The organism is Streptomyces sp. NPDC029164 (genome assembly GCF_055563995.1).
Map to the genome: position 1 here is coordinate 1 of NZ_JBVHWW010000044.1, position 57,671 is coordinate 57,671.

Annotated in this window: 43 protein-coding genes and 1 tRNA gene (1 of these 44 running past the window's edge); 15 read left to right on the top strand and 29 right to left on the bottom strand. The window is 72.8% G+C overall.

Features of this window, described 5'->3' with window-relative positions:
- Positions 1-155 precede the first annotated feature (155 nt).
- From ACZ4VT_RS32660 to ACZ4VT_RS32675, 4 genes are all read right to left on the bottom strand, one after another.
- Positions 156-2,129: a flavin monoamine oxidase family protein gene (locus tag ACZ4VT_RS32660; RefSeq protein WP_467955031.1), complete on the bottom strand. Its 1,974-nt coding sequence runs from the start codon at positions 2,127-2,129 to the stop codon at positions 156-158.
- A 137-nt stretch (positions 2,130-2,266) separates the two neighbouring features.
- Positions 2,267-2,995, bottom strand: a complete 729-nt coding sequence (locus tag ACZ4VT_RS32665; protein WP_467955032.1) for a carbonic anhydrase — start codon at positions 2,993-2,995, stop codon at positions 2,267-2,269.
- 182 nt (positions 2,996-3,177) lie between these two features.
- Positions 3,178-5,025, bottom strand: coding sequence for an ABC transporter ATP-binding protein (locus ACZ4VT_RS32670; RefSeq protein WP_467955033.1), 1,848 nt, complete (start codon positions 5,023-5,025; stop codon positions 3,178-3,180).
- An 81-nt stretch (positions 5,026-5,106) separates the two neighbouring features.
- Entirely contained in the window at positions 5,107-6,432 is a 1,326-nt protein-coding gene (locus tag ACZ4VT_RS32675) for a cytochrome P450 (RefSeq protein ID WP_467955034.1), read from the bottom strand.
- A 303-nt stretch (positions 6,433-6,735) separates the two neighbouring features.
- Here ACZ4VT_RS32675 and ACZ4VT_RS32680 point away from each other — a divergent pair, with 303 nt between their 5' ends.
- Positions 6,736-8,802, top strand: coding sequence for a phosphocholine-specific phospholipase C (locus tag ACZ4VT_RS32680; protein WP_467955035.1), 2,067 nt, complete (start codon positions 6,736-6,738; stop codon positions 8,800-8,802).
- Between the two features lie 38 nt (positions 8,803-8,840).
- Here ACZ4VT_RS32680 and ACZ4VT_RS32685 read toward each other — a convergent pair whose 3' ends face one another.
- Genes ACZ4VT_RS32685 through ACZ4VT_RS32695 form a run of 3 tightly spaced genes read right to left on the bottom strand, consistent with a single transcriptional unit; the run spans position 8,841 to position 12,966 of the window.
- Positions 8,841-10,043: an NAD(P)/FAD-dependent oxidoreductase gene (locus ACZ4VT_RS32685; protein WP_467955036.1), complete on the bottom strand. Its 1,203-nt coding sequence runs from the start codon at positions 10,041-10,043 to the stop codon at positions 8,841-8,843.
- Entirely contained in the window at positions 10,040-11,530 is a 1,491-nt protein-coding gene (locus ACZ4VT_RS32690; RefSeq protein WP_467955037.1) for an FAD-dependent oxidoreductase, read from the bottom strand. Before ACZ4VT_RS32690 ends, ACZ4VT_RS32685 begins: the two co-directional genes overlap by 4 nt.
- Positions 11,527-12,966, bottom strand: a complete 1,440-nt coding sequence (locus ACZ4VT_RS32695) for an FGGY family carbohydrate kinase (RefSeq protein WP_467955038.1) — start codon at positions 12,964-12,966, stop codon at positions 11,527-11,529. Before ACZ4VT_RS32695 ends, ACZ4VT_RS32690 begins: the two co-directional genes overlap by 4 nt.
- Positions 12,967-13,267: 301 nt before the next feature.
- Here ACZ4VT_RS32695 and ACZ4VT_RS32700 point away from each other — a divergent pair, with 301 nt between their 5' ends.
- The 4 genes from ACZ4VT_RS32700 (at position 13,268) to ACZ4VT_RS32715 (ending at position 21,238) form a co-directional block, all read left to right on the top strand.
- Positions 13,268-14,248 (top strand): hypothetical protein, encoded by a 981-nt coding sequence (locus ACZ4VT_RS32700; RefSeq protein WP_467955039.1) that lies wholly within the window; start codon positions 13,268-13,270, stop codon positions 14,246-14,248.
- Positions 14,249-14,383: 135 nt separating this feature from the next.
- A complete protein-coding gene (locus ACZ4VT_RS32705; protein WP_467955040.1) occupies positions 14,384-15,916 on the top strand; it encodes an amino acid permease in 1,533 nt (510 codons plus the stop codon).
- 679 nt (positions 15,917-16,595) lie between these two features.
- A complete protein-coding gene (locus ACZ4VT_RS32710; RefSeq protein ID WP_467955041.1) occupies positions 16,596-18,245 on the top strand; it encodes a phospholipase A2 in 1,650 nt (549 codons plus the stop codon).
- 194 nt (positions 18,246-18,439) lie between these two features.
- Positions 18,440-21,238: a S8 family peptidase gene (locus ACZ4VT_RS32715; RefSeq protein ID WP_467955042.1), complete on the top strand. Its 2,799-nt coding sequence runs from the start codon at positions 18,440-18,442 to the stop codon at positions 21,236-21,238.
- Between the two features lie 80 nt (positions 21,239-21,318).
- On the opposite strand, the gene ACZ4VT_RS32720 is transcribed toward ACZ4VT_RS32715, so the two are convergent.
- Positions 21,319-21,720 carry an SsgA family sporulation/cell division regulator gene (locus ACZ4VT_RS32720; protein WP_467955043.1) on the bottom strand — a complete coding sequence of 134 codons (402 nt, stop codon included), beginning with the start codon at positions 21,718-21,720 and terminating at the stop codon, positions 21,319-21,321.
- 624 nt (positions 21,721-22,344) lie between these two features.
- On the opposite strand from ACZ4VT_RS32720, the gene ACZ4VT_RS32725 reads away from it, so the two are divergent.
- Entirely contained in the window at positions 22,345-22,890 is a 546-nt protein-coding gene (locus ACZ4VT_RS32725; protein ID WP_467955044.1) for a type 1 glutamine amidotransferase domain-containing protein, read from the top strand.
- A 395-nt stretch (positions 22,891-23,285) separates the two neighbouring features.
- Here the strand turns inward: ACZ4VT_RS32725 and ACZ4VT_RS32730 are convergent.
- Positions 23,286-23,359, bottom strand: a tRNA-Pro gene (locus tag ACZ4VT_RS32730).
- Between the two features lie 59 nt (positions 23,360-23,418).
- Between ACZ4VT_RS32730 and ACZ4VT_RS32735 the strand changes: the two genes are divergently transcribed.
- Entirely contained in the window at positions 23,419-23,952 is a 534-nt protein-coding gene (locus ACZ4VT_RS32735; RefSeq protein ID WP_467955072.1) for a DUF309 domain-containing protein, read from the top strand.
- On the opposite strand, the gene ACZ4VT_RS32740 is transcribed toward ACZ4VT_RS32735, so the two are convergent.
- The 4 genes from ACZ4VT_RS32740 to ACZ4VT_RS32755 are packed head-to-tail and all read right to left on the bottom strand — an operon-like array spanning position 23,929 to position 27,224.
- Entirely contained in the window at positions 23,929-24,324 is a 396-nt protein-coding gene (locus ACZ4VT_RS32740; RefSeq protein WP_467955045.1) for a VOC family protein, read from the bottom strand. The genes ACZ4VT_RS32735 and ACZ4VT_RS32740 overlap by 24 nt on opposite strands.
- Before the next feature lie 4 nt (positions 24,325-24,328).
- Complete coding sequence (locus ACZ4VT_RS32745) at positions 24,329-24,991, bottom strand: LutC/YkgG family protein (RefSeq protein WP_467955046.1); 663 nt, start codon at positions 24,989-24,991, stop codon at positions 24,329-24,331.
- Positions 24,988-26,472: a lactate utilization protein B gene (locus ACZ4VT_RS32750; RefSeq protein WP_467955047.1), complete on the bottom strand. Its 1,485-nt coding sequence runs from the start codon at positions 26,470-26,472 to the stop codon at positions 24,988-24,990. The genes ACZ4VT_RS32745 and ACZ4VT_RS32750 overlap by 4 nt, the downstream gene beginning before the upstream one ends.
- On the bottom strand, positions 26,469-27,224 hold the full coding sequence (locus ACZ4VT_RS32755; protein ID WP_467955048.1) for a (Fe-S)-binding protein: 756 nt from the start codon (positions 27,222-27,224) through the stop codon (positions 26,469-26,471). The genes ACZ4VT_RS32750 and ACZ4VT_RS32755 overlap by 4 nt, the downstream gene beginning before the upstream one ends.
- Positions 27,225-27,242: 18 nt before the next feature.
- On the opposite strand from ACZ4VT_RS32755, the gene cobF reads away from it, so the two are divergent.
- Positions 27,243-27,995 carry a precorrin-6A synthase (deacetylating) gene (gene cobF, locus ACZ4VT_RS32760; RefSeq protein WP_467955049.1) on the top strand — a complete coding sequence of 251 codons (753 nt, stop codon included), beginning with the start codon at positions 27,243-27,245 and terminating at the stop codon, positions 27,993-27,995.
- Here cobF and ACZ4VT_RS32765 read toward each other — a convergent pair.
- The 3 genes from ACZ4VT_RS32765 to ACZ4VT_RS32775 all read right to left on the bottom strand — a co-directional run bounded on the left by ACZ4VT_RS32765 (position 27,982) and on the right by ACZ4VT_RS32775 (position 32,713).
- Positions 27,982-29,178 carry an aminotransferase class V-fold PLP-dependent enzyme gene (locus ACZ4VT_RS32765; RefSeq protein ID WP_467955050.1) on the bottom strand — a complete coding sequence of 399 codons (1,197 nt, stop codon included), beginning with the start codon at positions 29,176-29,178 and terminating at the stop codon, positions 27,982-27,984. The genes cobF and ACZ4VT_RS32765 overlap by 14 nt on opposite strands.
- Positions 29,179-29,331: 153 nt before the next feature.
- Positions 29,332-31,002 carry a glycoside hydrolase family 71 protein gene (locus tag ACZ4VT_RS32770; protein ID WP_467955051.1) on the bottom strand — a complete coding sequence of 557 codons (1,671 nt, stop codon included), beginning with the start codon at positions 31,000-31,002 and terminating at the stop codon, positions 29,332-29,334.
- 292 nt (positions 31,003-31,294) lie between these two features.
- Positions 31,295-32,713 (bottom strand): family 2B encapsulin nanocompartment shell protein, encoded by a 1,419-nt coding sequence (locus ACZ4VT_RS32775; RefSeq protein WP_467955052.1) that lies wholly within the window; start codon positions 32,711-32,713, stop codon positions 31,295-31,297.
- Between the two features lie 274 nt (positions 32,714-32,987).
- On the opposite strand from ACZ4VT_RS32775, the gene ACZ4VT_RS32780 reads away from it, so the two are divergent.
- Entirely contained in the window at positions 32,988-34,211 is a 1,224-nt protein-coding gene (locus ACZ4VT_RS32780; protein ID WP_467955053.1) for a family 2 encapsulin nanocompartment cargo protein terpene cyclase, read from the top strand.
- A 69-nt stretch (positions 34,212-34,280) separates the two neighbouring features.
- Here the strand turns inward: ACZ4VT_RS32780 and ACZ4VT_RS32785 are convergent, their stop codons facing one another.
- Together ACZ4VT_RS32785 and ACZ4VT_RS32790 are read right to left on the bottom strand one after the other, a co-directional pair.
- A complete protein-coding gene (locus ACZ4VT_RS32785; RefSeq protein WP_467955054.1) occupies positions 34,281-34,835 on the bottom strand; it encodes a hypothetical protein in 555 nt (184 codons plus the stop codon).
- A 77-nt stretch (positions 34,836-34,912) separates the two neighbouring features.
- Entirely contained in the window at positions 34,913-36,301 is a 1,389-nt protein-coding gene (locus ACZ4VT_RS32790; RefSeq protein WP_467955055.1) for a hypothetical protein, read from the bottom strand.
- Between the two features lie 317 nt (positions 36,302-36,618).
- On the opposite strand from ACZ4VT_RS32790, the gene ACZ4VT_RS32795 reads away from it, so the two are divergent.
- From ACZ4VT_RS32795 to ACZ4VT_RS32805, 3 genes are all read left to right on the top strand, one after another.
- On the top strand, positions 36,619-38,028 hold the full coding sequence (locus ACZ4VT_RS32795) for a family 2B encapsulin nanocompartment shell protein (RefSeq protein WP_467955056.1): 1,410 nt from the start codon (positions 36,619-36,621) through the stop codon (positions 38,026-38,028).
- 11 nt (positions 38,029-38,039) lie between these two features.
- Positions 38,040-40,319 carry a terpene synthase family protein gene (locus ACZ4VT_RS32800; RefSeq protein ID WP_467955057.1) on the top strand — a complete coding sequence of 760 codons (2,280 nt, stop codon included), beginning with the start codon at positions 38,040-38,042 and terminating at the stop codon, positions 40,317-40,319.
- Between the two features lie 141 nt (positions 40,320-40,460).
- Positions 40,461-40,958 carry a hypothetical protein gene (locus tag ACZ4VT_RS32805; protein ID WP_467955058.1) on the top strand — a complete coding sequence of 166 codons (498 nt, stop codon included), beginning with the start codon at positions 40,461-40,463 and terminating at the stop codon, positions 40,956-40,958.
- Between the two features lie 20 nt (positions 40,959-40,978).
- On the opposite strand, the gene ACZ4VT_RS32810 is transcribed toward ACZ4VT_RS32805, so the two are convergent.
- The 7 genes from ACZ4VT_RS32810 to ACZ4VT_RS32840 all read right to left on the bottom strand — a co-directional run bounded on the left by ACZ4VT_RS32810 (position 40,979) and on the right by ACZ4VT_RS32840 (position 48,793).
- Positions 40,979-41,755 carry a hypothetical protein gene (locus tag ACZ4VT_RS32810; protein ID WP_467955059.1) on the bottom strand — a complete coding sequence of 259 codons (777 nt, stop codon included), beginning with the start codon at positions 41,753-41,755 and terminating at the stop codon, positions 40,979-40,981.
- Positions 41,756-41,918: 163 nt separating this feature from the next.
- Entirely contained in the window at positions 41,919-44,138 is a 2,220-nt protein-coding gene (locus ACZ4VT_RS32815) for an NADP-dependent isocitrate dehydrogenase (RefSeq protein WP_467955060.1), read from the bottom strand.
- Between the two features lie 204 nt (positions 44,139-44,342).
- Positions 44,343-44,696: a DUF805 domain-containing protein gene (locus ACZ4VT_RS32820; protein WP_467955061.1), complete on the bottom strand. Its 354-nt coding sequence runs from the start codon at positions 44,694-44,696 to the stop codon at positions 44,343-44,345.
- Between the two features lie 312 nt (positions 44,697-45,008).
- A complete protein-coding gene (locus tag ACZ4VT_RS32825) occupies positions 45,009-45,833 on the bottom strand; it encodes a chitosanase (RefSeq protein WP_467955073.1) in 825 nt (274 codons plus the stop codon).
- Positions 45,834-46,314: 481 nt separating this feature from the next.
- Entirely contained in the window at positions 46,315-47,397 is a 1,083-nt protein-coding gene (gene corA, locus ACZ4VT_RS32830) for a magnesium/cobalt transporter CorA (RefSeq protein ID WP_362798125.1), read from the bottom strand.
- A 74-nt stretch (positions 47,398-47,471) separates the two neighbouring features.
- A complete protein-coding gene (locus ACZ4VT_RS32835) occupies positions 47,472-47,864 on the bottom strand; it encodes a TOBE domain-containing protein (RefSeq protein WP_467955062.1) in 393 nt (130 codons plus the stop codon).
- 11 nt (positions 47,865-47,875) lie between these two features.
- A complete protein-coding gene (locus ACZ4VT_RS32840; protein ID WP_467955063.1) occupies positions 47,876-48,793 on the bottom strand; it encodes a LysR family transcriptional regulator ArgP in 918 nt (305 codons plus the stop codon).
- A 69-nt stretch (positions 48,794-48,862) separates the two neighbouring features.
- Here ACZ4VT_RS32840 and ACZ4VT_RS32845 point away from each other — a divergent pair, with 69 nt between their 5' ends.
- The 3 genes from ACZ4VT_RS32845 to ACZ4VT_RS32855 all read left to right on the top strand — a co-directional run bounded on the left by ACZ4VT_RS32845 (position 48,863) and on the right by ACZ4VT_RS32855 (position 51,959).
- The gene (locus tag ACZ4VT_RS32845; protein ID WP_467955064.1) at positions 48,863-49,486 is read left to right on the top strand and encodes a LysE/ArgO family amino acid transporter; all 624 of its coding nucleotides are present in this window, start codon (positions 48,863-48,865) and stop codon (positions 49,484-49,486) included.
- Positions 49,487-49,663: 177 nt separating this feature from the next.
- The gene (locus tag ACZ4VT_RS32850; protein ID WP_467955065.1) at positions 49,664-50,698 is read left to right on the top strand and encodes an NUDIX hydrolase; all 1,035 of its coding nucleotides are present in this window, start codon (positions 49,664-49,666) and stop codon (positions 50,696-50,698) included.
- Between the two features lie 55 nt (positions 50,699-50,753).
- The gene (locus ACZ4VT_RS32855) at positions 50,754-51,959 is read left to right on the top strand and encodes an MFS transporter (RefSeq protein WP_467955066.1); all 1,206 of its coding nucleotides are present in this window, start codon (positions 50,754-50,756) and stop codon (positions 51,957-51,959) included.
- Between the two features lie 51 nt (positions 51,960-52,010).
- Here ACZ4VT_RS32855 and ACZ4VT_RS32860 read toward each other — a convergent pair whose 3' ends face one another.
- The 4 genes from ACZ4VT_RS32860 to ACZ4VT_RS32875 all read right to left on the bottom strand — a co-directional run.
- Positions 52,011-53,456, bottom strand: coding sequence for a glyceraldehyde-3-phosphate dehydrogenase (locus ACZ4VT_RS32860; protein ID WP_362852406.1), 1,446 nt, complete (start codon positions 53,454-53,456; stop codon positions 52,011-52,013).
- Positions 53,457-53,588: 132 nt separating this feature from the next.
- Positions 53,589-55,256: a phospholipase D family protein gene (locus ACZ4VT_RS32865; protein WP_467955067.1), complete on the bottom strand. Its 1,668-nt coding sequence runs from the start codon at positions 55,254-55,256 to the stop codon at positions 53,589-53,591.
- 198 nt (positions 55,257-55,454) lie between these two features.
- Complete coding sequence (locus ACZ4VT_RS32870; protein WP_467955068.1) at positions 55,455-56,375, bottom strand: hypothetical protein; 921 nt, start codon at positions 56,373-56,375, stop codon at positions 55,455-55,457.
- Positions 56,372-57,671, bottom strand: partial view of a phenylacetate--CoA ligase family protein gene (locus ACZ4VT_RS32875; protein ID WP_467955069.1) — the 3' portion only. It continues 110 nt past the right edge of the window; the window shows 1,300 of its 1,410 coding nt (coding positions 111-1,410); its start codon lies beyond the right edge, outside the window; it ends in the stop codon at positions 56,372-56,374. The genes ACZ4VT_RS32870 and ACZ4VT_RS32875 overlap by 4 nt, the downstream gene beginning before the upstream one ends.

Below are 57,671 nucleotides of genomic sequence, written 5' to 3' on the forward strand. Positions count from 1 at the left end.
CCCCCCCCCCCCCCCCCCCCCCCCCCCCCCCCCCCCCCCCCCCCCCCCCCCCCCCCCCCCCCCCCCCCCCCCCCCCCCCCCCCCCCCCCCCCGCGACCACCGGTCCACCGTGGTCCCCGGAGCGGTCCAGGGGACTATCGCTGCCGGGCGGCCGGTCAGGGCGCCGAGTGGACCTCCAGGGCGGTCCGCACCGCGGATTCCAGGGCTCCTTCGATCCAGGCCGGCTTGATGGAGGTGTGGCAGCCCGCGAAGTGCAGGTTCCCCTCGGCCTTGCGGACGTGCGGGAAGAGCTCGGTGTGCTGCCCGGGCAGCAGGACGGAGGCCTCGCCGTACGCGTACGGGTCGCGCATCCAGGACTGGGTGCGTCCGACGCCGGTGTAGAACACCTCGATCCGCTGCCCGAACACCTCCTGGACGCCGGCGAGCGCCCGCGGGTAGCGCTCCGCGTCGTCCAGGGAGTCCCACTTCAGGGCGTCGTCCGACCAGCTGTACGAGGCGAGCACCACGCCGCCCGGGCTGCCCTCGACGGGGTAGGAGGGCTGGAACATGAACCGGTTGGGGTTGTCGGTGGCCGAGCCGCCTCCGATGACGTGGGCCGCCTCGGGCTGGTCGCGGGAGGTGGCGCGGCAGGCGGCGTAGTGGGCGCGCTGGGCCTCGGAGATGTGGCCCTTGGGTACGGAGGGGTGGGCGCCCAGCAGGATCCCGTCCGCCGGGGTCCGCCCGACCTGGTAGTTCCGGTACAGGCCGGGCTTCACGGCCTCCAGTTCGCGCTTCCAGTCGGCCTCGTCGAACTCCCACCAGCGGCGGCTGAACTCCAGCAGCACCTTGGTGGCGGCGTCGTAGTGCAGTTCGGTGATCGCGCGCCGCTTTCCGTAGGAGAGGGCGGGCGCGACCGGGATGTGCCGCAGTCCGGAGAAGGGGACGGTGACGATGGCGGTGTCACCGGTGAAGCTCTCGCGCTGCACGGCTCCGTCGCGGCCTTCGGAGACGGTGTCGATGGTGACCTTGCCCTCCCCGTGGGTGATCCGGGTGGCCCGGCGGTCGAGCCGCACGACGTCCTCGACCCGGGCGTAGAGGGCGTCGGCCAGGGTGGCGGTGCCGCCGGGCAGTTCGAAGAAGGCGGTGTCGGGGCTGATCAGCGAGGCCCCGATGAAGCTGTGGATGAAGGCGAGGTGGAGTCGGGAGGTGAGGTTCTCGACGGTGCCGATCAGGTCGATCGTGCGCTCGTCGAGCCCCGCCTCCTCCGTCAGGTAGCGGTACATCGACATGTGGCCGTAGCGCTGGATGACGTGGGCCCAGCCCTCGACGAGCGCCTTGTCCTTCTTGCCCTCGATCTCCTTGCGCACGGGGGCGAAGGCATTGCGCACGATCTGGGCCGCGGGCAGGGACTCGTAGGCCGCGGGGACCCCGAAGGAGCGGTTGAGGGCCTGCGGGCCGCGCGCGTAGTCGGCGCGGCGGACCCGGATGCCGTTGACGAAGATCCACGTACGGTAGGCGGGGCGGCCGGAGCCGTCGATGTCGACCAGGTGGAAGCGCCGGCGCTTCAGGCCGAGGCTGTCGATCAGCCCGGTGACCAGCGGGTGGCTGTCGGGGATGCGCATGGCGCCGGCCTCGGCGTACTGCTTGGGGTCGGCGAAGGCCGCTTCGGACTTCTCGTGGCCGCCGGTGCGGAAGGTCTTGATCCGGCCGCCCACCCGGTTGCCGTTGGCCTCGATCACGGTGACCTGGTGGCCGGCCTCGCGCAGCAGGTGGGCGGCGGTGAGCCCGGCCGGCCCAGCGCCCACGATCAGCACCTTCTTGCGGCTGCGGGACCGGGGCAGGCCGGTCTTCAGGAGGACCTCCGCGTAATGGGGCACCAGGGGCTGGTCGTCCTCGTCCCGTACGAGGATCGCCCGGGCGATGGTCAGGCAGGTGTCCCAGTCGGGGCGCGCGGAGCCGGAGGGGGCCTGCGGGGTCCCGGCGTTCGCGGCGGCGACCGACAGCGCGCCGGCGCCCGCGACGGCGACGGCTCCCGCGATGACGGTCCGGCGGGAGGGGCGCCGGGCGGACGCGGACGCGGGCGCCGTCGCGGCGGTGCCGGGCGCGGGGTCGTCCGCGGGGTCGGGCGTGGGGGAAGAGTCCGTGATCATGGGTCAACTCTCGTTGCCCGCCCATGGCCCGGACGCCGAAAGCGGCCCGGGCGGGAAATGATCACCCGGACGTGCGGGGCGGTCAACCCGGCGCTGACGAACTGGGTTTCGCTCCCGGAACGGCGGCGCGGGGCCGGTCAGCGGATCCCGCGCACCCGTTGGCTCGTGAGTTCGTACCGGGCGCCGACGACGGCGAGCTTCCCGGCCGCGACCCGGGCCGCCAGCTCGGGCTCGGCCCCCAGCCGCGACCGCACCAGGCGCACGTTCGCGGTGATCGCGGCGTCGATCCGGGCCGCTCCCCGGAGCGTACGGTCGATCGCCGGGTGGATCTGGTCGACGAGGTACTGCATGTGGCCCGGGAGCGGCGGTCCCCCCTCGTCGGCCTGGACCGCGGCGGCGACGGCCCCGCACGACTGGTGCCCGAGGACCACGATCAGCGGGATGCCGAGCTCCAGGACCCCGTACGCGATGCTGCCGAGCACCGCCTCGTCCAGGACCTCGCCCGCCGACCGCACGGTCAGCAGATCGCCGAGGCCCTGGTCGAAGACCAGCTCCGGGGGAACGCGGGAATCGACACAGCCGAGGACGACGGCGAACGGGTGCTGCCCGGCGACCAGGGTCCGGCGCACCGTCCGCGTCTGGTCGGGATGGCGTTCGTGGTAGGTGCGCCAGCGCGCGTTGCCCGCCACCAGGGCGCCGAGCGCGGTCTCGGGCGAGGTGGGCCGCGACGCCGCCGCTCCCGCGGCGCGGACGACGCTCGGGGTCCCGCGGGAACCGGACCCCAGCCCGGCGCCCACCGCCACCGCACCGGTCAGCAGCGCCCGCATCACCCGGCGCCTGCCCGGGGCCTCGTGTCGTGGGGACATGCCGGATCCCGTCGTCCGCCGTTCCTGACCCTTCACACGCGGGTCCAGTCTCGGCGCGCCCACACGGTGCCGCAATCGGGGGCCGGGCTTTCAGTCGTGTGGCTCAGTCGTGTCGCTCGGTCGCGTCGCTCAGTCGTGCGGATCGGCGGGGGTCGTTGCGGGTCAGCGCAGGTCAGTGCAGGTCAGTGCAGGTCCGACCGCGCGGGGGTGTCGTCGAGGAAGCCGCCCGACTGGTGCTGCCACAGCTTCGCGTAGGCGCCCTCCGAGGCGAGCAGTTCCTGGTGGGTGCCCTGCTCGATGATCCGCCCGCCGTCGAGGACCACGAGCTGGTCCATGCCGGCGACGGTGCTCAGCCGGTGCGCGACCACGAGCGCCGTCCGCCCTTCCATGAGCCGCCACAGCGCTTCCTGTACGAGGATCTCGCTCTCCGAGTCCAGGGCGCTGGTCGCCTCGTCGAGCAGCAGGATCGGCGCGTCGCGCAGGATCGCCCTGGCGAGGGCGACCCGCTGGCGCTGTCCGCCCGACAGCTTGACCCCGCGCTCGCCGACCATGGTGTCGAAACCGTCCACGAGCCCCTCGGCGAACTCCGTGACGTGCGCCGCCTCCGCCGCGCGGCGGATCTCGGCCTCGGTGGCGTCCGGCCGGGCGAACGCGATGTTCTCCCGCAGCGTGCGGTGGAACATCGCCGGGTCCTGCGGCACGTACGCGATCACGCTGCGCAGGTCGGCCTGGGACAGCCGGCTGATGTCCTGGCCGCCGATCAGGATCCGGCCGGCGTCGACGTCCGTCATCCGCAGCAGCAGCCGGGTGAGGGTGGTCTTGCCCCCGCCCGACCGGCCGACGAGCCCGATCTTCGACCCGCTGGGCACGGCCAGGTCGAGGCACTCGAAGAGCGGCTTTCCGCCCCCGTGGGCGAAGGTGACCCGCTCGAAGCGGACATCGGCGGACCCGGCGGCCCGCAGCGGTTCCGGCGACACCGGGTCGAGCACGGTCGGCGGCGTCAGCAGCAGCTCGGTGAACTGCGCGGCCTCCGTCATCGAGCTCTCCAGACGGCGGTAGATCTGGTTGAACTCGAACATGATGCGCGTGGCGCTGGAGTAGTACGCGAAGGCGACCACGACCGCCTCCACCCCGCGGCCGCTGCCGGCGAGCGCGATGGCCAGCAGCAGGCCCAGCGCGTTGGTCAGGACGGACATCGGCGCGACGATGGTGTCGATGCGCAGGTTGCCGTAGTCCCACGAGCGCAGCGTGAGCCGCCGCGACTCGGCGACCCGCGAGCGGTGTTCGGCTGCCTCGCGGGCCTCGGCGGCGAACGCCCGGACCGTGTCGATGTTCATCAGGCTGTCGGCGACGTGGCCCGAGACGCGGGCGATCGCCGCCTCCCTCTGGACGACGAGCGCCTGGCGGCGGCGGATCAAAGGGGCCACGCACAGCGCCGTCAGGACGATCGGCACCAACAGGGCCACCACGAGGAGTGGTTCGTAGTGCCACAGCACCACCGATCCGAAGATCAGCGGTACGAACCTGCCCACGAGCGAGAACGTCAGCGTGTCGACGAACTCCTCGAAGCGGGAGGCGAAGCTCAGCACCCGCTTGGTCAGGGACCCGGCGAAGTTGTCGTGGAAGAACGCGGCGTCCTTGGCGAACAGCTCGTCCATCCCGATCACGTACAGCTGCTCGATGCCGCGGGCGTCGAGCCGGTTGAGGCAGTGCAGTCCGAGGCGCCACAGCCCTTCCGCGAGCAGCAGGACGGCGGCGAATCCGAGGACGTAGGGCAGCATCGGGCCGATGTCGAAACCGGTGCCGGCGGCGCTGCCGGTGGCTTTCCCGCCACCCTCGGCGATGCGTGCGACGAGCTTGGCGACGACCAGCGGCGCGATGTAGTCGATGCCGATGTTGCCCAGCGCCGGGAGCAGCATCGCGGGAACCGTCAGCCATTTGAGGCGGGCCAGCTCCCGTCCGTAATAGCGAAGGGCGAGGAGCACCGGGCCCCTGCCCGGCGAACCTTTCCGCGATTCAGGCAATTCCATCCCAACCCTGCTTTGCCGGACCTACAGGACAGGATTGGCAGTCTCCCGCGCCGGCACCCGCGCAGTCCAAGCGTTTTTCGCCTAACCGCCCCCCAGCACCGCGGGGGTGGGGCCACCGGGACGGACGGTGAGGCCGTACACGGCCCGGGCGGGGAGGGAGCGGAAACGCGGGACGTACGCGGGCAGCAACCGCTCCAGGAGCGCGGTCGACTCGCGGAGGGCGAACTGCAGGCCGAGGCAGGCCCGGGGCCCGATGCCGAAGGGGAGGTAGCCCCCCGGGTGGGCGGGGCGCCGGCCGGGGGTGGTGAAGCGCCCCGGATCGAACCGTCCGGGGTCCTCCCACAGTCCGGGGTCCCGGTGCGTGAGGTACGGGCAGACGATGACGTCGGTGCCGGCCTCGACCTCGTACCCGGCGAGGACGTCGTCCTGCGCGGCCCAGCGCGGCAGGATCCACGCGGAGGGGTAGAAGCGGAGCGTTTCGTTGACGAGCGCCTGGACGGCCTGCCGCCGCTCGGGTGACCCCTCGGCGCCCGCGGCGAGGGCCTGCTCCCGCGCCCGCGGGTTCCGGTCCAGCAGGAGATAGAGCCAGGTCAGGGTGGTGGCGGTGGTCTCGTGACCGGCGACCAGCAGGGTGACCAGCTCGTCGCGGATCAGCCTGTCGGTGTACTCGGGGCGCGTTCCGGCCGCGTCCAGCAGGACGTGGAGCAGGCCCGGGCCGTCGGGTCCGGCCTCGCCCGCGCGGGCGGCGGCGATGGCACGGGCCGCCATGGCGTCGATCCCCGCCAGCTCGGCGGAGACGGCCTCGCGGGCGGCGGCGCCGTCGGAGGGCAGTTGGGGCAGGGCGGCCACCACGGTGGGTACGGCGGCCAGTTCACGCTCGGTGGCGGGGTCGAGGGGGTGCCCGGTCAGGGAACGCCAGATGGTGTCCAGGGCGAAGCGGCGCATCTCCTCGCCGACGTCGAGGACCTCTCCGCTGCGGGCGTACGCGGCCCAGCGCGCCGCGGTGGTCCGGGCGGCCCCGGCGATCCGCTGCTCGTACCGGCGCATTCCCGGGCCGGTGAACTGCGCCTGCAGGAGCTTGCGTTGCCGCCGCCATGCCTCGCCCGTCGCGGCCAGGACCCCGTCGCCGACCAGCAGCCGGGCGCGGTGCGAGCGCTTCACGTACCGGTCCGGATGGAGCGCGAGCACGTGCTGCACGGCCGGGGCGCCGGTGACCAGCACGGTCGGGCGCGGCCCGAGCCGGAACGCGGCGATCCCGCCGAGCCGTTGGCGGGCCTGGGCGAAGAGGTCGATCAGTTCCCCTCCCCCGTCCCGCCACTCCCCGACGAGGCCGGGGTCCAGCTCGGGGACCCGGTGACCGCCGGAGGACGGACGCGGAAGGGGGCCGGGGCGGGCGTGGGTGGCCACGGGCGTGCTCCTGTTCGGCGGCACCGGGTGCGGTCATCACGCACTGTAAGGGAGCGGCCGCGCCGGGCGACACCCCACCTCCGGCCGGGGAGCGGGGTCCCGTGGGGGCGGGCGAGGAGGCAGGCAGGCGGCGGCCGGCAGCCGGGGCGCCCCCACGAGCGGGTTCCGGCCGAACTCCGCCGGAATCCGGCTGCCGTTCGCCTGGCGTATGCGCCATCGTCACGCCAGGCTCCCCCTCCGGTACCCCGGGCGCGCTCTGCTGAGGGCGCTCAACCACCCTCAACCGCAGAGGTCGTTCCCGCCATGGCAGAACTCAACCGCCGCCGCTTCCTGCAGCTCGCCGGTGGCGCCACCGCTCTGACGATGCTGAACGACAGCATCGCCCGCGCCGCCGCCATCCCCGCGCAAGGCACCACCGGCACCATCGCCGATGTCGAGCACATCGTGGTGCTCATGCAGGAGAACCGTTCCTTCGACCACTACTTCGGCGCCCTGCGCGGCGTCCGCGGCTTCGGCGACCCGCGCCCGGTGACCCTGCCCAGCGGCAAGTCCGTCTTCCACCAGTCCGACGGCACGAAGGAGACCCTGCCCTTCCGCCCGCCGTCCGACGACCTCGGCATGGAGTTCCTCCAGGGCCTGAACCACGACTGGGCGGGCGGACAGAGCGCCTTCAACAAGGGCAAGTACGACAACTGGGTACCCGCCAAGACGGCCACGACCATGGCCCACCTGACGCGCGAGGACATCCCCTTCCACTACGCCCTGGCGGACGCCTTCACCATCTGCGACGCGTACCACTGCTCGTTCATCGGCTCCACGGACCCCAACCGCTACTACCTCTGGTCGGGCCACACGGGCAACGACGGCAAGGGCGGCGGCCCGGTCCTCAACAACGCCGAGGCGGGCTACGGCTGGACCACCTACCCGGAGCGGCTGGAGACGGCCGGGATCTCCTGGAAGGTCTACCAGGACATCGGCGACGGCCTCGACGCCGCCGGCTCCTGGGGCTGGATCAACGACGCCTACCGCGGCAACTACGGCGACAACTCGCTGCTCTACTTCGACAACTACCGGGGCGCCAAGCCGGGCGACGCGCTGTACGAGAAGGCCCGCACCGGCACGAACGCCAAGGCCGGCGAGGGCTACTTCGACCAGCTGCGCGCCGACGTCGCGGCCGGCACCCTCCCCCGGATCTCCTGGATCGCGGCCCCCGAGGCGTTCAGCGAGCACTCCAACTGGCCCTCCAACTACGGCGCCTGGTACATCTCGCAGGTCCTGGACGCCCTCACTTCCAACCCGGACGTGTGGGCCCGTACCGCGCTGTTCATCACCTACGACGAGAACGACGGCTTCTTCGACCACGTCGTCCCGCCGTACGCCCCCGCCAGTGCCGCCCAGGGCCTCTCGACCACGCCCACCGCCCTGGACGTCTTCCCCGGCACGCCCGGCTACGTCGCCGGACCGTACGGCCTGGGCCCGCGCGTGCCGATGCTCGTGGTCTCCCCGTGGAGCACCGGCGGCTACTCCTGCTCCGAGACCTTCGACCACACCTCCGTCATCCGCTTCATGGAGCAGCGGTTCGGGGTGACCGAGCCGAACATCTCGCCGTGGCGCCGCGCCGTCTGCGGTGACCTCACCTCCGCCTTCGACTTCGCCCGCAAGGACACCGCCCCGGCCCCGCTGCCCGACACCGGCCTGTGGTTCCCGCAGGACCGCGAGCGCCACCCCGACTTCCGGGCCACCCCGCCGGCCGTGGGCGTCATGCCGCGCCAGGAGAAGGGCCTGCGTCCCACGCGTGCGCTGAAGTACGCCCCGTACGTGGACGGCGCGGCGCTCGTCGCGGAGGGCAAGTTCCGGCTGACCTTCAGCGGCGGCCCGGCCCTGGGCGCACAGTTCTACGTCACCTCCGGCAACCGCACCGACGCGCCCTGGACCTACACCGCCGAGGCCGGCAAGTCGATCGGGGACACCTGGAACACCGCGTACTCGGCCGGGGTCACCGACCTGACCGTGCACGGCCCCAACGGCTTCCTGCGCGGCTTCCGCAACCCCGGCACCACACCCGGCCCCGAGGTCACCGCCCGCCACAACGCCGCCACCGGGAACCTGGACCTCACCCTCACCAACGCCGGGGCGTCGACCGCCACCCTGACGGTCACCAACGCCTACGGCGGCGGGCCGAAGCGCCTGACGGTCGTCAAGGGCGCGACCGTCACGTACAGCGTCCCGCTGAAGAACACGCGGCGCTGGTACGACGTGACGGTCACCGCGTCCGGGGCCCCGGACTTCCTGCGCCGCTTCGCGGGCAAGGTGGAGACGGGCGCGGCCGGCCTGTCGGACCCGGCGATCCTCACGGACCAGTCCTCCTGACGCCCCGGCGGTCGCGGGCCGGCCGGCGCCGGCCCGCGTCAGCCGATGGCCATCACGACCGGACCGCCGGAGCGGTCGACCCGGGCCGTCCAGCCCGGGGAAAGCCGCAGTGACCGGGACGGGGACACCGGGCCCGCGACCCGCCGGCGCCACAGCGGCCGGCCGTCCTGGTGGACCGTCACCACCGGGGCGGTCAGCGGCTCCCCGGACCGCAGCAGCAGCGGCCGCCCGGTGGTGCCCGTGATCCGGTTCGGCGTCACCCACAGGAGCGGGGCCCGGACCTCCAGCGGAGGGCCGGGCTCCGGCCAGGGGGCGCCCGCCAGGCGGGCCAGTACCGGGGCGGCCGCGGCGGCACCCTCCCCGGCCGCGGTGGCCGCGCGTTCGATGCCGTGGAGGGCGTTGCCGACCGCGAAGACGCCCGGCGTCGCGGTACGGAACGACGCGTCCACACCGGGCCCCCGGGTGCCGGGGTCCAGGGGGATGCCGCCGCGGCGGGCCAGCTCGTGATCGGGGATCCAGTCGCCGGTGAAGACCACCGTGTCACAGGCGAGGACCCCCGGCCGGCCGTCCCGATGGCGGACGGCCACGCCGGTCAGCCGGCCCCGGCCGCGCAGTTCGCCCACCGCGGTCGCCGTGAGCAGCGGCACCCCGGGTACGGCGGCGGCGCGCGGGCGCTCCGTGACCATCGCCACCACGTCCGTACCCGCCCGGCGCAGGGTGCCCACCGCGTGCCGGGCCACCGGCTCGGCGCCCACGACCACGGCCCGCCGGCCGACGGGCAGGCCGTACCGGTGGACCGACTGGAACAGCTCGCCGGTGGTGAGCACTCCCTGCGGGCGGGAGCCCGGCACCAGCCGGGCGCTGCGGGGGCGCTCCCGGGCGCCGGTGGCGAGGACCACGGCGCGGGCCGTGATCCGCTCCAGGCCCGCCGGGCTCGTGGTCTCCAGGGACAGCGGTCCGGCCCAGCCGGTGGCGGTGACGCCGGTGCGGACGGCGGCCCCGGCGGCGACGGCCGCCCGCACCGACCGCCGCGCGTACTCGGGCCCCCGCAGCCAGGGGCGCGGGGCCCGGCCGAAGCCGCCGTGGTGGAGGTGGCGCGGCATTCCGCCCGCCTCCGGCTCGCGTTCCAGGACTTCGACCCGCCCGGCGCCCGCCTCCGCCAGCCGGGCGGCCAGGGCCAGTCCGGCGGGGCCGGCTCCGACGACCAGCACGTCGACCAGCACCTCGACCGTACGGTTCACCGGCGGGACTCCTCGAACAGCGCGCGGACGGCGGCCCCGCAGTGGAAGCCCTGGCAGCGGCCGCCCCGGGCGCGCGTGCGCCGCCGCAGGCCGTCCACCGAACCGGGCGGGACGGTCCCGGCGAGCGCGTCGCGGATCTCCCCGCGGGTCACGCGCTCGCAATGGCAGACGATGCGGCCGTACTCCGGGTCCGCCGCGATCAGCGCCGCGTCACGGTAGGGCCGGGGGAACGCCTCGCCGAGGTTCGGCATCCGCACCGGCTCCAACTCCCGGGCGCCGGCCACCGGCAGGCCGCCCTCGGCGAGCAGCTCCACCACGTGGGCGGCGATCGCCATCGAGGCGGTGAGCCCGGTGGACCGGATCCCGCCGACGGTCACGTACCGCTGCCCGGGATGCGCCCGGATCGCGTAGTCCTCCTGTCCGGTGGCCGCCCGCAGCCCGGCGTACACGGCGGTGACCTCCTCCTCCAGGAGCGCGGGCAGGATCCGGCGGCCCTTCTCCCGCAGCAGCGCGAGCCCTCCGGCGGTGGACCCGGTGGCGGTCTTGTCGTCCAGGTCCTCGGCGGTCGGCCCGAGCATCACGTTCCCGTACACGGTCGGCGTCACCAGCACCCCCTTGCCCCGGGCGTCCGGCACCGGCAGCAGGATGTGGCGTACGAGACCGCGGGCGAGTTCGTCGAAGACGATCAGCTGGCCGCGCCGGGGCGTCACGGTGAAGTCCGCGTGCCCGAGGAACCGGTCGACATCGTCGGCGTACAGGCCCGCCGCGTTGACCAGGTGCCGGGTGCGCAGCGGGCCGCGGCCGGTGGCCAGTACGTGCGGATCGCCCGGGGAGACCGACCGTACCGGGCAGTTGAGGTGCAGGTGGACGCCGGCTCGGACGGCCTGTGTCGCGTACGCGAGGGTGGTCGTCCAGGGGCAGATGATCGACTCGTCGGGCACGTGGAGCGCGCCCAGCACTCCGGCCCCGAGCTGCGGCTCGCGGGCCCGCACTTCCCCGGCCGGGAGGATCCGGGCCGCGCGGTAGCCGTTGCGTACGGCCTTCTCGGCGAGCCCCGGCAGGGCGGCGAGCTGCACCTCGTTCCAGGCGACGAGCAGTGCCCCGAGCGGTTCCACGGGGATGCCGCTGTCGGCGGCGTACGAGGCGAGCAGCCGCCGCCCCTCCCGGACGAGCCGGGACTCCAGGGAGCTGGGCACGGCGTCGAAACCGGTGTGGAGGATGGCGGTGTTGGCCTTGGAGGTGCCGTTGCCGACGTCGTCGGAGGCGTCGACCAGGGCGATGCGCAGGGGGAGCCGGGCCAGTTCGCGGGCGATGGCCGAGCCGACGACGCCGGCGCCGACGACCGTCACGTCGTAGGCATCGCGCTCGTCGTAGGCATCGTGCTCATCGTGCGCACCGCCGCCGGGCAGCGGGCCGCTGGTGGTGACGGTGACGCCGGCGATGCCTGGGGTGCCTGGGGTACCGGAGGCGCCCGGGATGACCGTCATGCCGGGCCGTCGAGAAGGGCCGACACCGCCGTCCGGAACCGTGCGCGGCGCTCCGCCGCGTCGGCCGCGCCGGCCCTCGGCTCGTAGACGGCGGACGGCTTCCACTCCGGGACGGCCTCGTGCACGGTGAGCGAGGGGTCGAGCCCCAGCCGGGCGACCGCCCCGACGCCGAGCGCGGTCGCGTCCGGCAGGGCCGATACCTCGACGGGGATCCGCAGCAGATCGGCCTGTGCCTGCATGAGCAGCGTGGACCGGGTCAGCCCGCCGTCGACGCGCAGGGTGGCCAGGGGCGCGCCGAGATCGGCGGCGACCGCGTCCGCGAGCTCCGCCACCTGGGCGGCTATGCCGTCGCACAGCGCGTGCACGAGGTGCCCGGCGGTCGTGTCGAGGCCGAGGCCGGTGACCGAACCGCGCAGGTCGCCCCGCCACCACGGGGCGGCGAGCCCGGCGAGTGCGGGGACGAAGGTGACGCCGCCGGCGTCCGGGACGCTGCCTCCCACGACGTCGATGTCCGCGGCGCCGGAGATCACCCCGAGGTCGGTGAGCCACCGCACGGCGGAGGCGGCCGTGTACACCTGTCCGTCCAGGCAGTAGCTGGTCTGCCCGCCGAGCCGCCAGGCGACGCAGCCGACCAGCCCGGAGGTGCTGCGCCGGGGCAGCGGGCCGGTCTGCGCGAGGAGGAACGCCCCTGTTCCGTAGGTGCACTTGGCGGTGCCGGGCTCGGTCACGCGCTGGGCGAGCAGCGCGGCCTGCTGGTCGACGAGCAGTCCCGTGAGCGGCAGCGGGGGCCCGAACGCGGTGGTGACGCCGACGTGGGCGTCCGCGTCGACGACTTCGGGCAGCCGCTCGCCGGTGAGGCCGAATGTGTCGAGTGCGGCCGGTGACCAGTCGACGGTGTCGAGGTCGAGCAGCTGGGTGCGGCCCGCGGTCGCCGCGTCGGTGACGAAGGCGCCGCCGGTGAGCCGGTGCACCAGCCACACGTCGCTGGTGGTGACGACTCCCTGCCGGGTGAGGCTGCGGCGTATCCAGGCCATCTTCGGCGCGGCGAAGTAGGGGTCCAGCGGCAGTCCCGTCCGCTCCCGCAACGACTCTGCGTGCGGGGCCAGTTCCGTGCACAGCTGCTCGGCGCGGCGGTCCTGCCAGACGATCGCGTCGGTCAGCGGCTCGCCGCTCGCCGGGTCCCACGCGAGCACGGTCTCGCCCTGGTTGGCCAGGCCCACCGCCACCACCGGTTCGCCGGCCGCCGCGAGGGCGGCGCGGCCCGCGTCGAGGACCGAGTCCAGCAGCTCGCGGGGGTCGGCCTCCACGCGGCCGCCCGGCAGGTACCGGGGCCGCACGGGGGCGGAGGCGGAGCCGATGACCCCGCGTACGGGACAGATGACGAGGGCCTTGGTTCCCGACGTGCCCTGGTCCACAGCGAGCACCGGGCCCGTCATCACCACTCCGTCCCTGGTATCGGCATGCGTGTGAGCGTCGCCCGGAAGCCTTCACCAGCGGACGTCGCCCGTCAAGATCCGTCCGTGCGGGCGGCGATCGCCCGGCCACTCAGCTGACGCGAATTCATATGCCGTCGGTGGCTTGATCATTGCATTTGAAAGGTTCCATGAACCAAGCGCTCACACTCGATCTATAGTGATCGCCGATCACCAGGCGTGAAGGCCATGCGAGGCGAGGACCGATGACCACGACGACCGCAAGACGCGCCCGTCCCGGCCGCCTGTCGACCGGGACGAGGTGATGGCGGGCGGCGACTTCCGGCCCGTCTACCACCCCGCCGGCCACGACAACGAGCTGCGCGTCGCGGTACAGGACCTGCGCACCGGCCGCTGGGTGTCGATGGCCCAGTTACTGGACCGGACGGACGGCTGGGGACTGTGGACCCAGCGCACCCAGGTGCTCGCCGCCGTCGCCGCCGGCTCGGACGTGGTCCAGGCCTGGCGCGCCGAGGAACCGCGCAGCGTCGCCGCGTCCGTCATGCACACCCGTGTCGTCGTGGAACGGGCCGTCCGCGCCCACCGCGCACGCCACCCCCGCACGCGCGAGCTGTGGCGGGAGGCGTGGGAGGCCTGCCGTGACACCGCCGAGGCCAGCCCCGCCGACCCCGTGCCGTGGGTCTGCCTGCTCGCCCTCGCCTCCCTCGACGAGCACCGCTCGATGGACGAGCACCGGCTCCGGGCGCCCGCCGTGATGCTGCCCGCCGGCCCCTGGGGCATCCTCGCGCAGGCCGACAAGCGCGATCCACACAATCGCGAGGCGTACCACCGGATGCTCCAGTTCGTGTGCGCGGGCACCCCCGGACCGCTCACCGAGGCCGCCAACTTCGTGCACTGGGCGGCCGGTTCGGCATCGCCCGGATCCGCCGTCCACCTCCTGCCGCTCTATCTGAGCATCGAGCGCTACCGCCGTGAGCGCGGCCAGGAACGGGCGCTCGACCTGCACTGGGTCGCCGAGGAGTCCGTCCGTGACGCCGGCCACGCCCTGGACGCCTGGTTCCGGTACGCCGACCTGCGCCGCGCCTCCCCGCTGGACCTGAACCACCTCGCCCACGCCCTGTGGGGAGCCAACCGGTTCGACGAGGCGGCCCAGGTCTTCGACGTGATCGACCGGTACTGGACCACGCTGCCGTGGGCCCACCGGACCCGCGACCCGGCCGACCAGGAACTGGCCGTGGAGGTCTTCCTGCAGGCCCGGTCCCGCAGCCTCGCCGGCCGGGACTGACCGCCGCTCCCCCGAGGCCCGCGGCCCCGCTCTCCAGCTCTCCCGCTCTCCCGCTCTCCCGCGGCCCGCCGACTCACCGCCCCACCCCCCGCTCCCCGTCCCCGCGCTCCACGAACCCCCCGGAGGTACCTCCCCATGTCCCGAACCGCGCCGACCGTCCGCCAGGACCGCAAGGCCCCGCCCCGGCAGGACGAGGAGGAACGACTCAGGGAACTCGGCTACCAGCCCGTCCTCGCCCGCCGGATGGGCGGCTTCGGCAACTTCGCGATCAGCTTCTCGGTCATCTCCGTCCTGTCCGGCTGCATGACCCTGTACGGCTTCGGCCTGGGCACCGGCGGTCCGGCCGTGATGATGTGGGGCTGGGTCGGCGTCGGACTCTTCGTCCTCTGCGTGGGTCTCGCCCTGGCCGAGGTGACCAGCGCCTACCCCACCTCGGGAGCGCTCTACTACATGGCCGACCGGCTCGGCGGACGCCGCTGGGGCTGGTACACCGGCTGGCTCAACCTGCTCGGGCTGCTCGGCGCCATCGCCGGCATCGACTACGGCGCCGCTCTGTTCACCGGCGCCTTCCTCAACCTCCAGTTCGGCTTCGTACCCACCGCCGGCTCGACCTTCCTGATCTTCCTGGCGATCCTGCTGCTGCACGCCGTGCTCAACCTCTTCGGCGTCCGCCTCGTCAGCGTGCTCAACTCCGTCAGCGTCTGGTGGCACCTGGCCGGCGTCGCCGTGATCGTCGGCGCCCTGGCCTTCGTACCCGACCACCACCAGTCGCCCTCGTTCGTCTTCACCGAGTTCGTCAACGACACCGGCTGGGCCAACCCGTTCTACGTGGCGGCCGTCGGCCTGCTGCTCGCCCAGTACACCTTCTCCGGGTACGACGCCTCCGCGCACCTCTCGGAGGAGACCTCCAACGCCTCCGTCTCCGCCGCCAAGGGCATCGTCCGGGCCATCTGGGTCTCCTGGATCGCCGGGTTCGCGCTGCTCGCCGGCCTCACCTTCGCCATCCAGGACTACGCGGCCGTCCAGGGCAGCGCCACCGGCGTCCCGCCTGCCCAGATCTTCCTCGACGCGCTGGGCTCCGGCGGCGCCACCGCCCTGCTCCTCGTCGTCATCGTCGCCCAGCTCTTCTGCGGCAACGCCGAGGTCGCCGCCGCGAGCCGGATGGTCTTCGCCTTCAGCCGCGACAACGCCCTCCCCGGCTCCGCCCTGTGGCGCAAGGTCAGCAGCCGGACGCAGACCCCGGTCCCGGCCGTCTGGCTCTCCGTCGTCGTCGCGGGCGTCCTGGCCCTCCCCTCCCTGTACTCGGCGACCGCCTACGGGGCCGTGACCGCCATCAACGTCATCGGCATCACCCCGGCCTACGCCATCCCGATCTACCTGCGCCTGCGCGCCGGCAACCGCTTCCAGCCCGGCCCGTGGAGCCTGGGCCGCTGGAGCAAGCCGATCGGCTGGACCGCCGTCGTCTGGGTGGCCGTCGTCACCGTCCTGTTCTGCCTGCCGCAGAAGTCACCGGTCACGATCGACTCGATGAACTACGCCGTGATCGCCCTCGCGGTGGTCCTGGTCCTGGCCAGCGCCTGGTGGTACGCCGCCCGCCGCTCGTACGGAACCCCGTCGGCCTACGGCAACGCCCGCGAGCAGGCCGAGATCGCCGAGGGCATCGTCTGACCCCTCCCGCGCGCGCTGCTCCCGGACACGACCCAGGGGCCGTTTCGGATTCCTCCGGAACGGCCCCTTCTCCGTGACGGCGAGCCGGACCCCCGAAGGCATCGGCGTTGCCCTGGCGGGCGAGAGCCCTGCCCCGGCCGGAGGGAAACCTCACGGCCCGGCCGTCGAACGGCTCTGAGATTGCCAACGCAACGAATGAGACGATCGGTTCGGATAGCGGAGGTGAGGGGCGTGCATCACTCGAAGCCTCCCGAAGAGGGGATGTTCAGTCTAGTTACGTCCGTTTTGAAGGGGTTGAAAGTTGATGGGATCCCTTCCGGGGTAAGTGTCGGGTAAGTGACTGGGGTCACTTGAGGTCGACACTTGGATCTTTCTTTTTGCTATTGCGAATGACTCTTGGGGGTGTTGTGTGCGCGGTGGAACGGGTCGATTCGGCTTCATCGCGAGGGAGCCGGTCGGGATCGGGCTTTCCGTCATGCGCACAGTCTGGGGCGGCGGCCTCAGCCGCACATGAGTACTTGTACTCAGTCGTGTTGGGGCATTCGGTGGCGGTAGCGGAATCTTCACGGGAGCAAGCGCGGGGCCGCTGTGTCCCCGTCGGACAAGCCTTGTGGAGTTGATCAACAGGCGTCTACTGTCCGCAGCGATCACCAGCCAAGTACGAACACGAGGGGGACTGGTGCGCAAAATCGCGCTTCCCGTCATCGCCGCTCTGTCACTGACGCTGCTTCTGCCGCAGCACTCCGTGGCGGTTGCGCCCGCCCGGCAAACGACCGCCCTGGCGGGCGAGATACCCGAGCAGCCGCAGGCCCAGGGCACGCTGTCCACGATCGGCCCGGGTCAGTACTCGACCGAGGACAAGACCTTCCAGGTCGCCGAGAACGACGTGGACGCGGCCCTCATAGGTCGCCGCCACACCGTCGCCGCGCAGCCTGACGGCGGACTCGCCAAGCCCGAGTCCGCGCCCGACACGCGCCCCGAGATGGGTGTCTTCGGCCCCAGTTGGGAGGCCGAGTTCGTCGGCGGCCAGCTCAACCGGAAGCTGGAGCAGAAGGGCGACAGCATCGTCGTCACCGACCTCGGGGTCGACGAGAAGATCACGTACGCGCTGAAGTCGAGCATCGACTACCCCGACGGGGGTGGCGTGAAGAAGTACGCGACCACCGACGGGTCCCAGGTCACGGCGACCTCCAAGTGGAACGACGCCACCGGCACCCTGGTGACGTCCATCGTCGAGGTCCTCGGTGTGGACCTCTCCGCGATCGCCTCGGGCGACGACGCGTTCACCGACGCCGCCGGCAACCCGATCCCGGCCGCGGACCTCAAGCCCACGTACAAGTGGCAGCAGGCCGCGACCGGCACCGACAAGTGGCGGGTCACCAGCGTCGGCAACAACGTCTACGCCACCACGGTGCAGTACGACGCCCAGGGCCGGGTCTCCAAGGTCTCGAACCCCGCCGCCGGCGAGCGGCTCGCGACGTCCACCTCGGTCACCTACGCGGCCTCGACCACCGCCGCCGGCACCTCGTTCGGCGACTACGCGGGCCGGGTCAAGCAGATCACCGTCACCGAGGGCGCCACGACGCAGACCCTCGCCCGGTACGCCTACGACTCCTCCGGTCTGCTGCGCACCGTGACCAACCCGAGCGAGGCCGCCGAGCCGCAGGCCACCTACGCCTACGACGCGACCCAGCGCCTCTCCGACATCAGCTCGCCCAGCAACGGCAGTTGGGACCTGAGCTTCGCGGCCAACTCCGCGGCCCCGACCGCCACCCTCGACGGTGAGGCCGTCCCGACCCCGGGTCTGTTCGTCGAGGGCGACGCCCCGGCCGACGGCAGCGGCCTCACCACCCCGCCGCCCGCCTCTGACTTCCCCGGCGGCGAGATCACCGACCCGACGTCGTACCCGTCGAAGTGCAGCTGGGCGCGGCACTGGATGTACTACTGGAAGACCGGCTGCACCTCCAAGGTGGCGCACTACGGCTGGTACTCGCCCAGGTGGGAGCAGACCAAGACCGGCTACTGGGTCCGGGGCATCAACCACGACCACTGCACCACCGCGCCCGACAAGCCGCTCGGCTACAACTTCGTCCCCGCCTGCGATATGCACGACTACGGCTACGGCCTGATCGGCAACTCGTACAAGGGCTACAGGTACTACCTGTCGCGCAACAAGGGCCTGGCCGTGGACGCCGTGTTCTACAGCACGCTCTACAGCAAGACCTGCCCCGGCTACTTCTGGAAGAGCACCTGCCGCTCCCTCGCCAACACGTACTACGGCGCGGTGACGGTCTTCGGGCGGGCCAAGAACGGCGCGAACGCCACCTGATGACGGGCGCGGGCTCCTGATGTTCCCTCGCACGGCCTCCTGAGGTCCACGCCCTCGGGAGGGGACCGGGCCGGGTGGCGCCGCTGCGGCGCCGCCCGGCCCGGTCTCACCTCACCTCTTCCCCCCATCTCCACGGGTCCGGCCATGCCCGCCCGTCCACGGGCCACGCCAGGCCCCCTGCTCCCCGAGGCACCATGAAGAAGAAGATCTGGGGCACGGTCGTCGCCGTCGCGATGACCACGACCCTCGGCGCGATACCGGCCCGGGCCGCCGCGCCGGCGAGCGTCCCCGACACCGTCAAGGCCGCGGTCCCCGGCGGGGTCGTCGACCCGCCGTTGTACGAGCGGGCCGCCAACGCCGGCACCATCCGCGTCAACGTGCTCACCAAGAGCCGCACGGACATCCCCGAGGCGGCCGCCGCGGGTGAGACGAAGCAGGACTTCGAGTCGCTGCCGGTGGTCACGCTCAAGGTGGACAAGGCGGGCCTGGACCGGCTCGCGGCCCAGCCGGGCGTGGTCTCCGTCACCGAGGACAAGCCGGAGCCGGCGAGCCTGGACGAGAGCGTCCCGCTCATCGGCGGTGACGCGGCGGCCGCGGCGGGGAAGACCGGTACGGGCACCGCGATCGCCGTTCTGGACACCGGTGTCGCCACCCAGCACCCGTTCCTGAAGGGCCGGGTCACGACCGAGGCCTGCTTCTCGCCGATCGATCCGGATCTGGGCGCCACCAGCCTCTGCCCCAACGGCGCCGCCGAGCAGGAGGGTCCCGGCTCCGCCGACACCGACTCCGGGCCGTGCGCGACCCTCACCGCCTGCGATCACGGGACCCATGTCGCCGGCATCGCCGCGGGCAAGGGCACGGGTGTCACCGGGGCCCCGAAGACGGGTGTCGCCCCCGGCGCCGACATCGTCGCGATCCAGGTCTTCTCGCAGTTCAACACCGCCGATTCCTGCGCCGGCGAGGTGCCCTGTGTCGCCAGCTTCCCCAGCGCCCAACTCGCGGCCCTGGAGAAGGTGTTGAAGATCAAGCAGGCGGGGACGCCGGTCATCGCGGCGAACCTGAGCCTGGGCGGCGGTCACTACACGGCCGCCTGTGACGCCGACCCGCGCAAGGCGGCCGTCGACAACCTGCTCGCGGCCGGTGTCGCCACTGTGATCGCGGCCGGCAACAACGGCTACGCCGACGCGGTGAGCGTCCCCGGCTGCATCTCCTCCGCCGTCACGGTCGGCTCCACCACCGACGACGACGAGCTGTCCACCTTCACCAACCGGGGACCGCTGCTCGACCTCTTCGCCCCGGGGACGAGCATCGTCTCCTCGGTTCCCGGAGGCAACTACGCCTCAAAGAACGGCACTTCAATGGCGACCCCGCACGTGGCGGGCGCCTTCGCCATGCTCAAGCAGGCCTATCCCACCAAGAGCGTCGCGGACCTCACGGCCCTGCTGCAGAACAGCGGCCGGCCCATCATCTACACGGGTGCCACCACGTCCCGGATCGACCTCGGCGCGGCGCTCGGCGGCGGCGGCAACACCCCCAAGCCCGTCGGCATGAGCGACTTCAACGGTGACGGCGCCGAGGACATCGCCATCTCCGACACCCAGGCCACCGTCGGCACGAACGCCAACGCGGGCCTGATCCGTGTCGTGTACGGCGCCGGCAAGGGCACCGCGGAGCTCAGCCAGGACCTGGACTGGGTGCCGGGCGGCTCCGAGAAGGACGACTACTTCGGCGAGAGCCTCGCCACCATCGACTGGAACAAGGACGGCTTCACCGACCTGGTGGTCGGCACCCCGAGCGAGGACGTCGGCACGGCCACGAACGCGGGCATGGTCGACATCCTGTACGGCGCCGCGGGCGGCCTGGGCGCGGGCACCCTCAAGGCCACGCACTTCGAGCAGGGTGCGGGCACCGGCGCGATCGCCGCGTCGACGGCCGAGGCGGGCGACCGGATGGGGCAGTCGCTCGCGGCGGCCGTCAACGACGCCGGCCGGCCGTACCTGCTGATCGGCTCGCCCGGCGAGGCCATCGGCACGCTCACCGGCGCGGGCACCGCCTTCTACGTGTACGGCAACACCAGCCTGACGATCAGCCAGGAGAAGCCCGGTGTCCCCGGTGACCCCGAGAAGGACGACAACTTCGGCCTCGCCCTGACCGCGGACGCCAACTACATCGCCATCGCCTCCCCCAACGAGGCACTCGGCACCAAGGCGAAGGCGGGCGGTGTTGTCATCTTCGACGCCAACGCCTTCGACACCGACGGCCGCCCGGCCCCGCTGGCCGGTCTCGACCAGGACAGCGCCGCCATCTCAGGAGACGCCGAAGCGGGCGACCAGTTCGGCTACGCGGTGGCCATCGCGCCGTTCCGGCCCACGGGCTCCCCGGCCCCGACCGAATCGATCCTCGCGATCGGTTCGCCCGGTGAGGGCGTGGTCGTGGGCACCGAGAACCGGCTCAACGCGGGCCGCGTGGTGCTGATCCGGATCAAGGCCGACGGGAGCTGGAGCTACCTCCGCGAGCTGAAGCAGGGCACCGCGGACGACGACGTCTCCGGCACCTCCGAGACCGGGGACCGCATGGGCGAAACGCTGACCGCCGTCAACACCGCCCCGGGCTCGGTGAGCACCGTGGCCTCCATGCGGCTCGCGGTCGGCACGCCCGGCGAGGCGCTCGGAACCGCGACCAAGGCGGGCGCGATCCACACGTTCTCCATGGCCGGATCGGCCGGACCGAACGACCGCTGGATCGAGGCGGGCGACGGCGACGGGATCCCCGGGACGCCCGGGGCCAACCAGCAGCTCGGCAAGAACATCCACCTCACCGCGACCAAGCTGTACGTGGGGATGCCCTTCGGTCCGAACGCCGCCGGTGCGCTGTACGCACTGCCGATGTCCAACGTCACCCAGGGCGGGAAGGTCGCTCCCGTGACCACGTACAAGCCCGGCTCGGGTGGCCTGCCGGCCAATGGTGTGGCCTTCGGGTACTCCGCTCGCTAGTGCTGTGAGCATGCGCAGCCCCGTGGAGCGAGCACGCCGCTCCCCGGGGCTGCGCACGCTTCCCCGGAATCAGCCGCACGTCAGCTGGCCAGAAACTCGTCGAGCAACCTGTCGAGATCAAGGACCTCCTCCCCCACACCCGTGACGGCGTACGACCGCTCCAGAAAGCCCGAGAGCGCGTGGGCCTCCACGAAGAGAACAGCGTTTCCTTGCCTCTCCGCGCTGGGGCCCCGCAGAGCGACGCGGAGCTCATCCACGCTATCCGCCCTGTGGGGGCTGAAGGTGACATCTCCCTCGCCCACCCGTCGATGGAGTCCCTCGGCAAGCATCTGCCTGTCGAAACGCCAACGGGCCAGGGTCGTGGGGCCATCGAAGAACGTGGCCTGGACCACGTACGGGTCCTCGGCGTCATACGAGAAACAAGCACGGAGCGGCACACGGCCCCTCGCCGCGTCGAGGTGGACAGCGATCAGAGCAGACACACAAGACATCGACAGGCCTCCGGGATGGGCTGCACGGTTGCACTCGTCTGCCCGACTTCACCGATGCCACACCGTCCCGATCGAGGGAGCTCAGCCTCCCCCTCCCGTGGAGGGGTGCGAGCCGCGGTCAGCCGGCGGCGGTGGCGCGCACCAGATCGGCGACGACGTCTCCCAGGCGCCCCCGAACTCCACCTGGGCCTGCTCGCCCAGGACCGCGGTGGCGGCTTCCACCACGCGCGGGGGCGATCACCATGGAAGACATGAACGAGCCCTTCGTCGAACGGACCGAAGTGAGGCGGAGCCGGACGCCTCCGGCGGCACCTCGCGCCTACCCTGCTGGTCGGCCGCCAGTCGCTGTGAGAGTCCCTTCCTCAAGGCCATCCGCCCCCGTCGCGGACGAAGCCACCGGGGGCGTACACGGCCGGCGGCCCTTCACCGGCGTCGTCGAAGACCAGGCGCTCGGACGCTGATCTGCCGCACTCCGGTTCAAGACCGGCGGCCGGGGAAGGCGCACAAGGACCGAGTCGAACGCTGGGCGCGAGCCGGCGGCGATGTCCTGCCTGCTCCGACGCGACAGCGGCGCCACAGGGGTGACCGACACCCCCGACGAAGGGAGTGAGTACGATGCGCATCGCGTTCCTGACCGCCCCGGAGGGTGTGGAGGAGGTCGAGCTCACCGTGCCCTGGAAGGCCGTCGAGACGGCCGGCTGGATTCCGCAGCTCGTATCGACCGAGCCCGGACGGGTGCAGGCGTTCAACCACCTCGACAAGGCGAACACCTACCCCGTCGACCACGTGCTGGCCGGCGACACCTCGGACGCCTTCGACGCGCTCGTGCTGCCGGGCGGTGTCGCCAATCCGGACGCACTGCGCATGAACGAACGGGCCGTCGACTTCGTCCGGAACTTCTTCAAGACGGGCAAGCCGGTCGCCGCGATCTGTCATGCGCCCTGGACCCTGGTCGAAGCCGACGTCGTACGCGGTCGGACGCTGACATCGTGGCCCAGCCTGGCGACCGATGTCCGCAACGCGGGAGGCACCTGGGTCGACGAGGAGGTACAGGTGTGCCGTGCGGCTCCGGCGACGCTCATCACCAGCCGCAAGCCCGACGACCTCGACGCCTTCTGCACCACCTTCGTGAAGGAGTTCACCCTCGCCGCGCAGGCGTGACGGCACCCTGCCCGTCCCGGAGCCGGGGCCGCGGTTTCGCGGCCCTCGCCGGAATCTCGTCCCGCTGCGGATGCCCCGGCCGGTCGGCGGGCGGGCAGTGGTGCACGGTGCACTCGTTTGAAGTGGTGGCGGACTGACCGGGGTTCGGCGCCTGGCTCGACGCCGTGGAGTGCACCGCCGGTTGGTGCGCCAGGCGTTGGATTGCGCTTCGCCGCTCAGCGGGTGTTCTCCACCGCGGGGCATGAAACGTTCACGCAGGGCCTGACTCGCGATACGACTGACCCTGGTGCTGGTGTAGTCGCGCAGCCTGACCGGTTCGGCACCGATCCCCAAAAATGATCAAGGGGCCGTTTCGGATTGCTCCAAAACGGCCCCTGATCTGCGACTCTTTCGAGTCGGGACGACAGGATTTGAACCTGCGACCCCTTGACCCCCAGTCAAGTGCGCTACCAAGCTGCGCCACGTCCCGATGTGCCTGCGACCTGGGGTTTCCCCTGCTCGGTGGCACATGCAGAACATTACCCCACGCTGAGGGGTGTGCATGCACGGGTAACCCCCGGAGGGGAGGATGGGGAGGTGAACGCACGGGATCGGGACGTTGAAGGGCGGGCGCGCAGTGCGCGGCCCCGGGATGGGCTGGGGCGGCCGTTGCCCTACGGGGAGGCGGGGGTGGAGCGGCAGCCCGAGGGGGTGGTGCGCTCGCCCGGGGAGACCGTGCGGGAGGCGCAGCGGCTGCTGGACGCGGGGATGCCGTTCCACGCGCACGAGGTGTTCGAGGACGCCTGGAAGTCGGGGCCCGCGGGCGACGCCCCGCTCTGGCGGGGGCTGGCGCAGCTGGCGGTCGGGCTGACGCACGCCGCGCGCGGGAACGCGGTCGGCGGGGCGCGGCTGCTGCGGCGCGGCGCCGCCGGGATCGAGGGGCTGGGCGGAGGGCCGTACGGGATCGACGTGCCGGGGCTGGTGCGGTGGGCGCGGGAGCTGGCCGGGCGGGTGGAGGGCGGCGGGCCCGCCGTCGATCCCGTACGGGAGGCGCCGCGGCTAGCCGGCGGCGGGCTGGAGTAGGTCCCAGCGGTTGCCGTACAGGTCTTCGAAGACGGCAACGGAGCCGTACGCCTCGTGGCGCGGCTCCTCCAGGAAGCGGACGCCCTCGGCGGCCATCAGGGCGTGGTCGCGCGCGAAGTCGTCGGTGTAGAGGAAGAAGCCGACGCGGCCGCCGGTCTGGTCGCCGACCCGGGCGCGCTGGGCCTCGTCCTTGGCGCGGGCCAGCAGCAGGGCGGTTTCGGTGGCGCCGGGCGGGCGGACCACGACCCAGCGGGAGCCGTCCGGGCGCGCGGTGTCCTCGGCGAGGTCGAAGCCGAGGGCGCGGGTGTAGAAGTCGATGGCCTCGTCGTAGTCGTTGACGACCAGGGCGGTGAGGGCGATGTGGGAGGGCATGACCTTATTGTGCGCCGACGAGGACGACCTCCAGGGTGCGGGGGCCGTGGACGCCCTCCACCCGGTCCAGTTCGATGTCGCTGGTCGCCGAGGGGCCGGAGATCCAGGTCAGCGGGCGGGTGGGGTCAAGGCGCACGAGGGCCTGCGGAACGGAGTCGACCAGCTGCTCGGGGACGCGGACCACGCAGACGTGGTGGTCGGGGATCAGGGTGATGCGGCGCCTGCCCTGGTCCGGGCCGCCGTCGAGGACGATCGTGCCCGTCTCGGCGACGGCCAGGGCGCAGCCGGTCACCACGCTGTCGACGGCGTCCAGTTCGTACGGGGTGGACTCGGCGCGGTCCTGGACGAGGGCCACGCCGGCGGCCGCGAGCCAGTGCGCGGGCAGGGCGGGCGGCACGAGGACGGTCCGGGCGCCGCGCGCGGCGAGGATCCGGGCGAGGAGCGCCGGGAGGCCGGCCCCGTCGGTGCGGTGGACCTTCGCGCGGTACTCGGACAGGTGCGCGGCCAGCAGGTCGGCGCTCTCGGCCGGGGTGCGGTCACCGTGCACCTGGAGGTAGTCGCGCGGGATGTCCGTGATGTCCCCGGCGGGCGCCGCCTCGGATGGGGACCGGGGCGCCTCGGGCAGGGCACGGCGGATGCGGGCGAGGATGCGGTCCTTGCTGGTCACTGCGGGTTCCCCCGTTCTCGGGTCCACCAGTCGCGGAAGGATTCGGCGGGTACGGAGGGCAGCTCGCGGGTGTCGGTCCAGGCCCGCCCCGGGCCGGGGAGCCGGCGCGGCGCCAGCCGGCGGGCGCGGGCCAGCAGCCGCTCCCCCGCCCGCAGTGCTCCCGGGTGGTCCAGGAGCAGCCGGGCCGCGCGCATGGCGGCCCGTTCGGCGGTGTGGCCGTGGGCCGGGCGGATCCGTACGCGGATGCCGTCGCGGGTCACGGGGCCGCCCTGGGCCACCCGTTCGCGCAGGTGGACGAGGACCTCGGGGATGTCGATGGCGACCGGGCAGACCTCGTAGCAGGCCCCGCACAGGGTGGAGGCGTAGGGCAGCGAGGCGTCGACCTCGCTGCCGGTGCCGCGGAGCTGGGGGCTGAGGATCGCGCCGATGGGGCCCGGGTAGACGGATCCGTAGGCGTGGCCGCCGGCGCGTTCGTAGACCGGGCAGACGTTGAGGCAGGCGGAGCAGCGGATGCAGCGCAGGGCCTGTCGGCCGGTCTCGTCGGCGAGGGTGTCGGTGCGGCCGTTGTCGAGGAGGACGAGGTGGAAGGCGGAGGGCCCGTCGCCTTCCGCCCCTCTCGAAGGGCCCAGCCCGGTCCACATCGTCGTGTACGGGTTCATCCGCTCGGCCGTCGAGGAGCGCGGCAGTGTCTGGAGGAAGATCTCCAGGTCCCGGAAGGTCGGGACGACCTTTTCGATGCCGACGACCGAGATCAGCGTCTCGGGCAGGGTCAGGCACATCCGGCCGTTGCCCTCGGACTCGAAGACGACCATCGTGCCCGTCTCGGCGACCATGAAGTTGGCGCCGGAGACGGCGACCTTGGCGCGCAGGAACTTCTCGCGCAGGTGCAGGCGCGCCGCCTCGGCGAGTTCCCGTGGGTCGTCGCCGAGCGGTTCGGGCGCCGGGCGGCCCCAATGGCCCATCTCGGCGCGGAAGATGTCGCGGATCTCGGTCCGGTTGCGGTGGATCGCCGGAACCAGGATGTGGGAGGGGCGGTCGTGGCCGAGCTGCACGATGAGCTCGGCGAGGTCGGTCTCGTACGCGGCGATCCCGGCGGCCTCCAGGGCCTCGTTGAGCCCGATCTCCTGGGTGGCCATCGACTTGACCTTGACCACCTCCCGCTCCCCCGTGGCGCGGACGAGGTCCGTGACGATCCGGTTGGCCTCGTCCGCGTCGGCGGCCCAGTGGACCGTGCCGCCGGCGGCCGTCACCGCCGCCTCCAACTGCAGCAGGTAGCGGTCGAGATGGCGCAGCGTGTGGTCCTTGACGGCCTTGCCCGCGGCGCGCAGCCCGTCCCAGTCGGCCAGTTCGGCGACGGCCCGGGCCCGCTTGTCGCGGATGGTGTGCGTGGCGTGCCGGAGGTTGGCGCGCAGCACCTCGTCCCGTACGGCCTCACGGGCCGCCCCGGGGAAGGACGGCATGCCGAGGTGGGTTCCGGTCACGGCAGCGGCTCCTCCTCGGTCGCGGCCAGGATCTCCGCGAGGTGCACGGCCCGCAGCGGGGCGTCCGCGCGGCGCAGGAGGCCGTCGAGGTGGGCGAGGCAGGAGTTGTCCGCCCCGCACAGCACCCGGGCGCCGGTGGCCGCCGCGGCCGTGATCTTGTCGGTGCCCATCGCGGTGGACACGTCCGGGTTCTTGACGGCGAAGGTGCCGCCGAATCCGCAGCACTCCTCGGCGCCCGGCAGCTCGACCAGTTCCAGGCCCTTGACGGCGGCCAGCAGCCGGCGCGGCCGGTCCCCGAGGCCGAGAGCGCGCAGACCGTGACAGGAGGGGTGATAGGTGACGGTGTGCGGGAAGTACGCGCCCACGTCGGTCACCCCGAGCACGTCGACCAGGAACTCGGTCAGCTCGTACACCCGCGGCGCCAGGGACCGCGCCGCCTCCGCGAGCGCGGTGCCGCGGCCCTCCGCCGCCGCCTTCCGGCCGATGCGCGGGTAGTGCTCGCGGATCATCGCGGCGCAGGAGCCGGAGGGAGTGACCACGTACGAGTAGCCGGCGAAGGCCTGCGCGGTACGCCGGACGAGTGGTTCCGTCTCGTGCCGGTAGCCGGTGTTGTACTGCGGCTGCCCGCAGCAGCTCTGGCCCGCCGGGAAGTCCACGTCCACACCCAGGCGCTCCAGCAGACGTACGACGGCGACGCCCGTCCGCGGGTACAGCGCGTCGTTGACGCAGGTGACGAACAGGGCGACGCGCATGACGGGCAGAATAGCCGGGTGAAGAAGTTCTCAGTGATCGGCATAGGCGCGGGCGACCCGGACCATCTGACCCTCCAGGCGGTCAGGGCGATCGGCGCGGCGGACGCATTCCTCATCCTGGAAAAGGGCGAGGAGAAGGCGGACCTGACCGGGCTGCGGCGGGCGATGCTCGACGCGCACGCCCGGCCCGGCCACCGGCTGGTGGAGGGCCGCGACCCGGACCGGGACCGGACCCCCGCCGACTACACGCCGACGGTGGACGGCTGGCGCAGCGCACGCGCCGAGATCTTCGAGCGGTTCATCGCGGAGGACCTCTCGGACGGCGAGACCGGGGCGTTCCTGGTGTGGGGCGATCCCTCCCTCTACGACTCCACGCTCGCGATCCTCGACGAGGTGCTGGAGCACGGCCGGGTGGCCTTTGAGCACGAGGTCGTGCCGGGCATCAGCAGCATCTCCGCGCTGCTGGCGCGGCACCGGACCCATCTGAACCGGGTGGGCCGCCCGGTTCAGATCACCACCGGGCGCCGGCTCGCCGAGGGCTGGCCGGACGACGTGGACGACGTGGTCGTGATGCTGGACGCGCGGCACGCCTTCACCGCCCACCTGGACCAGGACCTCTCCATCTACTGGGGGGCCTACGTGGGCACCCCGGACGAGATCCTGGTCTCGGGCAAGCTGGCGGAGGTCGCCGGGCGGATCGAGGAGCTGCGCACCGAGGCCCGCGCCCGCAAGGGCTGGATCATGGACACGTACCTGCTCAGGCGCGGCTGACGCCCCGCGCGAGGTACTCGGGCAGGGCGGCGGCGAGCCGGGCGTACTCCTGGGGCCGGTTGTAGATCTGCCCGCAGACGCGGATGCCGCCGCCGCCCGGCCGGGGCCAGATCAGCACGCGGACGCGCAGTCGCGCCGCGAGCTCCTCGCGCAGGGCGCGGGCGCGGTCCGGGGTCTCGGCGACGCCGGGCGGCAGCAGCAGGGCGCGCATGGCGAGGCCGTCGGTGTGCGGGAGGGGCGTGAGCCCGGGCAGGTCGGCGAGCAGCGCCGCGCCGTGGGCGGCCAGGGCGCTGTTGTGGGCCCGCACCTTGGCCGCGTCGAGGCGTTCGATCAGGTCCAGTCCGTCGGGGGCGGCGAGCCAGCCGGTGTAGTCGGCGGTGGCGCGGTTCTCGACGGAGCGCGGGAAGCCGTGGTGGTCCTCCCAGGACGGTACGAGCGCGCGGACGCGTGGGCGGTGCTGCGGGGCGACGGCGAGGATCGCGGTGCCGGAGGGCGCGTAGCCCCACTTGTGGAGGTTGCCGAACCAGAAGTCGGCGCCGCCGGCGAGGGGGTCTGCGAGCATGCCGGGGGCGTGCGCGCCGTCGACGACGGTGGTGACCCCGCGTTCCCGCAGGTCGGCGAGGAGCCGGGGCGAGGCGATGATCCGGGCGGTCGGCGAGCTGACGTGGTCGAGCACGGCCACCCGCGTACGGGGCGTCAGCGCGGCCAGCACGGTCTCGCGTACGGCGTCCTCGTCGGGCAGGCGGGGATCCAGGGCGACGGTGGTGACCGGGGCGCGGCGGGCCGCGGCCGCGACGACGGTGCCGTAGCCGTGGTCGGTCACCAGGATCTCGTCGCCGTCGGCGAGCGGGACGGCGTCGAGGGCGAGGTTGGCGCCTTCGGTGGCGTTGGAGACGAAGGCGAGCCCGTCGGGGTCGGCGGCCAGGTGCGCGGCGATCCGGGCGCGGGCCGCGGCGAGGCGGTCCGGGACGGAGAGGAAGAAGGCGTCGGGGTCGGCGTGGGCCTCGGCGCGGAGCTCGGCCTGGGTCTCCTGGACGGGGATGGGGACGGCTCCGAAGGAGCCGTGGTTCAGGTGGGCGACGCGGGGGTCGAGGCGGAACAGGGCGGGCCCGCCGGGGAACCCTGCGGGGTGCCCTGCGGGCGGCTCGGCGGGGAATGGGGCTGAGCGTGTCGGCTCGGGCATGCGACCTCCGGGTGTGCGGCGCGGGTGTCGCCCGGATCATCTCCCGGCGGCCGCCGAGGCCGGAAGAGCGCCACCGCGCGGGCCGCGCCGCCCCGCGGGCCCCTGGGGCTCCGCCCCAGGCCCCGCTTCAAACGCCGGAGGGGCTGGATGTGGCTACGGTTCGCGGCCGCTCGTCGCCGCGTAGTACTGGAGGTCCTGGACCTCCACCGTGGGGTCCACCCGGTACGGGAGGCCGACCTTCGCCGTGGCCTTGCCGTCGCGGACGGTCTGCGCCGAGCTGGTGCCCGCCTTCAGCGGGAGCAGCCGGGAGTGAATGCCGGCGGGGGCCTCGTGGCTGCCCTTCACGGAGCCGACGGTCGTACGGACGACGGCGGGCCCGGAGAGGAAGCTGAGCACCTCCACCGTGTCCCGGGGCGGGGCGCTGCCCTTGCGCACCGACATCAGCAGCGACTGGTCGCCCGTCGGGTCGGCGTTCGCGAACTGGGTGCGCGCGGTGAGGTACAGGGTGTCCCGGACGATCTTCGGCCAGCTGCCCGTCTTGAAGCGGGTGAGGTAGTACGCGCTCAGGTCCAGGTAGGCGTGCCCGTTGTGCAGGGAGGGTGCGAACTGGCTGCCCTCCGAGTAGTCGTTCCAGGTGGTGAGCTGCACCCAGTCCGCGCCGTCCTCGATGGCGTGCGTCCAGGTGGAGCGGAGGGTCGCGGTGTTGCCGGCCTCGTCGTAGATGCCCTGGTTGGGGCGGGCGTCCTGGACCGACACGGGCTGCATCCAGATCTTGCCCATGCCGTGGGCCCGCTGCACGTCGCGCGTGGAGCTCTCCTGGCCGACGTAGCTTCGGCTGCCCCACTCGGAGAACCCGTGGCTGATCGGGGCGAACTCGCCGCTGTGGGCGCCGAAGTCGAGGAAGAGCGGGACGAAGGCGGTACGGATGCCGTGTTCGGACTTGAGGGCGGCGATCACCTCGGTCCACCAGGCCACGCCCTTCGCCTCCGCCTTGAAGGGAGAGACGACGAGCCGGCCGTCGGGGAGCCGGTGCGCGGCGGGGGCGTCGGCGAGCGTGGCGATCGCCTTCGCGAGCTCGCGGGGGTCGTCGGTCTTCAGCGAGGTCATGTCCGGCATCAGCATGATCTTGAATGCCGGGTCCACCGAACGGGCCGCGGCCATCAGCAGGTTGGAGCGGTCCCAGTTCTTGCCGGAGAGGGAGAGCAGGTCGAGGGTGAAGCCGTCGATGCCCGCCGCGCGGGCCGTGCGCACCTCCTGCTGGAGGTTGGCGTACTCCCAGTCGCCGCTCTTCGGCACCACGGGCAGCGGCCGGTCGCGCAGCAGGCCGCCGTACTTGCCGTGCTTCCCGCTCTCGCCGTCGGGGTCGAGATAGTTGCGGGTGTAGTAGTCGTTGACCGCGCTCGCGTTGTCGAGGGAGAGCGGGTACGGGGTGAAGTAGTGGGCGAACACCAGCTTCTTGCCCGCTTCGCCGGAGCGCAGGGCGGCCGGCTGCGGCATGTCGAAGGGCAGGGCGCCGGAGGGGCGCTCGGCGCCGGTGTCCACGGCGCCCCCGGGGTTGCCCTCGCCGGCCGCGCCCTTGGTGGGCGCGGGGGTCCCCGCCGGTGACGGGGTGGCCGGGCCGGTGGCGGCCGTGGCTCCGCCGGCGGGCCCGGCGGCCGGGGGGGCGTCGACGGGCGGGACCGAACCGCCTTGTACGGACGCCCCGTCGAAGGGGTCCCAGGCGATGCCGGTGGCCGCGCAGACGCCGACCAGGAGGAAGGCGGACAGCAGCAGGGCGAGCAGCGGTCTTCGGCCGCGGAAGGCCGGCCGGCGGCGGTGTGACACGGGCCGGGGCACGCCGGACAGGCCGGACGGGCCGGGCGCGCCGGGCGCGCCGGCCGTGCCGGCCGTGCGGGCCGGGCGCCGCCTCCCGCGACCCCTCCCGTGCCCCGTCCCGTGCTCCGTTCGCCGGTCCGCTGTCATGCTGGTCCCTCCCGCGCATATGCCCCGAGCGGGGGCTGCACAGCAGTAGAGCCGATTACCGGCGTGCGGACAACCGTTCCCAGGTGCCCGGGGCCGGGCACCTACGTCACCCGGACCACCGGAACTACGCGCCGCGCCGACGCGGGCGGCCGGGTCAGTCGGAGCGGGGGGCGGCGATGTCGGCGTTCTCCAGGATCCCGATGGCGTCCGGGACCAGGATCGCCACCGAGTGGTAGGAGCTGACCAGGTAGGACATGACCGACTTCTGGTCGATGCCCATGCAGCGGACGTTGAGGCCCGGTTCGATCTGCTCGGGGATCGCGGCCGGACGCAGACCGATGACGCCTCCGTTGTCCTCCCCCGTGCGCAGGGCCAGGATCGAGCTGGTGTGGCCGCCCACGACCGGGATCTTCCCGCAGGGCAGCAGCGGGACCCCGCGCCAGGCGGGCACCTGTTTGCCGTGCACCTCCACGGTGTCGAGGGCGAGGCCGCGCTTGTTGCACTCGCGGAGGAAGGCGGCGACGGCCTTGGGATGCGCGAGGAAGAAGGCGGTCCCCCGGCGCATGCTGAGCAGGTCGTCCATGTCGTCGGGGGTGGGCGGGCCGGACCAGGTGCTGATGCGCTGTCCGTAGTCGGCGTTGTGGAGGAGGCCGAACTGCCGGTTGTTGAGCAGTTCGGACTCCTCGCGTTCGCGCATCGCCTGCACGGTCAGGCGCAGTTGCTGCTCGAACTGGTTCATCGGCTCGTTGTAGAGGTCGGCGACCCGGGTGTGGATCCGCAGCACGGTCTGGGCCAGGCTCAGCTCGTACTCGCGCGGCTGCAGCTCGTAGTCGACGAAGGTGGCGGGCAGCCGGGCCTCGCCCGCGTGGCCGGAGGCGAGCTCGATATCGGCCTCGCCCCGCCGGTTGACGGGCCGCCTGCCGTTCTCGACGTACTGCTCCAGGTGGGTCCGCAGGCTGTCCGCGCGGCCCAGTACCTCCTGGAAGGCGCTCCACCGCAGCACCATGACGGTGCCCGCGGTGGCGGCCCGGACGGCGTACGCCCAGCGCGGTTCGGCCTGGCCGAGGGCGTCGTCGCCGAGCTGGTCCCCGTCGGCGACCACGCCGAGGAGTTCGCTGCCGCCGTACTTGCCCGACACCCTCTTCTCGACGCGGCCGTGGGCGATGATGAACACCTCGGCGACGGGGGCGCCCGCGTCGACGAGGACGTCTCCGGCCCGCAGGTCGCGTTTGACGAAGCGCCGGGCCAGCTCCTCCAGTACGGCCGAGTCGGCGTAGCCCTTGAGGACGGGCAGCTCGGTGAGGGTGGGGGCGAGGATGCGTACGTCGTCCGCGCCGGCCTGGACGAAGGAGACCCGGCCGCGCCCGACGGCGTGGGTCAGCCGGCGGTTGACGCGGTAGGTGCCGGCGCCCAGGTCCACCCAGGGCAGCATGCGCAGCAGCCAGCGCGAGCTGATGCCCTGCATCTGGGGCACGGACTTGGTGGTCGTCGCGAGATTGCGGGCCGCGGCCGTGCTCAGGCTCAGCTGCCGTTCGTCTGCGGGGTCCAGGAGTGGCTGCGCCTCTGCGGTCATGCGGGGTTCCTCCCTGCGTCGGTCCACGCGGAGCGTGCTGCACGCTCACCGTGGGGCGCGGGGCGCCGGACGCGGTAGCGGCCCCGGCCCGGGGGCTGTTGAAAATCCCCGGCGGTTGAAGGCCTGCACGCCTGTGCGAACTCCCGGGCGTGCGTACATCCGTGCAGGTTTTCAACGCCGCCGGATCTTCAACGGGCGCGCGGGGCACGGGATCTACCGGGGTCTGGGGCCGCCCCCGCTCCATGGGTGGGTGTGCCGACCCGCAGGAGGAGCCATGACAGGAGGAGCCATGGACCGCGCCCCCGCTCACGCCCCGGGCCGACCCGGCGCCGCGCCCGCCGATCCGGCGGAGGTCCTGAGCCGGCTGCTCGGCGGCCGGAGCGGGCTCGGCGCCGCTCCCCCGCGCGCCGATCCCGGTCCGGCCGGTCCGGGCGCCCGTACGAGTACGCGTACGGGTCCTCGTACGGGAACGCGTACGGGCGACACCCGGACCGAGAGGCCCCGGACCGAGGGGACCCGGACCGGCTCGGGGATCGTCATCCCCCCGCTGTACTGCCCCGACGCCGTGCGGGACGACCCGGCGCTGGCCGACGCGGTGAACGAGGAACTCGTCCGGTGGGCCGACGAGATCGGGATCTACGCCGGGCGCCTCGACATGCTGCGCTCGTGCCGGTTCGGCCGGCTGATGATGCTCGCGCACCCGGACTGCGACGATGCCGACCGGCTGCTCGCGGCCGCCCGGTGCGGGCTCTCCGAGTGGGCCGTCGACGACCACTGGGCCGACGCCGGGGAGGACGCCGACCCACGGTTGATCGGCCTGCGCACGGCGCTCGCGCACGCCGTGGTCGACCCGGTGCGGCTGCCGCCGCGCTACGAGCGGCAGTTCGAGGACCAGGTGGCCGCCGAGCCCGTGGTGCGCGCCTTCCGCTCCGCGCTGGACCACCTCGCCGAGTTCGCCTCGCCCACCCAGGTGACCCGGCTGCGCTACCAGTTGGCGGTGATGTTCGTCGGGTACAACCACGAGGCCGAGTGGCGGACGTCCGCCCGCCGGCCGCCGGTCTGGGAGTACCTGCTCCACCGGTACGAGAACGGCTTCTTCCCCTGCATGGTCCTCACCGATCCGGTCGGCGGGTACGAGGTCCCCGCGCACGAGTTCGCGGACGCACGGGTGCGGCGCACGTACATGTACGCGGGCGTCGCCACCTGCCTGCTCAACGACCTGTATTCGATGGCCCGGGAGGATCCGGGCGACACCAGCCTCCCCCGCCTGATCGAGGCCGAGGAACACTGCTCGCTCCAGGAGGCGGTGAACCGGACGGCCGCGATCCACGACGAGGTGATGCACGCCGTCGAGGCGGAGTCGGCCGCGCTGGCCGCCCTCGGTTCGCCCGCGCTGGGCCGTTTCCTGGAGGGGATCTGGAACTGGATGGGCGGGGCGAAGGAGTGGCACGCCACGAGCCCCCGCTACCACGGCCCCGCGAGCGGCGGCACACCGTAGCAGCAGCCGCCCCGCCCCACCCGGCCTGGCCTGGCCTGGCCACGGCGGGCCGGGATCCCGGACGCTCGTTCAGATCTTGCCGCTGACCAGCCGGATCCGGTGGCCCAGTTCCCGGGCGAAGGCTGCGGTGAAGCGCGGGTGGAGGGGCGGCCAGTCGTCGAACTGGAAGCCGAGGTGGCCGAAGGCGAAGTAGTCGTCGGTCCAGTTCCAGTCCGCGAGCGGAGCGCGGTGGGTGCAGGCCGGGCAGTCGAGAGAGGCGGCGCCCGTGGTGTACCAGGCGTCGAGGGCCTCGCCCGGCCAGTCGGGGGCGGCGTTCCGGCAGTGGGGGCAGAGCGCGGAAGGGGCATCGCCCTGGCCGGCGTAGAAGACCGTACGGCCCACGACGACGCGCAGTTCGTCGCCGGGCTCCTCCTCCAGCCCCTTGATCCGGGCGCGCCAGTCCCAGTGGACCAGGTCGACGGCCTCCCGCCAGCGTGGACCGGCCAGGTACACCACCTCGCCCCGCCACGGCACCGGGCGGATGAACCCCTCCTCCTCCAGCCACCCCTTGCCGTGCTCGCCGCGGGCGGCGGCCTCCTCCGCCGAGGCGTCCAGGTCCACCACGGTCTGCCGATGGGTCCCCACGGGCCCCTCCCCCTCCAGTCGGTGCGGTCGACCCGACCCTACTGACCCGGAGGCACTGACGCCGGAACGGAGCGTCCTCAGCCGAGTCCGCGGACCCGGGCCAGCAGTGCCCGCGCGGTGCGGTTGCCGCCGACGGTCTGGAGGCGGCCGCGCAGCCGGCCCACGGCGTCGTTCACCCGTGCCGAGTCCAGCTGGGGCACCCCGTCCAGCATCTCGTGCCAGGTGGCGCAGGCCCGTTCCAGATGGCCCTGGCCCAGGTGGAGTTCGGCGAGCCTCGCCAGGGTGATGGCCCGTGCGCGGCGCTCGCCGGGGGGCCGGTGCCGCAGGGAGGTGCCGAGCGCGGCGATCGCGCCGCGCGCGTCCCCGAGGGCCGCCAGCGCCTCGGCCTGCTGGTGGGCGAGCGCCGCGTGATGGTAGTCGCCGATGGCGGCCCGCTGCCCGGCCGAGCGCTCCAGCAGCCGTTCCGCCTCGCCCAGCCGGGCCACCGCCGCCCGCCGGTCGCCACAGCCGGCCTCGGCGACCGCCAACTGCCCGGTGACGAAGGCGGCCTGCAGGGTGGGCAGCCGCCCGGCCTCCCGGGCGGCCGCCTCCGCCAGCTCCCAGGCCTGCTTGCGGTGGCCCAGGTGGTGGGCCTGGACGCTCATGGCGCGCAGGACGGGCGCCCAGCACTGCGGGTCGCCCGCCTCCTGGCCGAGCCGCAGGCCCGCCCGGTAGTACGCCTGGGCCACGCCCTGCTGGTTGCCGTCGAAGCACAGGAAGCCCGCCGTGTACGCGAGCCGTGCGGCGCAGCCCACCAGCCGGTGCCGTACCGCGGGCGCGGCGTCGGCGCGCAGCCAGGGCGCCACGGTGGTGGCGAGGTAGCGGGTCAGGGCGGGCCGGGCCAGGCCGCTGCCGAACATCATGTCGGCGTTGCGGAAGACCGGCAGCACGGCCTCGGCGGCCTCCACGTGGTGCGGCCCGATCCGGCCGGCCGGCCGGGCGGGCGCCCCGGCCGCTTCCGGCGGCGGCCAGCCGGCGGGCCGCCAGGCGGAGGAGTAGACCGGGACCTCGCCCAGCAGGGCCGCCGCCTCGATGCCGGCGCCGCCGGCACCCGGGGCGCCCCCGCAGACCCCTGCGGCCACCCCCGAGAGGCCGGCCGAGAGGTCCGGCGCGAGGACGTCCCCGCCGCGCGGGACGCGGCCGTTGTGCTCGCGCGTCCGGGCGGCGCCGGCCGGCCGCGCGAGTCCGGTGTCGGCCGGGCTGACGCGCCGTCCGGTGCGCCGGCTGAGGGCCTCGGCGGCGAGGGCGACGACGTGCGCGGGAGGCCGGGTGCCGGCCAGCCAGTGGGAGATGGAGGTGCGGTCGTAACGCAGGGTGAGGCCGGCCTCGGCGGCGACGCCGTTGACGGCGCGCGCGAAGTCCTGCCCGCTCCAGCGCGCGTCGGTGAGGAGGGTGCGGAGTCGTCCGTTGGGTTCACGCTTGGCCATCAGAACCGCCCAGCTCGTACACGTGTCCATCCATTCAACGCGGTCGGACATTCAACACGGAGGGACCGGGACGCATGTACCGGGTGAGGCCGTCCTGCCCCTAACTAGACGTGTGCGCCGGGTGGCGCACGGTCACACCGCGTGGCCCTGGCGTACGGGAGCACAGCAGATCGCACGGAGCGGGACCGTCCCTTCCGGTCACTCCCGTACACCACCCCCGCTCGGCCCCGGAGGGAGCACGGACCGGCAGCACACCCCACCGTCGCGCACGGCACCCGCGCCACTCCCAGGAAGACCGACCGAGAGGAAGGCCCGCCATGTCCGTCGACCCCAGCACCGAAGCGAGCGCCGAGCACCTGACCGCCGCCGCCCGGCAGAGCCTGAGCACCGAGGCCGCCCGGAATCTGGCCACCACGACCAAGTCCGCGCCGCAGATGCAGGGGATCAGCTCGCGCTGGCTGCTGAGGATCCTGCCGTGGGTGCAGACCGGCGGCGGCACGTACCGGGTCAACCGCACCGTGAGCTACACCCTCGGCGACGGGCGCATCACCTTCGTGAAGACCGGGACCGAACTCCGCGTCATCCCGCCGATGCTGCGCGAGCTCGGCATGCTCCGGAACTTCCCCGACGACCAGGTGGTCAAGGCCATCGCCGACCGGTTCGTGAAGGAGGAGTTCCGCAAGGGTGACGTCATCGTCCGGCGCGGCGAGCCCGTCGACAAGATCTTCCTCATCGCCCACGGGCGGATCGAACGGCTCGGCACCGGCGCCTACGGGGACGAGGCGAGCCTGGACGTACTGAGCGACGGCGACCACTTCGGCCACCACCCGCTGCCCGACGCCCGCTGGGAGTTCACCGCGCGGGCGCAGACGGACGTGGTGACGATGACCTTCAACCGGGGTGACTGGGACGCGGCGCTGACCAGTTCCGCCGCGCTGCGCCGGCACGCCGAGGCCTACCTGGAGGCCGAGCGCGTCGGCCGCCGGGGCAGTGACGCGGTGGACCTGTCCGCCGGCCACACGGGCGAGGTGATGCTGCCCGGCACGTACGTGGACTACGACCTGGACCCGCGCGAGTACGAGCTGAGCGTCGCGCAGACCGTGCTGCGGGTGCACTCCAGGGTCGCCGACCTCTACAACAAGCCGATGAACCAGTCGGAGCAGCAACTCCGGCTGACCATCGAGGCATTGAGGGAGCGTCAGGAGAGCGAGCTGATCAACAACGCGGAGTTCGGGCTGCTGCACAACGCCGACTACGAGCAGCGCGTCTACGCCCGGACCGGTCCGCCCACCCCCGACGACATGGACGAACTCCTCAGCCGGCGCCGCGGGTCGCAGTACTTCCTCGCCCACCCGCGCACGATCGCCGCCTTCGGCCGCGAGTGCAGCCGGCGCGGTCTGTACCCGGACAGCGTGGACTTCCAGGGCCATCGGGTCCCGTCCTGGCGGGGGGTGCCGATGCTGCCCTGCAACAAGATCCCGGTGACGCCGGAGCGGACCAGCTCGATCCTCGTCCTGCGCACCGGAGAGGACAACGAGGGCGTCATCGGGCTGCACCCGGTGGCCCTGCCCGACGAGTACCAGCCGGGCCTGTCCGTGCGGTTCATGAACATCAACGAGCAGGCGATCATCTCCTACCTGGTCACCGCCTACTACTCCGCGGCGATCCTGGTGCCCGACGCCGTCGGGGTGCTGGAGAACGTAGAGATCTCCCGATTCGACGACTGAGGGGCCTCGTCATGACCGCTCGGCAGGAGAGCGACCCGCGGGAGGGCGACCCGCAGGAGGGCGCTTCGGGGCAGCCCTTCGAGCTGCCCGAGTTCTACCTCCCGCACCCCGCCCGCCTCAACCCCCATCTGGAGGAGGCCCGGACGCACACCCGCGCGTGGGCCGCGGACCGGGGGATGCTGGACGGCTCGGGCGTGTGGGGCCCGGCCGACCTGGAGGCGCACGACTACGCGCTGCTGTGCGCCTACACCCACCCCGAGTGCGACGGCCCGATGCTCTCGCTCGTCACCGACTGGTACGTGTGGGTGTTCTTCTTCGACGACTGGTTCCTGGAGCGGTTCAAGCGCACCGGTGACCGGGCCGCGGGGCGGGCCGCCCTGGAGCGGCTCACGCCGTTCATGCCCGCCGATCCGCGCGCCACGATGCCCGAGCCCGCCAATCCGGTCGAGGCCGGCCTCGCCGACCTGTGGCGGCGTACGGTACCGGGCCACTCGGCCGACTGGATCGCGCGCTTCACCCTCAGCACCCGCGATCTGCTCGACGAGTCGCTCTGGGAGCTCGACAACATCAACATCGGCAGGGTGTCGAACCCGATGGAGTACGTGGAACAGCGCCGCAAGGTGGGCGGCGCGCCCTGGTCGGCGGGGATCGTCGAGCACGCGGTGGGCGTGGAGGTGCCCGCGTCCGTCTCCGGGGAGCGGGCGCTGCGCGTGCTGCGCGACTGCTTCGCCGACGCGGTCCACTTCCGCAACGACCTGTTCTCGTACGAGCGGGAGATCGGGAAGGAGGGGGAGCTCAGCAACGGGGTGCTGGTCCTGGAGCGGTTCTTCGGCTGCACCACCCAGGAGGCCGCCGACCAGCTGAACAACATGATCACCTCCCGGCTCCAGCAGTTCGAGAGCACCTTCTTCACCGAACTGCCCGTGCTCTTCGCCGAGAAGGGCCTCGGCCCGGACGGGATCCTCGCGGTCCTCACCTACGCGCGCGGACTCCAGGACTGGCAGTCCGGCGGCCACGAGTGGCACATGCGCTCCAGCCGGTACATGAAGAGCCGCCCGGACCGCACGGACGCGGGGTTGCCCGGGTGGCTGCCCGGCCCCTCCGGGCTGGGCACCACCGGCGCCAACGTCAAGGCACTGCTGGGCCTGACCGGCGGCGCGCGGCGGGTGCGCCGGCACTCCAACGTCCCGCATCCGGTGGGTCCTTCGGTGATCCCGGAGTTCTATCTGCCGTACCGGAACGTGCTGAGCCCGCACCTGGCGGGCGCCCGGGAGCGGCTCATCGAGTGGAACCGGGCGATGGGCATCCTGGACGAGGGCATCTGGTGGGAGGAGAAGGCGCGCGGGTACGACTTCGCGCTGTGCTCGGCGGGCATCGACCCGAGGTGCTCGGCGCAGGCGCTGGACATCAGCGCGGGCTGGCTGAGCTGGGGCACGTACGCCGACGACAGCTTTCCGCTGCTCTTCGGCGCCACCCGGTCCCTGGCCGCCGCCAGGGCGCAGACGCGGCGGCTGCGCGCCTGCATGCCGCTCGACGTGTCCGCGCCGCCGGCTCCGGTCAACGCGATGGAGCGGGGGCTGGCCGACTTGTGGCGGCGCACGGCGGCGCCGATGGGGCGGCGCGGCCGGGAGATGTTCCGGTCGGCCATGGACCAGGTGCTGGACAGCTGGCTGTGGGAGCTGGACAACCAGGCGGCCAACCGGGTCCCGGACCCGGTGGACTACCTGGAGATGCGGCGGGTGACCTTCGGGTCGCCGATGACGATCTCGCTGGCGCGGATGGCGCACATGGACGTGGTTCCGGAGGAGGTCTACGGGAGTTCGGCCCTGCAGTCCCTGCAGGCGGCGGCCTTCGACTACTCGGCCGTCATGAACGACGTGTACTCGTACCAGAAGGAGGCGGAGTACGAGGGCGAGCTGCACAACCTGCTGATCGTCGTGGAGAACTTCTTCGACTGCGACTACCCGGCCGCGCTGCGGGTCGTGAACGACCTGATGACCGCGCGGATGAAGCAGTTCGAGCACGTGGTGGCCAACGAACTGCCCGTCATGTACGCGGACCACGGGCTGGACGCGGAGGCCCGCGCGGCCCTCGACCGCCACGTGGACGAGCTGAAGCAGTGGATCGCGGGGATCGCCGTCTGGCACGCGCGGACACGGCGCTACCGGGAGGAGGACCTGAAGCGCCACCACGCGCACCGCCCGGCCGTGGCGGCGGGCGCCGTGACGCCGAATCCGCCGGGCCGGGGCAGGCTGCTGCCGCCGGCTCCGCACCGCCCCACGTGGGCCTGACCTGCGGGGCTGAAGACCCCCTCACCGGAATGCGACATTCCCCTGGTCTTACGGCGCAAGTGGCGCATAATCGTCGTCACGCGGCTCGAACGAACCCTCTTGCCGCACTTGGTCACGCATGCAATGGGGGGCATCGTGCCGATGAGGGAATCCCGCTCGACCGGAACGCTTCCGGCGACCTCCGCCGAGATGTCCCGCCTGCTCACCGCCGTCCGGCGGGGGCGGGTGCTCACCGTGGCGGGGGGCCTGCGCGAGCCGCGGAGCCTGCTCGTGCGGGAGATCGCGCGACGCCTCGCGTCCAACTTCTGCGACGGGGTGGCGGTCGTCGCCATGGACCCGCTCCACGGCGGCTACGGCCTCCGCGAACTCACGGCGGAGCTGACGGCCGGGCCGAGGGCCGGGCCGAGGGCCGAGCCGGGCTGCTTACCCGGCGTGCCCGCCCTGCCCCGCGGAACGGCGAACGCCGCCTCGTGGCTGGCCGAACGGGACATGCTGCTCGTCCTGGACGGCGCCGAACAGCTCGGCCCGGACGCCCTGGCCTGGCTGCGGAACCTGCTGTCCGTGGCCCCGGGGCTGCGGATCCTGGCCGCCGGCCGGTCCCCGCTGGCGTTCGACCAGGAACGGATCCACCACCTCTGACCCGCTCCGCGGCCCCGCCGTCAGCCGAACTGCCGGCCGAGCGCGCGCCACACCGGGGCCGGGCAGCGCCCTTGAGGGCGCGAGGTGAGGAACATCCGGTAGTCGACACGGCGCGGCGGCAGGCCGCTCTCCACCCAGTGGTCGCGGCCGGAGTGCTTGTCCCATCCGTCGTTCGGCATCCGGATGTGGTCGGAGCGCCCGTCCTTGTCCTTGCTGGTGATCTGGGCGACCTCGGCGTGATCGGCGTGGGCCGCCAACACCACGCAGTAGTGGCGCAGCTGCCGCGCCGGATCCTCGCGCAGCGGCACCATGGCCAGCCAGATCTCCCCCGGGGCCGGCCGGCGCGTGGACGCGGGGGCGGGCCGGCCGGCCCGCGAGGCGTCCCACCGGCGGACCGCGACGACGAAGGCGAGCGCCACGAGCCCGGCGGCCAGGCTCTCGGCCGTGGCACGGACGTTCCACACCGGGTGGTCGCCGACCTTGCTCTCCGTCCACCACAGCGCCGCGGCCACCAGGGCGAGCAGGCCCGCCGCCCGGGCCGGGACCAGCCACCGCGCGTTGGCCCGGCGGCGGCTCGCGAAGAACGCCAGGACGAGGGCCACGACGGCCGGAATGGCGTAGGCGACGAGGTACTGCCCGAAGCCGTGCATCTGCTGGGGCGGTGTCTGCTCCGCCAGCAGATCGGGCAGTACGAGCGGCACGGCCAGCAGGTATCCGACCGTGGGCAGGACGAACACCACGAGCAGGAGCCCCAGGCATCCGATGCCGGCGCACGACGTGTCGGAGCGACGTCCCACAGCTCCCCCTCCAGGTCACAGAGCGCGAACGCTAGCGCAGGGCCACCTCCCCGGCCACCGGGTCCGGGATACGGGTCCGGGATACGGGTCCGGGATACGGGTCCGCCCCGGCCGGGCGCGATGCCGGCCGGGGCGGAACAGGTACGACCGCCTGGGGCTGGGGTCAGCCCAGGGTCGCGATCGCCTGGTTGAAGGTCGCCGACGGGCGCATGATCGCCGCGGCCTTCGTGGCGTCGGGCTGGTAGTACCCGCCGATGTCGGCCGGGGAGCCCTGCACCGCGATCAGCTCACCGACGATCTTCTCCTCGGACTCGGCCAGCGTCTTGGCCAGCGGGTCGAAGGCCGCCGCCAGCTTCGGGTCGTCGGTCTGCCGGGCCAGCTCCTGCGCCCAGTACAGGGCGAGGTAGAAGTGGCTGCCGCGGTTGTCGATGCCGCCCAGCTTGCGGCTCGGCGACTTGTCCTCGTTGAGGAAGGAGCCGGTCGCCCGGTCCAGCGTGTCGGCCAGCACCTGGGCGCGGGCGTTTCCGGTGGTGGTGGCGAGGTGCTCGAAGGAGACGGCGAGCGCGAGGAACTCACCGAGGGAGTCCCAGCGCAGGTAGTTCTCCTTGACCAGCTGCTGGACGTGCTTCGGGGCGGAGCCGCCGGCGCCCGTCTCGAAGAGGCCCCCGCCGTTCATCAGCGGGACGACCGACAGCATCTTGGCGCTGGTGCCCAGCTCCAGGATCGGGAACAGGTCGGTCAGGTAGTCGCGCAGCACGTTGCCGGTCACCGAGATGGTGTCCTCGCCGCGGCGGATGCGCTCCAGGGAGTACGCGGTGGCCTTGACCGGGGAGAGGATCTCGATGGTCAGACCCTCGGTGTCGTGCTCGGCGAGGTACGTCTTGACCTTGGCGATCAGCTGCGCGTCGTGCGCGCGGTCCTCGTCCAGCCAGAACACGGCCGGGACGCCGGTGGCGCGGGCGCGGGTGACGGCGAGCTTGACCCAGTCCTGGATCGGCAGGTCCTTGGTCTGGCAGGCACGGAAGATGTCGCCGGCGGCGACCTCCTGCTCCAGGACCGTGTTGCCCGCGGCGTCGACGACGCGGACGGTGCCCGCGGCGGCGATCTCGAAGGTCTTGTCGTGGCTGCCGTACTCCTCGGCCTTCTGGGCCATGAGGCCGACGTTCGGCACCGAGCCCATCGTGGACGGGTCGAAGGCGCCGTGGGCGCGGCAGTCGTCGACGACGACCTGGTAGACGCCCGCGTAGCTGCTGTCCGGGAGGACGGCGAGGGTGTCGGCCTCGGCGCCGTCCGGGCCCCACATGTGGCCGGAGGTGCGGATCATGGCCGGCATGGAGGCGTCGACGATGACGTCGGACGGGACGTGCAGGTTGGTGATGCCCTTGTCGGAGTCGACCATCGCCAGGGCCGGGCCCTCGGCGATCTCGGCGTCGACGGACGCCTTGATCGCGTCGCCGTCGGGCAGCGCGCCCAGGCCGTTCAGGATGGCGCCGAGGCCGTCGTTGGGCGACAGGCCGGCGGCGGCGAGGGTCTCGCCGTAGCGGGCGAAGGTCTTCGGGAGGAAGGCGCGGACCACGTGGCCGAAGACGATCGGGTCGGAGACCTTCATCATCGTGGCCTTGAGGTGCACGGAGAACAGCACGCCCTCGGCCTTGGCACGCTCGATCTGGTCGTTCAGGAAGGTGCGCAGGGCGTCGACGTGCAGGACGGACGCGTCCACGACCTCACCGGCGAGGACCGGTACGGAGTCGCGCAGCACGGTGGTGGCGCCGTCGGCGGCGACGTGCTCGATGCGGAGCGTGCCGGCCTCGGCGATCACGGCGGACTTCTCGGTGGAGCGGAAGTCGTTCGCGCCCATGGTGGCGACGTTCGTCTTCGACTCGGGGGTCCAGGCGCCCATGCGGTGCGGGTGGGCCTTGGCGTAGTTCTTCACCGAGGCGGGGGCGCGGCGGTCGGAGTTGCCCTCGCGCAGGACCGGGTTGACGGCGCTGCCCTTGACCTTGTCGTAGCGGGCGCGGGTCTCGCGCTCCTCGTCGGTCTTCGGGTCGTCCGGGTAGTCCGGGAGGGCGTAGCCCTGGCCCTGGAGCTCGGCGACCGCGGCCTTGAGCTGCGGGATCGACGCCGAGATGTTGGGCAGCTTGATGATGTTGGCCTCGGGGGTCTTCGCCAGCTCACCGAGCTCGTGGAGGGCGTCGGCGATCCGCTGGCTCTCCTCCAGGTGCTCGGGGAAGCTGGCGATGATCCGACCGGCCAGGGAGATGTCACGGGTCTCGACATTCACACCGGCCGTCGACGCGTACGCCTGGATCACAGGCAGGAAGGAATACGTCGCGAGGGCCGGGGCCTCGTCAGTGTGCGTGTAGATGATGGTCGAGTCAGTCACCGGATGCTCCGCTCCACAGTCTGCGTCTCTCGTCTGCAACATTGCTCGACATCAAGATATCTCGTGATCGGGCCGGTCTGGACAGCCCCCCTGCCGCCAGTCCGGGAGACGCGTGTCACGCCCCGGCCCCCCGGAACGGCAAAAGCGCCGTCCCGGCTGTTCCCAGCCGGGGCGGCGCTCAGGCGTACAGGCCTACGGGCCGGGTCAGGCCGCGAGGACCTTCGGGTTGGGGCCGTACTTGTTCGGCTGCGCGTTGCCCTCGAGGGCCCAGATGACGATCAGGGCGATCCAGCCGAGGAACGGGATGAGGTAGAGCAGCAGCCACCAGGCGGACTTGTCCGTGTCGTGCAGACGACGGACCGCGAGACCGAGGGTCGGCAGCAGGATCGCCAGGCTGTACAGGCCGGAGAGGATGCTGTTGGCACCGATGACGGTGTCGATGATCCCGATGACGATCGAGACGGCCAGGTTGCACAGGAAGAACATCCAGAATTCCTGGCGACGGGCGCGGCCCGAGAAGACGACGTACTTCTTCAGAACGTCTACGTAGTAGTTCATGGGTCCCCCCAGAGGACGGTTGGTCGGCCCGTCCTGCTGGAGCAAGCCGGGGCAGAACTTATGCCCCCCTTACGTCACGGTCAAGCCAGTTGACGCGAAGCCAAATCGGCTGGACCGGACGATTTCCGGCACCGAGGTTGCGACTAGAGAGCACAGGAGTGACCTCATGTCCTTGAATGTCCGAAAACTCCCCGCCGCGCGCCTACTTGACGCCCCGGCAGCCACCTCGATCGTTAGCCACATCGTTACCGCACCGCGACACCGCGGCCCGGGTCGCCGGGAGGAGGGTCCGGAGCCGGGCCGCGGCGGACGTCAGCCGATGTGGAAGGAGTCCCCGTAGACCTTCCAGTCGAGCGGGGTGTTGAGGTTCAGATTGCCCTTCTTGAGGAAGACCCGCTGGGCGGTGTCGACCCGGCTGGTGTCGCTGTGTGCCTCCTCCTGCTTCATGGCCCAGACCCGGGCGTCGAGGAAGGCGTTGAGGTACGCGGTCTCGTTGCCACCCTGGGACGGGGGCTTGGCCTTGGACAGGGCGCGCCCCCGGATGCTGCGGAAGCTGGTGGAGTCGGTGCCGTCACCGTGCATGACGATGGCGTCGTAGTAGATGAACTGGCCGAGCACGCCGATCCCGTCGGACTTGCCCTGCTGCACGGACGGGTTGAAGTAGACCCTGTCGCGCTCGCGGTCCTGGGCCTTCTTGAACTCGGCATCCTGGGCGGCCTTCACCCAGTCCTTGGTGAAGTTGGGGTCGAGGCCGGCGTGCGAGTCGGTGCCGTCGACCCTGCGCAGGGCGGGCAGGTACGTGGCGAGGACGTTGCCCGGCTTGACCTGTGTGTAGTACTCGACGAGGTCGAGCATGTCGCCGGTGCCGGAGCAGAAGCCGATGATGCCGGCCGTGTAGCCGCGGCCGTCGCCTATGTCCTCGATGTACTTGTACTGCGCCTTCCAGTCCAGCGAGGAGTTCTCCGCGCTGGAGACGATCTTCATGGCGATCTCCTTCTTCGCCGGATCGTCGAGTCCCGCGGCCGCTGCCGCCGCGGTCTCCGCCGTGGGGGCGGGGGCCGCGGTGGTCGCGGTGGCGTGGGCGGCGACGGGGACGGCGAGCAGCGCGCTGCCGAGCAGTGCGCCGATCGCGAGCATCTTGCGGTGGGGGGTGAACACAAGGCCTCCGTGGGGTAGTTGAGGCGTCCCGATTTCGTTAGGAAACTTTACTACCAGAGCTGACGACAGCTCAAGACCCGTGCGCCACAGGGCGATCGCCCCGCCGTGTCAGCCCCGATGCGCGAGACGGGCCGTCAATTCCCGCTTGGCGTCCGGCCGTTCGGGCCGGGTGATGCTGTAGACCGCGCTGTCGCGGATCCATCCGTCGCGCATAGGTCCCACAGCCGCCCGTCCCGGACCGCCTCGCACAGTCCGTCGTGGTGCCGGTGGGCGAGCGGCTCCAGCCGGACCCGCTCGCCGGTGAGCCCGTCGGCCGCCGCGCCCGATTCCGCTCCGCCCGATTCCGCCTCTCCCGCTGCCCCGCCCGCCACCGCTCCGCCGCCGCCCGTTCGCTGTTGACGATCAGTGACAGGCGGACCCTACTCGGCGCCCACGCCCGCCCCCGCAGGGTTTTCCCGGGTCAGAGCCAGCCGTTGCGCCGGAAGCCCCGGTGGATGACGAAGCAGGCCAGGGCCATGACGCCGAGGACGAGGGGATAGCCGTAGGTCCAGTGCAGTTCGGGCATGTGGTCGAAGTTCATGCCGTAGACCCCGCAGACCATGGTCGGGACGGCGACGATGGCCGCCCACGCCGTGATCTTGCGCATGTCCTCGTTCTGGCCGACGGTCACCTGCGCGAGGTGCGCCTGGAGGATGGAGTCGAGCAGGTTGTCGTAGGCGCTGATCTGCTCGGTGGCCCGGGTCAGATGGTCGGCCACGTCCCGGAAGTACGCCCGGATCTCCGGCGGGATGACCGGTATCGGCTGCGTGGCCAGCTGCTCCAGGGGGCGGCCCAGCGGCGCCACCGCCCGCCGTAGCTCCAGGAGTTCGCGCTTGAGCTGGTAGATCCGGCCGGCGTCGCCGCGGCCGCCGCTCTCGCTGAACACCGCCGTCTCGACGGCGTCTATGTCGTTCTGCACGGCGTCCGTCACGGCCACGTAGTCGTCGACCACGTGGTCGGCCATGGCGTGCAGGACCGCCGCGGGCCCCTTCGCCAGCTGTTCGGGGGAGGCTTCCAGCTCCTCGCGGACCGGGCCGAGGGTGCCGCGGCCGCCGTGCCGGATGGTGATGACGAAGTCGTGGCCGGTGAAGGCCATCAGCTCGCCGGTGTCCACCACCTCGCTGGTCGCGGTCAGCTCCTCGTGCTCCACGTACCGCACGGTCTTGAAGACGGAGAACAGCGTGTCGTCGTACCGCTCCACCTTCGGGCGCTGGTGCGCGTTCACGGCGTCCTCGACCGCGAGGGGGTGCAGGCCGAAGAGCTCGGCGAGCCCGGCGAGCTCGGACTGCGACGGCTCGTGCAGGCCGATCCAGACGAAGCCGTCGCCCGCCTTGCGGACCCGGCGCAGCGCCTCCTCGACCTCGGCGCAGTCCTCCTGGCGCACGCCGTCGCGGTAGAAGATGCAGTTGACCACCGCGCTGCCGAGCGGGGAGCGGGCGGGGTGGCTGAGGTCGACGGCCCGCCGGTAGCTGCGGCGCACGGCCCGGCGCAGGTTGCTGAACATGGACAAGGACGTACTCCCCTTCGGCGGATCACCGGCCAGTGTGCCATCGCCTCCGGCACGTCCCCCACCAGGGCTCAGACCCGGTCGATGAACACGCTCGTCGACTTCACCCGTGCCGTGGCCCGCGCGCCCACCTCCAGCCCGAGCTCCTCCACCGCCTCGCGCGTCAGCAGCGAGACGATGCGGTGCGGTCCCGCCTGGATCTCCACCTGCGCGTCGACCGTGCCCAGCTTCACCCCGGTCACGATCCCCGGGAAGGCGTTGCGCGCCGAGGTGTACGGGGCGTCCCCGCCCTCGCCGGCCTCCTGCGCGACCTCGACGCAGAACGCGGCCAGGTCCGGGCCGTCCACCATCCGCCGCGTGCCCTCCCGGCGGGTGGGGAACCGGTCCGCGTCCGCCCAGCGACGGGCCGTGTCGACGCTGACGCCGAGCAGCCGGGCCGCCTGTCCGATCGTGTAGGACTCCATGGTCCCGCAGCTTAGAGCCCTCGGTGCGAGGGGCTGCGCAGGGCCTCCCGGGCCGCCGCCGCGATGACCTGGGCCACCGTGGACAGGGCCGGCGAGTCGAGCTTCCACTGTTGCCAGTACAGCGGTACGTCCAACGGCCGCAGGGGCTCCAGCAGCACCAGCTCCCCCGTCCGCACCAGCGGGCCCGCCTGCTGCTCCGGCACCAGCCCCCAGCCCAGTCCCGCGACCACCGCGTCCCGGAACCCCTCGGAGGTCGGAATGTAGTGCCGGACCGTGCCCGCCCCGGCCGCCGCGTCCCCTGTCAGCGACCGGACGAAGGCGTCCTGGAGGTCGTCCTTCCGGTCGAACACGATGGTCGGCGCCTCCCGCAGGTCCCGCTCCGGCGCGCCCGTCAGGTACCGGGCCGCGAACCGGGGGCTGGCCGTCGGCAGGTACCGCGCAAGGCCCAGCAGCCGTACGCTGCACCCCGCCACCGGGTCCGGTGAGGAGGTCACCGCCGCCATCACCTGCCCCTCCCGCAGCAGCGCCGTCGTGTGCGACTCGTCCTCGCGGTGCAGTTCGACGCAGACCGGCGGGTCCTGCGGCACCCGGGTCAGCGCCGGCAGGAACCAGGTGGCCAGGGAGTCCGCGTTCACCGCGATCGGGAGCCGCACCGGGCCCGTCCCGTCGGCCATGCCCAGCTCGGAGCGCGCGTCCCGCTCCAGCCGGGCCAGCTGCCGGGCGAAGCGGACCACCACTTCCCCCGATTCCGTCGCCCGCACCGGTTTCGTCCGCATCAGCAGCACCCGCCCGGTCCGCTGCTCCAACGCCTTCACCCGCTGGCTGACCGCGGAGGGGGTCACGTGCAGGGCGGCGGCCGCCGCGTCGAAGGTGCCCTCGTCCACCACCGCGAGCAGCGTGCGGACCTGGTCCAGAGGAAGCTCATCCATCACGAGCGTTAATGGTACGTAAAAATCATTAGCTGTACTGAACGGTCTGCGCTGCCTACGGTCGACGACATGACACACGGCACCCTGACCGCGGCCCTGGCCGGCTTCGGCACCGGCTTCTCCCTCATCGTCGCCATCGGCGCGCAGAACGCCTTCGTCCTGCGCCAGGGCGCGCGCCGCCACGCGGTCCTCGCCGTGGTCGCCATCTGCGCCCTCTCCGACGCGGCCCTCATCGCCCTCGGTGTCGCCGGCGTCGGCGCCTTCGTCACCGCCTGGCCGGCCGCCCTGACCGCCGTCGGCCTGGCCGGCGGCGCCTTCCTGGTCTGCTACGGAGTCCTGGCCGCCCGCCGGGTGCTGCGTCCCACCCCGGGCGCCGCCCTCACGACGGAGGGGGCCGCCGCCGGATCCGCCCGCGGGGCGGTACTGACCTGTCTGGCCATGACCTGGCTCAACCCGCACGTGTACCTCGACACCGTCCTGCTCGTCGGCTCCCTCGCCGCCGACCGCGGCGACCTGCGCTGGGCCTTCGGCATCGGGGCCGTCCTCGCCAGCCTGACCTGGTTCACCAGCCTGGGGTACGGGGCCCGCCTGCTGAGCAGCCTGCTCGCCCGGCCCTCGGCCTGGCGGATCATGGACGGGCTCGTCGCGGCGACCATGGTCACCATGGGCGGCCTGCTGCTGGCCCGCGCCTGAGCCGCATGTCGGCGCCGGGTCGCCGGCGGGAGCCCGGCATAGTGCTGCCGACGCCCTGTCGCCGGCGTCACGACAACCTGACGTCACGACGACCTGACGTCACGACGACCTGACGTCATGACGACCCGACGACCTGACGACCCGACGACCTGACGACCCGACGCCCAGGAGCCCTCCGTGCCCGACCGCCCCACCCCCGACGCCGTGCGCGCGTACCACGCCGCCCGGCCGGCCCCACTCGTGGCCGTCACCGGGATCGTGCTCGACACCCGCGGGCGGGTCCTCGTACTGACCACCTCGGACACGGCGGATCCGGAGCTTCCGGGCGGCACGGCCGAGGCCGCCGAGACCGCGGAGCGGGGTCTGGCCCGCGCGCTGCGGGAGGATCTCGACCTGCATGTGCCCGTCGGCCGGCTGTTGGCGGTGGACTCCCGGCCGCCCGGGGCCCTCGGCCGCGCCCTGGTCGTCCACGTCCACCTCGTCGGGCCGCTGACCCCGGAAGAGGCTGCGGCGCTCTCCTTCCGGGACGGCGGGGGCACCGAGGCGCGCTGGCTCCGGCCGGAGGAGGCCTGCGAGGCCCTGCCGGCCCGCGTCGCGCCCCGGCTGCGCGCCGGCCTGGCCGCCCTGCACACCGGCTCCTTCGCCCACCTCGTCGACGGCGTGCCGCAGCCGGGCTCCCCGGCCGGCCTCGACCCGGCCCGGCGCCTCGCCCTGGAACACTCCGGCACCCTCGACGCGGCCAGCCACCGGGCCAGCCGGCCCAAGGCGGTGACCGCCGCGAGCGTGCTGTTCACCGCCGCCGACGGCCGGGTCCTGCTGGTCCAGCCCGCGTACGGCCGCAGCGACCGCTGGAACCTGCCCGGCGGCGGCATCGACAGCGACCTCGGCGAGACCCCGCGCGCCGCCGCCCGGCGCGAGGTCCACGAGGAACTGGGCCTCGACCTCGCGCCGGGACGGCTGCTCGCCGTGAACTGGTCGCACAAGCCCGGCCGTCCGGCGCGCATCCGCTTCCTCTACGACGGCGGCGTCCTCGACGCCACCGTGCTCGCCCGGATCCGCCTCGACCACACCGAACTCCTCCAGTGGCGCACCGTCGCGCCCGCGGAGCTGTCGGGCCTGGTCAAACCCGCCCTGCGGCGCCAGATCAGCGCCTGCCTGACCGCCCGCGCAACGGGCACCGGGCCACTGGAGCTCCACGCCGGCCGACCCTGACGGGCGGTCCCCGCCCGGCGCGCCGGGCCGCGGCCGCCGGGTTACCGTCGGCGGCATGGACGGTGATCTCCGCGCGTGGCGCCCGTGCCTGCTCGGCGGGGCGGTCTTCGCCGTGTGCATGGCCGGCACCACGCTGCCGACCCCCCTCTACGGCCTCTACCAGGAGAAGTTCGGGTTCTCCGAGCTGATGGTGACCGTGGTGTACGCCGTGTACGCCTTCGGGGTGATCGGCGTACTGCTGCTGGCGGGCAACGCCTCGGACGCCGTGGGCCGGCGGCCGGTGCTGCTGGCCGGCCTGGGCTTCGCGGCGGCCAGCGCCGTCTGTTTCCTGTGTGCCACCGGCATGGGCTGGCTGTACGCGGGACGGCTGCTGTCGGGGCTGTCCGCCGGGCTGTTCACCGGCGCGGCGACGGCGTACGTGATGGAGCTGGCACCCCGCGGCGGCACCTCGCGGGCCACGCTCGTGGCGACGGCCGCCAACATGGGCGGGCTGGGCTGCGGTCCGCTGCTCGCCGGCGTGCTCTCGCAGTACGCCCCCTGGCCCCTCTACCTGACCTTCGCCGTGCACCTCGTCCTGGTGGCGGCCTCGGCCGGCGTCCTGCTGGGGCTGCCGGAGACCGTGACGGAGCTGCGGCCGCTGCGCACCGTACGGCCGCAGCGGCCCGGCCTGCCCCCGCAGGTGCGGGCGGTGTTCGCGCCCGCGGCGACCGCCGCGTTCGTGGGCTTCGCCCTGTTCGGGGTGTTCACCTCGGTCAGCCCCGCGTTCCTCGCCCAGTCCCTGGACGTGCACAACCGGGCCGTGAGCGGGGCGGTCGTCGCCCTGGCCTTCTTCGCCTCGACCGCCGGACAGCTGGCGGTCGGCAAGGTCGGGGTGGGGCGCTCACTGCCGCTGGGCTGCGCCGGGCTCCTCGCCGGACTGGCCCTGCTCGCGGGCGCCCTGGTGTGGGACCAGCTGGCGCTGGTGGTGGCGAGTGCGCTCGTCGGCGGCGCCGGGCAGGGCCTGGCGTTCCGCGGGGCGCTGTCCGCGGTGGCCGCGGCCTCGCCGCCGGACCGGCGCGCGGCCGTGATCTCGACGCTGTTCGTGGTGGCGTACGCGGGCATCTCGGTGCCGGTGATCGGCGTGGGACTGCTGGCCGACCCGCTCGGCCTGGAGGGTGCCGGGCTCGTGTTCATCGCCTGCATGGCCGTGCTCGTCTCGGGCGCGGCCGCCTACCTGCTGCGCCGGCCCGTACGGGTGGGAAGCACGTCGGGCCCGGCCTGACGGCCGGGCCCGACGAGAACAGCGGTGGAGCGGTGGAGCGGTGGGCGTGGATCAGACCGCCGGGACCGGGTAGGTCGGGTACTCCACGCCGGACACGTGCTGGACCACGCGGATGACCTGGCAGGAGTAGCCGAACTCGTTGTCGTACCAGAGGTAGAGGATGGCGTTGTCGCCGTCGACCTTGGTGGCACCGGCGTCCACGATCGACGCGTGGCGCGAGCCGACGAAGTCCATGGAGACCGCGTCGGGGGCCGTCGTGAAGTCGATCTGGCGCTTGAGCGGCGAGTGCAGGGAGACGTCGCGGAGGTAGTCGAGGACTTCCTCGCGGGTGGTCTCGCGGCCCAGGCGCAGGCTGAGGATGGCGATCGAGACGTCCGGGACGGGGACGCGGATCGAGCTGCCGGTGATCGGCGCCTTGAGGTGGGGCAGCGCCTTGGCGACGGCGGAGGCGGCACCGGTCTCGGTGATCACCATGTTCAGCGGCGCCGAACGGCCGCGGCGGTCGGCCTTGTGGTAGTTGTCCAGCAGGTTCTGGTCGTTCGTGAACGAGTGGACGGTCTCCACGTGACCGCGCAGGACACCGTACTCGTCGTCCATGGCCTTCAGCGGCGGGACGATCGCGTTGGTGGTGCAGGAGGCGCAGGACAGGATCTGCTCGTCCGGCTTGATGGTGTCGTGGTTGACGCCGTGGACGATGTTCGGGACGTCGCCCTTGCCCGGGGCGGTCAGGACGACCTTGTCGATGCCGGGGCGCAGGTGGTTCGACAGGCCCTCGCGGTCCCGCCACTTGCCCGTGTTGTCGATGAGGATGGCGTCCTTGATGCCGTACGCCGTGTAGTCGACCTCGGAGGGGTCGTTGGCGTAGATCACCTTGATGCTGTTGCCGTTGGCGATGATCGTGCTCGTCGCCTCGTCCACGGTGATGGTGCCCTGGAACTGGCCGTGGATGGAGTCGCGGCGCAGCAGGGAGGCGCGCTTGACCAGGTCCTGCTCGCCGCCGCCGCGGACGACGATGGCACGCAGGCGCAGGCCGTTGCCGGAGCCGGCCTTCTCGATGAGCAGGCGGGCGACGAGGCGGCCGATGCGGCCGAAGCCGTAGAGGACGACGTCGCGGCCGTCGCCGCGCTCGATCTTGTTCTCACCGGTGGCGCCGACGACGGCCGAGGCGGTGAACTCCTCCACCGACAGGCCGCGGTCGTCACTCTTGTACGCCTCGGCGAGCAGGGCGATGTCGATCTGCGACGGGCCGAGGTCAAGGGTGGTGAGCGCCTGCAGGAACGGCAGCGTCTCGGTGACCGAGAGCTCCTCACCGGCGATCTGGCGGGCGAACCGGTGGGTCTTCAGAATGCTGACCACCGACTTGTTCACCAGGGAGCGGCTGTGGACCAGGACCGTGACGTCCCGCTCCCGGTGCAGCTTCCCGATGATCGGGATCATCGACTCCGCGATCTCCTCGCGGTTCTTCCAGCTGGTGAACGAGTCCTCATTGACAGTCACAGGATTATCTTTCGAGCTAGGCGGTGCTCATATGCTAACCCGACGCCGCTCCGGCCCCTCAGGCGGTACCCGCCGGGGCCGGGAACGTGCGCTATGTGACGTAAAGGTGTCCCTGGTTGGGGCGGTTTGACCTCAGAAGGTGTTGCGGCGCCGCATCCTCATCGGGCGGCCGTCCGGGTCGACCAGGAGCCGGTTCAGCGGAGCCGCGAGCAGCCGCTGCGCGGCGGGCAGGTCCGGCGGAACGTAGCGGCGCAGCCGGCCCGGCGGCCGGGGACCGCGGCGGCCGCCCGCGTGCCAGGCGTCCAGCGCGGCGGCCGACGCCGCGAAGGCCTCGAACGCGGCCGCCGGATCGCACAGCGCGTCCGCCGCGTCGCGGCCCGCCGCGTCCGGGGTGCCCGGGTCTTCCGACGGGGCCGGCGCGTCCAGGTGCTCGCGCATGAGCTGCAGGCGCAGGTCGCGGGCGAAGGCGCGCGCGCCTTCGCCGAGGCCGGCGGGGTCGCGCGGCTGCCGGGGGTCCGGGGTCTCGTCGTACACGGCGCAGCCGAGTTCGGAGTCGTGGGTCCACGAGCGGAGGTTGATGTTGTCGGAGCCGACGGAGGCCCACACGTCGTCGATCACGCACACCTTGGCGTGCACGTAGACCGGGGTCCCGGCGTGGTTCTCCAGGCCGTACAGCGCGACGCGCCCGCCGCCGGCGCGGCGCAGTTCCGCCAGGGCGTCGATCCGCCCGATCAGGTTCATCGGCCCGGTGAGGCGGCCGTCCTGCTCGGGGACCGTGGGGATGACGCCGATCAGCCGCAGCCCGGGATGCCGGCGCAGCGCCCGGGCGAAGAAGGCCGCCACGCGCGGGGACCACAGGTACTGGTCCTCCAAGTAGATCAGTGCCCGGGCCCGCCGCAGTGCCTTGTCGTAGGCGCGGGCGATGCTGCGCTCGCCGTCGGGGGCGAAGGGGTAGCCGCCGAGCAGCCGGTTCGGATAGGTCCGCAGCACCTGGACGGTGTGCGTGCCGCAGGGCGCCGGATCGGCGGTCTGCGGGGGCAGCCGGTCCGCGCTGCTGTCCTCCCGGTGCGCCAGCGACCGCAGGCGGGTGAGCGGGCTGCGGCTGAGCGGTGCCGGGTCCTCCCACCGCTCGCGGAAGACGGCCTCGAGGTCGCCGACGGCCGGCCCGCGCAGGGCGAGCTGGACGTCGTGCCACGGCGGGTGCGGCCCGTAGGCGGCGGCCAGCGGCGCCGACTGGCGGTCGCCGCGGTGCGCGGCGTCGTCGTTGCGGTTGTGGCAGAGGTCGATGCCTCCGACGTAGGCGACGTCCAGCCCGGGGCGGCCGGGGTGGCGCAGCACCACCATCTTCTGGTGGTGGGAGCCGCCGGGCCGCACCCGCATGTCGAGCAGGCACTCGCCGCCGGCCTCCTCGATCTCCTCGCCGAGGTGGCGGTTCTCCGCCTCGCTGAACTGCAGGCTGTCCAGGTGGGAGCGCCAGAGCAGCCCCTTCACGACGACCCCGCGCTCGGCCGCCCGGCACAGGACCGTGCCGATCTCCGTGCCGGGCCCGTCGAGGCGCTCGTCGGGATCGCCGCGCCAGTCGGTGAACAGCAGCAGGTCGCCCGCGCGCAGCGCGCGGATCTCCGCCAGCAGCTCCGCGAAGTACGCGGCTCCGTGGACCAGGGGCCGTACGTGGTTGCCCCGCGACCAGGGCGCGCCGTCCGGGCGGCGCCGGTCCAGACGCGTCGCCGGGTTGCCGCGTTCGCCGGAGGCCAGCAGCCATTCGGCGCCACTGGGAGTGACGGCGTCCGCCGGCCTCACGGCGGGCCCGTCCCAGGATCCACCGCACTGCTCCGATCGTGCGTGCGTGCGTACTGCAATCCCAGGCTAGCGGGCGCCGGGGCGCACGGCCGTCCGATGGGTGCCCGGGCCGCGCGCGAGGTCGTGCTCCCGCGGGGCCCGGGCGGTCGTGGGGCCGGTCAGGCCCTGTCCGGGCGGTCTTCGCGGGCCTGGGGCCGGTCAGGCCCTGCCCACGGGGTGGGCTTCGGCGGCGCGCACCGGGGCCTGCCGCACGGCCGCCCGGCTGTTCCCGCGGAACGGGACGTCGGCCATGCGCCGCTCGGGGCCGCGCCGGCGCAGGAACAGGTAGCCGGCGAAGGCGGCCGGGCCGAAGAACACCTGGGCGGGGATGAGGCCAGGAGCGTCACCGGTGGCGGCGGCGATCAGGTGCAGGGCGGCGACGGGCGCCACGGCCCCGAAGAGCACCACGAGGGCGATCCCGGTGCGCAGGCCCGGCTTCGCGTACGCCTTGTAGGCGGTGGTGGTGAAGAGGGCGTAGGCCAGCAGATCGCCCATGCCGACGACGGCGCCGAGGTCCTCGCCGAGGCGCAGGCCGGCGGCCGGGGCGTACGGATACCCCTGGACGGCCGCGGCGAGCTCCTGGGTCAGCGGTACGACCCAGGCGAAGAAGGCGTCGTAGACGGCGAGGGCGAGCAGGAACCACGCGACGTTCTTCAGGCGCATGCCGCCCTGGACGTTGAGGTTGGTGGCGGAGACCACGACCAGTCCCACGACGCAGCTGTTCGCCACCCAGTAGGGCGCCGCGGTCTCGCCGAAGGCCAGGTGGGTGACGAGCACGCTCGCGATCAGTACGGATATCAGCGCCCAGCGCAGCCGGCCGTTGCCGATGAGGGGCTGGTAGCCGACGGACAGTCCGCCCGCGAAGACGAGGGCGAGCACGGCCGGGAGGACGGCGCCGGGGAGGGCGAGGTAGACGTACGGCAGCGCCAGGACGAAGCCCATCATCATGAAGATGTCCCGGCCGTTGAAGACGCCGACGGGCGGCCTCGCGGCGCGTACGGCGCGGAAGTAGGCGATCGCGCCGACGACGACCGCGAGCGCCAGGACGGCGGTGGCCGCGATCTGGAAGAAGACCGTCATGCGTGGCTCCGGGTGAAGGTGTGCTCCAACAGGTCACAGCGGAGGGGGAAGCGGCGGGCGGCCTCCTCGTCGTCCAGCGGCAGGACCGTGACGCGCGCGTCGATGCCCCGGACCAGCAGCCGCTCGGTCACCTCGGCCGCGCCGGCGTTGCGGGTGGCGACCTCCACGTGGAGCCGGCCGTCGGCGACCTCGGCCCGGTATCGCAGCGGCCAGGGCATTCCGGGGGTGCCGTCCAGCGCCTCCACGATCTCGCGCGGCGTCACGACGGCATCGGCGGTGCGCAGCAGCGTGCCCGCCTTGCCGAGGATCTGGGAAACGGCGGGCACGGCCGCGAGTTCGCAGTCCGGTTCGCCGACCAGGGTGCGGACCACGTCGCCGGTGTTGTAGCGCAGGACCGGCATGCACTCCCGGTACGGGTAGTACGGGGTCACGGTCAGCTCCCCGAGCTGTCCGGGCCCGGCCGGCTCGCCCGTCTCCGGGTCGAGCACCTCGGTGTACCCCATGTTGGGGTCGATGTGGAGGTGGCGCCGGCTGCACGTGCGGCCGCCGACGGGCAGCAGTTCGGTCATGCCGAAGTTGTCGCCGATGGTCTCGGCCCCGAAGGTCTCGCGCAGGGCCTCGGCGAAGGCCGGGGACACGATCTCCCCGCCGGCGTAGATCGCCCGCAGGCCGAAGTCGTCCGGTCCGTGACCGCGTTGGCGTGCGGCGGTGAGCATCCGGGCCAGGTAGCTGGGGTTGCCGGTGAGCAGGGTGGGCCGGGTGCCGTTGCGGCCGAGCAGGTGCTCGACGGACTCCTCCGGCGGGACCTGGCCGACCACGTGGCACGAGGCGTTGACCATCCGGCACACCTCGACGTCCTCCTGGACGGCGGCCGTTGCCCGGGAGCTGAGGTTGATCTGCATCCGGTCGCCGGGGCGGATGTCGCCGCGCAGCAGCACGGACAGGGCGATGAGCGCGGGCCAGAGCTCCATCTCGTAGCGGGAGAGCCACATCTGCACGGGGCGGCCGGTGGTGCCGGTCGTCTGGGTCGCCAGGTAGGGGGTGCCGCACAGGAAGTCGGCGGGGCGCTCGATCAGGTCGGCCTTGCGGGTCACCGGGATCCGGGTGAACGTCTCGGTGGTCAGCCCGGCGAGGTCGATGCCGGCGAGCCGTTCCCGGTAGAAGGGGGAGCGCTTGGCGAGTCTGTCGACGGTCCGCTGGAGTGCGCGGTTCTGCAGGTCGCGGCGCTCGTCCGGGTCGGCGAACGGTCCGTCGGCCAGTTCGTCGACGTCGTCACCGAGCGAGCCGAACTCCTCC

Bases quoted from the DNA above. Each gene is read 5' to 3' on its own strand.
- ACZ4VT_RS32780 (WP_467955053.1), top strand. From the start codon at position 32,988: ATGACAGGAGGAGCCATGGACCGCGCCCCCGCTCACGCCCCGGGCCGA.
- ACZ4VT_RS32715 (WP_467955042.1), top strand. From the start codon at position 18,440: ATGAAGAAGAAGATCTGGGGCACGGTCGTCGCCGTCGCGATGACCACG.
- ACZ4VT_RS32870 (WP_467955068.1), bottom strand. From the start codon at position 56,375: ATGACGGTCTTCTTCCAGATCGCGGCCACCGCCGTCCTGGCGCTCGCG.
- ACZ4VT_RS32825 (WP_467955073.1), bottom strand. From the start codon at position 45,833: ATGCTCGCGATCGGCGCACTGCTCGGCAGCGCGCTGCTCGCCGTCCCC.
- ACZ4VT_RS32695 (WP_467955038.1), bottom strand. From the start codon at position 12,966: ATGACGGGCCCGGTGCTCGCTGTGGACCAGGGCACGTCGGGAACCAAG.
- ACZ4VT_RS32705 (WP_467955040.1), top strand. From the start codon at position 14,384: ATGTCCCGAACCGCGCCGACCGTCCGCCAGGACCGCAAGGCCCCGCCC.
- ACZ4VT_RS32845 (WP_467955064.1), top strand. From the start codon at position 48,863: ATGACACACGGCACCCTGACCGCGGCCCTGGCCGGCTTCGGCACCGGC.
- ACZ4VT_RS32700 (WP_467955039.1), top strand. From the start codon at position 13,268: ATGGCGGGCGGCGACTTCCGGCCCGTCTACCACCCCGCCGGCCACGAC.
- ACZ4VT_RS32805 (WP_467955058.1), top strand. From the start codon at position 40,461: ATGAGGGAATCCCGCTCGACCGGAACGCTTCCGGCGACCTCCGCCGAG.
- ACZ4VT_RS32820 (WP_467955061.1), bottom strand. From the start codon at position 44,696: ATGAACTACTACGTAGACGTTCTGAAGAAGTACGTCGTCTTCTCGGGC.
- ACZ4VT_RS32790 (WP_467955055.1), bottom strand. From the start codon at position 36,301: ATGGCCAAGCGTGAACCCAACGGACGACTCCGCACCCTCCTCACCGAC.
- ACZ4VT_RS32660 (WP_467955031.1), bottom strand. From the start codon at position 2,129: ATGATCACGGACTCTTCCCCCACGCCCGACCCCGCGGACGACCCCGCG.
- ACZ4VT_RS32840 (WP_467955063.1), bottom strand. From the start codon at position 48,793: ATGGATGAGCTTCCTCTGGACCAGGTCCGCACGCTGCTCGCGGTGGTG.
- corA (WP_362798125.1), bottom strand. From the start codon at position 47,397: ATGTTCAGCAACCTGCGCCGGGCCGTGCGCCGCAGCTACCGGCGGGCC.
- ACZ4VT_RS32775 (WP_467955052.1), bottom strand. From the start codon at position 32,713: ATGACCGCAGAGGCGCAGCCACTCCTGGACCCCGCAGACGAACGGCAG.
- ACZ4VT_RS32690 (WP_467955037.1), bottom strand. From the start codon at position 11,530: ATGACGGTCATCCCGGGCGCCTCCGGTACCCCAGGCACCCCAGGCATC.
- ACZ4VT_RS32740 (WP_467955045.1), bottom strand. From the start codon at position 24,324: ATGCCCTCCCACATCGCCCTCACCGCCCTGGTCGTCAACGACTACGAC.
- ACZ4VT_RS32680 (WP_467955035.1), top strand. From the start codon at position 6,736: ATGGCAGAACTCAACCGCCGCCGCTTCCTGCAGCTCGCCGGTGGCGCC.
- ACZ4VT_RS32725 (WP_467955044.1), top strand. From the start codon at position 22,345: ATGCGCATCGCGTTCCTGACCGCCCCGGAGGGTGTGGAGGAGGTCGAG.
- ACZ4VT_RS32755 (WP_467955048.1), bottom strand. From the start codon at position 27,224: ATGCGCGTCGCCCTGTTCGTCACCTGCGTCAACGACGCGCTGTACCCG.
- ACZ4VT_RS32765 (WP_467955050.1), bottom strand. From the start codon at position 29,178: ATGCCCGAGCCGACACGCTCAGCCCCATTCCCCGCCGAGCCGCCCGCA.
- ACZ4VT_RS32665 (WP_467955032.1), bottom strand. From the start codon at position 2,995: ATGTCCCCACGACACGAGGCCCCGGGCAGGCGCCGGGTGATGCGGGCG.
- ACZ4VT_RS32800 (WP_467955057.1), top strand. From the start codon at position 38,040: ATGACCGCTCGGCAGGAGAGCGACCCGCGGGAGGGCGACCCGCAGGAG.
- ACZ4VT_RS32855 (WP_467955066.1), top strand. From the start codon at position 50,754: ATGGACGGTGATCTCCGCGCGTGGCGCCCGTGCCTGCTCGGCGGGGCG.
- ACZ4VT_RS32795 (WP_467955056.1), top strand. From the start codon at position 36,619: ATGTCCGTCGACCCCAGCACCGAAGCGAGCGCCGAGCACCTGACCGCC.
- ACZ4VT_RS32670 (WP_467955033.1), bottom strand. From the start codon at position 5,025: ATGGAATTGCCTGAATCGCGGAAAGGTTCGCCGGGCAGGGGCCCGGTG.
- ACZ4VT_RS32835 (WP_467955062.1), bottom strand. From the start codon at position 47,864: ATGGAGTCCTACACGATCGGACAGGCGGCCCGGCTGCTCGGCGTCAGC.